The following is a 57,671-nucleotide window of genomic DNA, read 5'->3' on the forward strand; positions in this document are numbered from 1 at the left end:
GTCGCTGAGAAGCGCGGATTGAAATTTATGTTATTTCATATTTGTTGTTAAGACCCGCCGTTAGAGCGGGTTTTTAGCATTTTCATAAAATCGCGTTTTCCCAAGCACCTTCACCCTTGGAATCCACACCGAAATCATCACAATATGCAGGTTCTCTCAATGCAAGAACATGCCCATGTAAAAGAGGTCTCACATCTCCATTTTTCTCCAATGCACGGAGTTCATGGTCGTAGACATTCACAGTATACTGCTGAGCCTTGCGTAATAACTGACTCATTTCACCAGGTTCAATTGCTCCATTCAAGTCCAGAATCAATTCTTTTCCTTCTTCACCATAAGGAACAATTACGGGCGTGGCGTTCGTGGATATGGCTTCGAAATACTTCTCTGCCGTAGCGATCGCATAATGATTCACAACCTCTGGCCTACAATCATGCTTCTTCTTATAGGCATCCACGTAATAACGATTACGGTCCATCAGATCAAACAAGTTCTGTTCAAGCTTAGGAATGGGGTAATGCATTTTGTCTCCAATATCGTTAAAATAATATTCGAAATAACGGGACATTGCCTTTGAAGATAACAAGTCATCGCCGAGCGAACCCGGGTCATCCTCGAATTCCTGTAGCACACGTTCCGTTTTCTCTGCACCAATTTGAATCTCAGGCAGATTCGTTAATACCTCATCCGATGAGCGAATGATGTACACATTACGAACCTTATCTTTCCCATGCCGGTTACATCGTCCAGCCGCTTGAGCAATCGAGTCCAAACCAGCCAAGGAACGAACCACGCAATCAAAGCTGATATTCACACCCGCCTCAATAAGCTGTGTACTCACACAGATGATCCGTTCACCCTTTGCCAATCTCGGAATAACGCCATATTCCCCGGATAAAACCTCTTTGCGATGTGCTGCACACATATTGGTGCTCAGATGAACCACCTGTACGCCACTCTCTCTCAGCCATTCCACCTCATTTAACTGTTCAAACAGTTTACGGACCGCTGTTTTTGTGTTCAAAATGACCAGCACACTGTCCACTTCCCTCATCTGTTCCTGGACAAAAGAAGATACTTCCTCTGCACCCCAGCCCGAAGGTGATTCCCGCGTAAGATCCTGTAAATCAACTCGTTTGAAGCTTCGGCCGACCTCATCTAAATTCTGAATAATCTCCGGTTGCTTGGAGAAATGTAGCTTGTGCTTCACAAAATCCAATGCAGGCTGAGTAGCCGTACAGAGCAACAGGCTTGATCTCCCAATAACATGCAGGAAATTCAGTGCAGCATTAAAGAGGGAGATACAATGAACCGGAACCGACTGCACTTCATCAAATACAATGACTGCATTGGAAAGCTGATGTAATCTGCGGACGTTTCGGGTTCCTTTGGCATAAAAGGTGTTCAAAAACTGAACCATTGTCGTAAAAATAATCGGCCGATCCCAATGATCACGGGCAAGCTTGAGATTCTTTTTGCGCAAATCCAGGGTTTCCCCTTCGTCGCCCTCATGGCGTTCGTCATCCTTGTCATCCACCACGTTGGAATGATGTTCCAAAATCATGTCATCGTTCTTCAAGATATTGCGGATCTCAGCCGCATTTTGTTCAATGATGGTGGTGTACGGAACGATATATATAATCCGTTGTTTATTATGTTCAATGGCATGTCTTAGCGCATAGCGCATACTGGCAAGCGTTTTCCCCCCGCCTGTTGGTATGGAAAGGGTGTACACTCCTGATGGACGATACGCAAATTGTTCGCATTGCCGGGACATTTCACGTCGCAATCGATTAATGGGTGTGTCTACTATACTGCTGTGCTCAAGCTTGCTTAAATGTTGAGATAGTAATTCATAGCTTTGTAGAAAAAAAGACTTGTAATTGATTTCTTCTGCTAAAGTTTCATTTTCTTCAAATCGCCTTGTATTCGTACGATCTGCGTCGATCAGACAGCTAAACATATATTTGATAAGCAGTGCTCCTGCAATCGGCGGAAGTTTATGCTCTTTGATGATCTTTATGTATCGTTGAAGCTCCTCAATCGCTTGTTTAAACATATGGTTGAGTAGGTCTGGGGCATTGTGTTTGAAAAATTCTTCTTTCGCTTGCTCATATTGATCTAGTTTCTTGGAAATGACTCGCTCCATATAAGGTGAAGTTTTATCAGGTGATATGTAGTCTCTTAGACCCTGATGATGGGAGATAATACAATTGGCAATCCACTCCGCTGTGTACTTTGACTCCAGCGTTGTGCCTCTTCCATGGTAAAGGCTGTGCAGCAGCTTGCCACCAGCAGTCGAATGATCAACTGAACCTTTGCGAGGAGGGGCATCCGGGTTTGCGACAGCTTCCTGAATGTAGTTTCGAAAAAGATCTGTATTTTTGCCCATATCATGCAGAAGACCAGCAATCCCTGCCAAATATTTAACGCCGATCTTCTCTCCAGCCTGCTCCGCACCTTGCTTAACCTCTACTAAGTGATCCTGAACGGTTTGTATTCTTCCATCCTTTTGACAGATATGCGCAATATAGGTCACACCACTTCACCTCCACTGAATTTCATGACATTAATCCCAGATCCATAGGCAAAAAGACTCACATTGTAAATTTCGACACCAAAATACATTTCCCTTCTATAAACCCTATATTTTTAGAATATTATGTAATTTGTTAAAAAGGCAGTAATACTTTTGCAGCTAAGTCAAAACTGTATTCAAATCAAATAAAAAAACTCACCTCATGCTACAGATTAGTGTAGATGATGGTAAGTCTTTTGACTTGTGATTGCCACTTTAGTGCATTTGTATAGATTGCGACCACAGTGGGCACCAATCAACCTACCTAGGAAGGAAATTTCAATCCACGCACTCGTATAAAGTGCGACAGCAGAAAGTAACGCATAATTTTTTTACTCCTGAGTTAATCCTAAATCGTGGCATACAACAAAAATACCCCATAGAGAACTTTTTTAAAGTGTCTACTCTTTAGGGTATAGTTTATACTTTGGACAGATTTTCTGTATTCAGTAGATTATTTAAAAATTAATGACCAACACCATGATTAAATAACTGCATTATACTCTCAATTGGGAGTACTGCTAACGTTGCCAAAACAATTGAATACACCATATTTAGAGCATTTCTTTTCTTCATCATAACATCCCCTCTAAGATAGATTTGTAAGTGTTAATCTGTGCATGTGTAGCCTGCTCTCTGATTTTTTCAAAAAAGGCTACATATTTTATCTTATTCTGATTAATTTTAGGAGATATTGCCAAACAATTCAGTAAGATGTCGATTGCATCGGAGTCATTACCATTACGGCTATAGTACATCGCCAACTCAAAACTAAATTTTAGATAATAAGAAACATCAATATCAGTCATTATGGTAGTATCACTAATCAAACGATGTTTTTCAAATAGATACTCAAACTCCTGAATAGGTAAATTATTTAAACGATTGGCTTCAAGGAGAGTTAATATTCCAGACATGATCTCACCTTTTGACTTTTGAATGTAAGCTACGTATTCATCAAGCTTTGTAGCATTACCCTCAAGTAAATCCAAAACCATTAAATTGATCTTGGCTATATCGCTATAAAATTCAATTTCATTAAGTGTCTCTTGATTAGTCAATTTAATCCACTGAAAATCACTATATTGTAATACGCATTCCCTAGCTTTATCAAACTCTAGTAGTTTTTGATACGCTATTCCTTGCATCAAACGACTGTATCCAATGTAATATACTATTGCCCGTTGCGTATGTATTTCAACGATGTCCTGTTCCTTAGTCAACATTTGTAAATTATATATACGAAGTGATTCTTCATAAAGTGTTTCACCTAACTTAACGACCTCTCTCCAGTTGTCAAGACCATAAGCTATTCTGAGAAGTGTCACAGTCGAGTCTAATCCGTATCCATCATAATACCTCGACATACCCTTCCTCCTTATTTTACAATTAATAACATTATATTGATTTTTCTACCATAGGTCAAATCTATTGTTTAACAAAAGATCTTAAAATATGCTGCATTTAATAGCACATTTCAGTTTTCAGTATTTTTTCTATACTTAATATTTTTTATTTCTCTGAAATAGAAAAGTCCTACCCACTTATCCATGCTTAGCATGAGAAAGGTAAGACTTTTTTAGGGATTCGATTTGCATTCCATACGGAGTGCGATCAGACACCCGTACCTGTAACAACGCTACTACAAAGATTTCATTCCACGTACTTACACAGAGTGCGACTGAACACATAACCCATAAAAGCGCTTGGATTATTTCAATCCACGTACTCATATAGATTGCGACAGGCAGTGTATACATGACCGCAATGAGGACAAGAATTTCAATCCACGCACTCATATAGATTGCGACGATGAGACAACTTTACCTCAGCTGGCTATGGGGGAATTTCAATCCACGCACTCCTATAGAGTGCGACGTTAAACGGGACATAATATACTGTGATTATAAATGATTTCAATCCACGCACTCCTATAGAGTGCGACAGCAGAAAGTAAAGTATAGTCGTCTCAAAAAAGATGTTTTTAACGTTATTCTGTCATTTAGTAAATGATAATAAATTCATCTTAATACACATAATCCAGTTAATTCAAGAATGATGTTGCCAAAAGGGGACAATAATAACTTAATCGACAATTTTCGAGGTGCGAATCTCCTAGAGATTTTATGTGAGCTTAACATTCGCACCATTAAATAGAGCTATTTACAGGTTTAATCTTTGTTACTTTAGAAATTTTATTTTCATATATCGACATCTAAAGAACCAAAGACAATATTCAATGTATTTGATCTCATTCTAAAATGCTACTCTGACCATCGTATCATAATATAATATCAGTTTTTTTATTGAAATCGATCAAGCTTCAAGTTCATGTCAACACGTTCTGGAGTCCACAAAAGGACATCCGTGAGAAAAGTCAACGCATCCATTCCGCACAATCTATCCACGATTGACTCTATCAGTTCTTTTACATTTCCTTGAGGGTGCTCAGCCAGAATTATTCCTCCGGTATCTCCATTAATATATAAGTGATCTACGTGAGCAACCTTGTGTACATGTCGCAGCCATAGCGTACCTTCGTCAAGAAAAAAGATATAACTTTCATTCATAACATATCCTTGGTGAATATAAAAATCCTGAACGTCATCAAAAGGGCCAAGTATTATCGAAGCAAGTTTCAAATGCTCAGATGCTCTCATTGCGTATTTTCCTTCTCTTGATTCTATTTTCAAACGCTAGGTAACCCTCAGACATTTTAATGAGAAAATCATTAGTATGAGTGTTCCTACTAACCCTGTTATGCGAAATCAACTTGTTAACATGTAAAATCATTTATTTCCCCTCCCTAATTATAGAAGATCCCGGTGTTTGAGACGGTTCATTTAATCGTTTTACTTCTGCTCAGTAAATTTAAATCCTTGAACATCGTTAGATTACAATGTTGCTAAAGATAACCCCTTTTGTTACGATTGGCGTAACAAGACTTGCCCACAATTCAACATGTCAACATACTGACTGAACTATGTTGAACCCATCATACTATCACCTTGATTACATGTCAACATATTGTGCACTATTTTTCATTGGAGGAATTTTATATGAATGAATTACTTATCCGTTGCCGTCTTGGGGACATCATGAAAGAGCGTGGATTACAAAATAAAGACGTTGTAGCACTAACTGGCGTAAGTCGTAATACCATTACATCACTAGCAGGTAACGCTACAAAACGTATTGATTACGACACTCTTGGTGCGCTTTGTAACGGACTTGATGTTACACCGGGAGACCTTCTGGAATACATGCCCCAAAGCAAAAAGAGTCGGTAATTACACGACTCTTTTTGCTTGTATAGCTAAGAGACTAGTGTTTAATATATATGTAGTAAAGAGTTATTAAACGTTTCAATTACTCACAACTGTTTGAATAATTGATCTTTTCTTTATTCTGTTTATAACGAATTAGGAAAAATTCTGAACCCTTCTCACACCTATAAGTAGTGTGCCTCGCTCGTGTATATTCACTATATCTTCCAGTTCCATTACATTTAATATATGTTCCCCCTCCCTACCTCTAGTTTATGAAAAGTAAATATTACACATCTCTAATTTCGATTTCTTTGTTCTTTTGCCTGGCTATACTATCTCGTAATAATAGAAGTCTATCTATCAGCTTGTGAGAGATCAGGAGCAAATCTTTCTGCCCAAATACTTGCTTGTGCTTCATCTATTGCAAATTTTGAGGTAAGACATTAAAGTTTTACCCCTTTGTACTTCCTACAGTTAGCGGCTCTGAAGTATATTTGCATTCATAAGTAGTAGCTAATTTTAAGCTATGCACTCCATACAGAGTGCGACCCAAGGCGGCCCCGGCCGTCCTTTTGTCTACTTCCGATTTCAATCCACACACTCCGTACGGAGTGCGACGAGGACTTTAACAACTCTCTACCTGACCCAAAAATTTCAATTCACGCACTTCATACGGAGTGCGACTTTTTTGCAAGCAAATCATCAATAATTCTCAATATTTCAATCCACTCACTCCATACGGAGTGAGACCCCTTTCAAAGTCGTTCGCTTGCTAGATAACCAAATTTCAATCCACGCACTCCATACGGAGTGCGACTCAAGAGATTAAAAAAGAGAATGAGCGTCATGAATTTCAATCCACGCACTCCATACGGAGTGCGACTTAATCAAAGTAGAGGCAGAGTCAACCTGTTGTTAATTTCAATCCACGCACTCCATACGGAGTGCGACATCAATAGTCAAAGCGCTGCTACCTAGGTTTGATTATTTCAATCCACGCACTCCATACGGAGTGCGACCGCAATTCCTCGATCGCGTCCGCAACCTCTACGGATTTCAATCCACGCACTCCATACGGAGTGCGACGATGGGAATACGGAGAGGTTAGCGTTGAATATACGATTTCAATCCACGCACTCCATACGGAGTGCGACAATTCATCTTCGAGGATCTGTCAAAAACATTCCAATTTCAATCCACGCACTCCATACGGAGTGCGACGCGGACACGTATGCGGACCTTCTTGCGGTTGCGCAATTTCAATCCACGCACTCCATACGGAGTGCGACCATGGACCGAGCGGTGACGGACCGACTCGCAAGAATTTCAATCCACGCACTCCATACGGAGTGCGACCATCGATCGGGCAACGTGGGGATTGGCGCGGTGGATTTCAATCCACGCACTCCATACGGAGTGCGACCGCTGAAAGAGCAAGGGATAACACTTAATACGTTAATTTCAATCCACGCACTCCATACGGAGTGCGACCATTTGCAGACCCTGTAATGCCGCCTGGCATAGTATTTCAATCCACGCACTCCATACGGAGTGCGACCAGGATCGGCAAGAACAGCAACGTAGAGCAGATATTTCAATCCACGCACTCCATACGGAGTGCGACTAAGCAGCCGAAGCCGCGGACGAAACCTTCAGCAGATTTCAATCCACGCACTCCATACGGAGTGCGACTAAATACTACGAAATTGCGAGTCGTCCGAAATAAATTTCAATCCACGCACTCCATACGGAGTGCGACGCTGCGAATGCTGTTCGGATTTAGACTCCAATGATATTTCAATCCACGCACTCCATACGGAGTGCGACAGCGAAAAAACACGTATCTTAACAATTTTATCTACCACAAATACGTTTTTTCACTATTATTCTATGACTTTCCATATCATAATTCAATCTATTCCTGTCTATGTTATGCCAAAAGGCAATAAAACACCCCTTTTCGACAACATCTGAGGTGCGAATCCCCCAGGGTTTTCATGTGAGCATCACATTCGCACCTGTCTGAGTCACATACGGATACCCCTAATAACCTTCTTCATCCCCCATCCACTCCATGACAAAGATCACATCCATCATCCCTGTTCAAGTGCTACAGTTATAAACGACCAATTGACCATATGTGTAATTCGGTCAATTACAGACACATTTTTTACTCATTCAGACAACAAGGAGGTGCATATACCATGAGAATCATTGATCGAAGGCAACAGGTCATTGACTCGGCGGAGAAATCCTTTGCCCTGTTCGGCTACAAAGCAACAACCATGGAGCAAGTTGCCCGACTCGCCAATGTAGGCAAGGGAACAATTTATACTTTTTTCGAAAATAAGGAAGGACTGTTCGACGAGATTCTTCACTCCATCATTACCGATATGAAACAGATCACGGAGCAAACGGTGAAGGAAGAAAATTCGTTTCTGGACAACGTACACCTGAGTATGGACTCTTTGCTGGAGTATAGAGAGGAGCATGAGCTGTTAATCAAACTGTTCCAGGAAGTGAACGATTTTGGCACGCCACAGGCCAAGGAAGGTCTGCAGAAAGTAGAGACAGCGATTCTCGAATATCTGGAACGCCAAGTTCAGCGGGCAATGGAATTGCAGCAGATTCGAGAGGATGATCCCAAGCTGGTCTCTTTTGTCCTGCTGAAACTCTATGTCACGTTAACCTCGGATTGGAACAAAACGCATCCTACGCTACACAAGGATCAGATTAAGACTTTCGTAGGCCTCTTTCTCAAGAGTGGATTATAGAGGAGGATGTGCGGCTGAATCCTTGTAAAATTAGAGATAGATATATAACGGAGTAGCGTGATAATGGGGAGAGAACATGATGAAATCATTAACTGTATTTGGTCAGGATTTGAAATCCGCCTTTAAGAAACCCAAAGTATTCATTCCGATTCTCGTTGTGCTGTTCATTCCGGTGCTGTATAGCGGTTTGTTCCTCAATGCATTCTGGGACCCGTATGGCAAAATGAATGAATTGCCTGTGGCCGTGGTCAACACGGATCAGGGCGCAACCTACAATGACAAATCGCTGGAAGTCGGTCAGAATCTGGTCGATGAATTGAAAAAAAGTAATGATTTCGACTGGCAATTCGTGACACGGGAACAAGCGGAGCAAGGTATGGAAGACGACAAGTATTATATGACCATCGTGATCCCCGAGGATTTTTCAGCAAAAGCTACCACTCTGATGGAGGATCACCCACAACCAGCGGAGCTGATCTATGAGCCCAATGAGGGATACAACTTCCTCGCGGGTCAGATTGGTGGAACTGCGGTCAAACAGATCAAATCCAAAGTCTCCGCCAAAGTAACTGAATCGTATACCGAAACGTTACTGGATCAGGTGGAGAAGATCTCTAGCGGTTTATCGGATGCCGGAGATGGTGCTGGCAAGATCAACGAGGGCGCAGCCAAGCTGGATAATGGTGCCTCTACTTTGAAAAAGAACCTGTCCAAACTGGCGGATGGAACCGACAAATTGGAAACAGGTATGGCACCATTAAAAGAGGGTACAGCTACCTTGGCACAAGGAATCGGTACGCTTCATGCAGGAGCCAGCTCCCTGTCGGATGGATTGTCCCAATTGGCGGCAGCAGGCACGAAACTGGGTAACGGTGCATTGCAGGCTGAAACGGGCGGCAAACAGTTACAGGCAGGTATTCAGTCCGCTCAAGAAGGCGCGGCTAAGTTGGATGCTGGACTGGAAGCTTCCGAACAAGGAAGTGCGAAGCTGGTAGCCGGATTGCAAACCTCAGTGGAAGGCAGCAGCAAAGTAAGTGAAGGTGCCAAGGCCGTTGCACAAGGACTTGCCCAATTAGCCGAAGCAAGTCCCGAGCTTGCCGCTAACCCGGCTGTTCAGCAATTACTGGCAGCAAGTCAGGCCGTTGCCGCTGGCAGCGAACAGGTCTATCAAGGTGGACAGCAATTAGTGGATGGCAGCAAAAGCCTTCAGGCTGCGCAACAGCAACTGCATCAAGGCAGCAGTCAGCTAGTGCAGGGTGAACAGCAACTTTTACAAGGAGCAACACAATTATCAACCGGACATAAGCAGCTTGCAACGGGCCTTCAACAATTTAACACCAAGTTGACCGAAGCAGCAGCCGGAGGAGCCAAACTTGCAGAAGGTTCGAGTCAGTTAAATACAGGTGCAGGCCAATTGGTTACGGGTATGAACCAGCTTTCAGACGGAATCACCACCATTGCCGAAGGTTCCCGCAAGCTGGATGATGGTGCGGGAACATTAAAAGAAGGCACTACCAAATTAACCGACGGCTCTAGCGAACTTTCCACCAAGTTAAATGAAGCGGCAGCTGAAACGAGCAGTGTGAAAAAGACGGATGAACTTGTTGAAATGTATGCACAGCCCGTTCAGGTGGATGAGCATAAACATAACGAAGTGCCCAATTATGGCACTGGATTCTCGCCATACTTCCTGTCATTGGGGCTTTTTGTCGGCGCATTAATTGCAACGCTAGTTGTACCCACACGCGGCAGTACGGTTACCGATACGAGTAGCTGGAATCGTTTTGTGAGTAGAACACTTGCTTTCACGATTATGAGTGCTGTCCAGTCCCTTCTCGCTTCCTGGCTCGTATTGTCCGTATTAGGTCTGGAGGTTCAAAGCATTCCGTTATTCTTCTTATTCAGCTTTGTGACCAGCTTGAGCTTTATGTACATCATTCAGGCTTTGGTTACTTGGCTGGAGAATCCCGGACGCTTCCTGGCAATTCTCATGTTAATCTTCCAACTGACAACCAGTGCCGGTACATTCCCGTTGGAACTTATTCCGAATTGGTTGAAAGTGTTTAATCCATGGCTGCCAATGACGTATTCGGTAACCGGGTATAAAGCCGTTATATCAAGTGGTCAGTTCGGCGTGGCTTGGGATCAGATCGGCATTCTGTGCATCTTCGCCGTGATTGGTCTTGGAGGAACCTTAACTTATTTCCTGATGCCTCGCACCACGGAGAACGCAGACGTCAGCAGTGAAGTCGCACTTCACCTGTAAAAAGTAAAATAAAAAGCAAAGGCGTGTACCTAAGCCCCACTCTCTTCTGGTCAACAAGAGGTGTGAGTTAAAGTGCGCCTTTGCTTTTTTAATTTAAGATACAATCTAAGTTTGCTAACTTCATATTTCTAGTATGTAGAGTAAATTTCAGAACTTGAGATAGCGAAATTAAACAATAGTACAAGCAAAATAAGTAATACATAAATGGCTGTACCTATGATTCCACAGACAAGACCAGCAATCGCTAACCCTCTCCCTTGCTCCATGCGAACTCTGATCTCTTTGAAGGCTAAAGATGCAAATAAAATCGCGACGATTCCTATTAAAATTCCCACGTAAGGAATGGTGACGGACAGAATCCCCAAGACGAGAGATGTTATGGACTTGCCGTTTGTTTTTGGTACTACATAAGGTGGTGGTGGAACTGTATCACTATAATATCGATCTACTTCATTCTGGCGATAATCCAAAGTATATCCTCCTTCTTTGTTAAGTAACATCATTATACTTGATTAGTTGGAAAAGCATGCTCCATATTTTGTAAATACCCCAATTATATTAAAAATATTTACTTTATCGAACAACAATATGAAGTATGTATATATAGGGGGTATATTAATCCAGTTTCAGGATGAGGAGTTCAAACATAACAAAAAGATCTGAAATAACCTTGCCTTTAATTCCACTCTTCACTTCACCGATTACAATCCACGCACTCCATATGGAGTGCGACCACATAAGCTCGATGACGGTACTGGTCAGTTAAAAAATTTCAATCCACGCACTCCGTACGGAGTGCGACTTACATACGAGTAAACATTGGGAAGCGATCATTTATTTCAATCCACACACTCCATACGCAGTGCGACAACGTGCAAATGCATCGATACAGCAGTGGTACGGTATTTCAATCCACGCACTCCATACGGAGTGCGACTAGCTTACTGATAATCTCACGATTTGGTTTAGCCAATTTCAATCCACACACTCCATACGGAGTGCGACATCAAGCATAGCACTATCACTGCCATCGCCCCTGCATTTCAATCCACGCACTCCATACGGAGTGCGACAAGTACAGCTAACCAGGCGCTGACCGTTAAAAAGATTTCAATCCACGCACTCCTTACGGAGTGCGACCGCTGTACCTCCATAGACCATCTGCATGTACATCTTATTTCAATCCACGCACTCCTTACGGAGTGCGACAATACCGGCTTTTAATTAATCGCCTCCTCAAAAAAATTTCAATCCACGCACTCCTTACGGAGTGCGACCGGGAACTAAGTCCGCCACCACGCGCAGGAATCAAATTTCAATCTACGCACTCCTTACGGAGTGCGACGGCGTATCCAAACATTCATCTAAACGAGTAGTAAAATTTCAATCCACGCACTCCTTACGGAGTGCGACTACATTGGGTTACCCAACTTCTTTGCGAACTGAGATTTCAATCCACGCACTCCTTACGGAGTGCGACAATTGACCTCAATGCAACTGTCGTGACCCTGCTATTTCAATCCACGCACTCCTTACGGAGTGCGACTCGTGTGGTGTCTGGTGTGGACATCGGCTCCCGGAATTTCAATCCACGCACTCCTTACGGAGTGCGACGACGTGGAACTCGCAGCTTGACGGCGCGTTTAAGATTTCAATCCACGCACTCCTTACGGAGTGCGACCATTCGCGTTATACGGTACCTGCGACGGCATTATATTTCAATCCACGCACTCCTTACGGAGTGCGACTTTTAGTCTCTCAGACACATATGACAGTACTGGGATTTCAATCCACGCACTCCTTACGGAGTGCGACTCACCGCACACAGCGCCACGCACCGCACCTAAACATTTCAATCCACGCACTCCTTACGGAGTGCGACTTAACCTCTTTCGCTAACCATGTCATCATGTTCAAATTTCAATCCACGCACTCCTTACGGAGTGCGACAACTTGATTGGCTTCGCGAGGATCAGGAAGACGATATTTCAATCCACGCACTCCTTACGGAGTGCGACCAAGCACCGTTTTGATCTCTGCTTCTACAGACATTTCAATCCACGCACTCCTTACGGAGTGCGACAGCGAAAAAACACGTAACAGCAGCATATGAGTCTATACTTATTACGTGTTTTCGTTTATCGAGCTAATTATTATATTCATTTTAATCTACAACATCCAGAATATTCAAGTATTTATTGCCAAAAGGGAACAAAAATGCCACATTCGATAAAATCTGAGGTGCGAATCCCCCAGGGATTTCATGTGAGCTTGGCATTCGCACCTGGCTATATCTACGTTCAGACTTCTATCCTTCCACTTTCACCCGCTGTAAAAACGTCCGGGTACGTGCAAGCCTCGGATTGCCGAAGATCTGTTCTGGTGGACCTGCCTCGGCAATCTCCCCGTTATCCATGAAAAATACACGATCCGCAACGTCACGGGCGAAGCCCATCTCATGCGTGACAATCATCATCGTCATGTTTTCCTGTGCAAGTTGTTTGATTACGCGTAGTACCTCCCCGGTCAGCTCTGGATCGAGTGCCGACGTCGGCTCATCGAACAGCAGAATGTCGGGCTGCATCATGAGTGCGCGGGCAATAGCTACACGCTGTTTCTGTCCACCGGACAGATTGGCTGGATAGACATCAGCCTTGTCCGACAGCCCTACTTTGCCGAGTAATTCCAGACTGCGGTACCGAATGACGCTTGAGCTTTCTTTTTTCAAAGTTTTCGGTGCAAGTTCCAGATTATCTTGTACGGTCAGATGCGGGAACAAGTTGAAATGCTGGAATACCATACCCATACGATCCGTCATCTTGCGAATATCTGCGGCACCCGCGTAACGGCCATTATCAACCAACGTCTGATCCTGAATGCGAATCGTTCCGCCCGAAATATCCTCCAGATGAATCAGGCTGCGCAGCATCGTACTTTTCCCCGAACCCGAAGGCCCAATCACGGCAATCACTTCGCCTGGTTCCACGTTGAAAGATACCTGCTTCAGCACATCAAGTGTACCGAATGATTTTCTCAATTGATTTACTTCTATTATATGTGTCATATGCAGACAGTCCTTTGATTGATCAGATTTAATTTATTCATATGAAAAACGCTTCTCCAATGCCTTGAACAGCAAAGTAAGCACCAATGTTATAAGCAGATACATAATAGCTGCTAAGAAAAAAGGAAACAACTTGGCATCTCTATTCACTATCCCTTGAGCGTAAGAAAGTAACTCAGGTACAGCAACGGCATACAATAATGCTGTATCCTTGACCAACGTAATGGATTCATTCGCTGTTGCCGGAAGTACTACTCGGACCATCTGAGGAATGATGACTTTGGTCATTGTCTGCCACTTCGTTAATCCTAGTACCTTCGCTGCCTCATGTTGCCCTTTATCAATGGAAAGCAGTCCGCCCCTGAAGATTTCAGCGAAGTACGCCGCATAGTTCAAAATGAACGCAATCGCCGCTGCAACAAAGCGATCAAACACCAAATGCTCACCAATTACGGGAAGCAAAGGAAGACCAAAACAGAAGAAAAACACCTGCAGAAGTAATGGTGTTCCACGCATCACATAGACGTATGTGTGTGCAATCCATGCCAATGGTTTAAACTGACTTCTCATGGCGAGCGTTACGGCAAATCCAAGTGGCACAGACAATACGATGGCTACCAAAAACATAATGATCGTTGTCTGGGCACCCTCCAGCATAGGTTTTAAAATCGTCAATATATAATCCCAACTCATTGTTTTGTCTCCTCTAATCTGTTAACCCCGCATTCCTCTGGGGCATGAATCGCTCCAGCATGGAATACGGGGTCCGTTTTGTTTCTAACTATATATCAGGTGTATAACCTGCCTATTTCAGAACCTTATCTTCACCCAACCATTGAGTGGAGATTTTAGCCGCTGTTCCGTCTGTATTCAACTCATCCAGCGCTTTTTGCAGCTGATTCAGAAGCTCTTCATTGCCTTTTTTGATACCAATGCCATATTGTTCCGGTGCAAGAGATTCATCCAGCAGTTTGAATGTTCCCTCTTCTTTGGACATGTAGTATCTCGCTACCACTTCATCAATGATGACCGCATCCAGACGTTTTGTCTTCAGATCCGTCAGTGCAAGCACGTTATCCTTAAATTCGGAAGCTTTCACTTTATCCTTCAGGGGACTTGCTGCCAGTGCATCTGCCGCGGAGGACAGCGCCTGCAATCCCACATTTTTACCATCAAGTTCATCCAGCTTTGTGATTGGCGAGTCTGCCAAGGTAATAGCTACCTGACTGTTTTCCAGATACGGCTTCGTGAAGAGCACTTTCTCTTTACGCTCATCCGTAATGGTGTACCCGTTCCAGATCATGTCGATCCGGCCACTGTTCAGCTCTGATTCTTTGGAAGACCAGTCGATTGGCTGGAATGTGATTTCTTTACCCATTTTCTCCGCTGCAGCTCTTGCGTAATCAATATCAAAACCAACAATTTCATTCTGCTCGTCCCGGAAACCCATTGGAGCAAACTTATCATCAATTCCTACAACAATCGTGTTATCGTCTTTGCTTGCGGAACTGGAACAACCAGCCACAATCAATACACATATACTAATGAATAATAGTAGAATCGCTTTTTTTCTCATCTCTCGAACCCCTCCATGTCTATAACCAAAACCCAAACGCTTTAGTTCGTTACCACGTTATCAGAGATTTATAATAACATAGCATGGGAGAAGAGTCGAGTCTCTTGCCTATTTCCCTCTATTTCATGCAGCTTAATTGTCAACAATCTGTGAAAAGGCCTCTTTCACTTGTGCCGGTTCCACCAGCTTCTCGCGTACAGTCGAATTCCATAGCTCCGGGTTCTGAAGCTCCTTTAATTCCGTACCTGTCCATTGTTGGGCAGATTCACGACGTAAGGTATGGCTGGTATTCTCAAACTGGTAGACGATCTGCTCCAGATTATCGATCATAACAAAGTTCGCAACCGCATTATATACAAGTATCCGCTCAAGTTCCTCTGCATCCATCCCACGCGTATCCAAGCTATAATTCACTTGGACCGTGAACGTCTCCGGGTACAGTTGATAACCATTCAATCTTTCACGTAAAGGTAAAGCCTGATTCAGATGACTAAGGTTTGAATTATCACCCATGTAGGGACTGCGATATTTGGCTAAAGCGGCAAAATAATGTGTCAGCGGATTCTGCTGCTCTTCCTCGTACCGAGCCTGTTTCGCCTCGATCTTCGGATTAACGAAGCCTTCAACAATCACTAAGCCAATGATGCCCAACACAACAAGTGTTATAATCCATATGTTTCTAATTCTCATAACGCATCACTCACTTCATACTTACTAACGATCCGATACGCCCGATGCACAACCAAAGGAATAATAACACTTAGTAATGGGATGGCAAAGGCAATGACGATCACTGCAAACTGATAGGGTCCATCCACCTGAATGGGTCGATTAAACCAGATGTTGCTTCCGAATCGCAATGCTGCCTGCGTTCCCCATAGTACGAGTATTAATACCGCCCACAACCACCATATTCTGCGATTCCACTGCACTAAGGCAGGGATTCGAATAACCGTGGTTTTCACGGAAGTTGCAGAATCGTTCGTCTTGTTGATCAACAGATACAATACATACATGCCACCAACAATGAGACTCACGATCATAAGCAGATTGTTTATGGCGGAGCCTTGCATCAGCACTCTCATTGGAATGGTAATGATCCAGGCTATGAGGCTATAAATCAGAGCAGACTGCAACAACGCTGTCCAGTAAGGAACACGTTGTACCCTTCGATGGTCACTCATCACTTCATCCATACCAGCGATATGCTGAATGGCGGTCTGGAACGCCTTCTCTTCACTCATACCCTGCGAGATATAATCGTCAATCCGCGCAGCGAGATTGCTGTGAATCTCTTCTTTTAATTCTCGATTGTCTAATGTATCTTGTGCGTGAGCGAACAAACGATTCACATGACGGGTGATGCGAGCTTCCAATCTCATAGGTCTTCATCTCCTTTTTCTCCAGTGACAATCATGCAATCAATCAGTGCCTTGGCTGCCTGCCAAGCTTGAACCTGCTCTCTGTAGGCTTCGAGGCCTTGCACTGTAATTCGGTAATATTTGCGTCGTCCTCCCTGTGTCTCTCCCCCCCAGTAGGACTCCACATATCCACTCTTCTCCAGCCTCTTCAAACTGGAATAAAGCGTAGGTTCCTTCAATTCAAACTGCTCTCCGCTCTTGCGATAGATCTCCTTAATAATGCTGTAGCCATAGTTATCTGCGGGTATAAGTACACTCAGAATGATGGGGTCAATATTGCCCCTAATCAGATCACTGTTAATCACTTGTACATCCATCTGCGAGTTTCACCGACTTTCTTCCGTCCTGTGTATACTATAAGACATATTACTATGTCTGTAAAGGTAATATGTAACGCATGGTAAATATGCATCGCAAGAGTAACACTAGCAAACTTCCTCTCTTGCAAATAAAATTCTTCAATACGATAAAAACATTGACCACATTGGTATTTCTTTCAACTATGCTTATATTATCCGGCTGTAATCCTACTCCAAGTCATGGTACAAACAAAACTGCCTCACCCTCAACTCTTTGCGAGAAGGTTCATTCCAGTTAGCGCAGGAAAAAGGTACTTATTATTATGGAGCCTTTGCCCGCTGGACTTCCCCTCAAAATTCCCAGGTTTCCTTGGGTGATACCTCTTTTGCCTTTGTTATCCGTGGTGTCGAAAAAAAATAAAAACAAACAGGGCCCCTCCAATTTTGGAGAGGCCCTTACGCATTTTTATCTATTGTTGCACTTTCTCGCGATCTTTCCCTTTATCGGATTCCCCCGCGTTTTTGTTCGCGGCATCGCGATCCTGTTTCATTTCTTCCACCGTTTTCACCTTCAGACGTGCTGCACCTTCATATTCCTTCGTTGGAATAAGATCGCCAGCAGCAAGTCTTGCTTCTGCGGCAGCAATCGCATCTCCATACTGCGGCAACCACTGGGCCTGTGCAACCAGCATCTCGTCGACCATCTGCCAGATTTCTTTTGGATTACATACGGCACCCACGAGCGGGTCCATCATAAATGCCTGACGAAGTAATTTGTCGTCTCCGTTCACCGCGGCTTCAACCGCAAGATGTTGCACGGAAATGCTCACATTACATACCGCAGCCGGTCCAAGGGGCAGATCGCCTACATGTGGCATAGAGATGCCGTTGCGATCCACATATCCCGGTGCCTCAATAATCGCATCGTCCGGAAGGTTCGAGATTACTCCATTATTAACGGTATTAAAATGTCCACGATAGACACGTCCCGTCTCCAGCCCTTCAATAATGTACGAACCGTGCTCCTCGCCCCGTTTTTCCGGAATGAATTGCATCGGTTCATCCTTCATCCAGTTAGGAAAATCAGTCTCAAACCAGTTGCGCCCCTCGGTACATACCCGCAGATATCCACCCGTCTCTCCATTGATCCAGTTACCCAGGTCGATCCATTCGTTGATCTCTTCCGGACGTTTGCGGTACCACGGCACATATTCACTCAGATGGCCATTCGATTCTGTACTGTAATATCCAAAGCGGCGCAGCATATCGATCCGCACTTTCTCGGTGCGGCTGTACTCCGGATGTTTCTCGAAGGCTTCGAGCAGATCACCTGTAAGGTCTTTACCTTCATGAGACGCCTGAATGTACCAGGTCTGATGGTTGATGCCGGCACAGACAATATCCACTTCACTCTTTTTCAAGCCAAAAGCTTCCGCAATCTGATGATGACCATGCTGTACGCCATGACACAGTCCGATCGTCCGCACACCGCCGTACTTGTTGCAAGCCCATGTGAGCATCGCCATCGGATTGGAATAGTTCAAGAGCAACACGTCAGGTGCGCTATGTTCACGAATATCTTTACAGATATCCAACATCTCAGCGATTCCGCGTTGTCCATACATAATCCCGCCTGCACACAGCGTATCGCCGACACATTGATCTACCCCATATTTCAGTGGAATGTCCACATCGGTTGCAAATGCTTCCAGTCCCCCAACACGAATCGTACACAGTACATACTTTGCATCTTTCAACGCTTCTTTCCGATCCGTTGTTGGCTGAATCTGAATATTCAATCCATTCTCACGGATATCCCGCTGACACAGCTCAGTCACCATGTCCAGATTGTGCTGGCTAATATCGCAGAACGCAATCTCGATGTTGTTAAACTCTGGTACCGTGAGCAAATCCCTTAACAATCCCCGTGTAAATCCGATACTTCCTGCCCCGATAAACGCCACTTTAAACGACATGTCTATGTCCTCCCCTAATCCGAATCTTTCGCTTCGGTTAATGACTCTCTTCATGAAATCATTGTACCAACGGCAAATGGGGAAGCGTTATCAAAATCATGACCTGTTCAAGATCTTGTTGTCAAAAATCCTAACTTTTTCAAACCTGAATCCTGATCTAATAACATAACATTCATTAATGTTAAAAATTAATTGCAATCCACTCATTCATTCGGCGGGTACTGACTGACATGTCGTTCCATAGAGGAGCGAAATTCAACTGGCGTACGACCGGTATATTTTTTGAATAACATATGAAAATACTGACGACTCCCTACTCCAACATAGTCGGAGATCTCAGAAATCGGAATATTCGTCTGCTGAAGCAGCATCTTGGCCTTCTCCATTCGAAGCATCGTCAGGTAGTCGGTAGGTGTGCGCTGAGTGTGCTGACGAAAAATGCGATGTAAATAGCCTGGATGCAGATTGACTGATGCCGCGATATCCTTCATCTGAATGTTGCGATCCATATTGTGATGCATGAATTCAATGGTTCGTTTGACATACAGCTCCGCCTGATCTGGCGCACTCCGGCTCATTTCTCCGCGCAGACGTGCAACACGGACCAGCAATTGGATGAACAATGTACGCACCAGTATTCCCTGTTCCGGTGACGAGAGATTCCGGGCTTCGCGGTGATGTAACCTTTCCTCTGGCGGAATGATCTTCATCGGCACGTTCGCTCTTCCTTGCTCCAGCAGACCACGCTGATCGAGTTCCAGTACCAGACTTTTCATAATGTGATACACCTCTTCCGGGTCAGGCAGTACCAGATATGGCGTAGCATTAGTGAGTAGAGTGTGGACTTCTTCCTCTTCCAACGCGAGCTGGCGGATGGATAGTTGTCCAGTAGGCGAGTTTGAGAATGCAAACTCCACATTAAGCATCCGGCAAGGCACGCCATCTTCCACCAGCAGACGGTGCGGGACACCGGCATCGAGCATAATGAACTGTCCTTTTTTCAAAACAGCCTGCTCCGAACTCCCATCCGACATCTGCATATCCACCCGGCACATTCCTGAAATAATATACATGATCTCCGTCGAATCATGATTGTGATAGGACATACGATAGTTGTCCCATTGCTTGTAATAGTACGCGTAGAAACGCGGCCCGCAATCCTCTGTTCGCAATGCCTCCTGATACAGGCTTCCTGTCCAGCGCTTTGTGATGCTCATGTCCATACCCCCATTTCTACACGATCAATCCTCACTTTTCTCCATTGTAGCAATTCTGTAGGTTGAATATAAACTGTCTTCGTTAAAACCATCATTGCATTACTTAATTAGATAAATATATAATTAGTATACTATCTAATCCTTTATGTAAACTGTCTATAACTAAGGAGGTTTCCACTTATGAGTACCACCTTTCATCTGGTGAGACACGGTCTCAAAGAACGACGAATCGGGGATGTCTCCCTCACTGCCGAAGGGGCTTTACAAGCCGAAGCCACAGCACTTCATTTTTCCAAAGCCACCTTTCCCGTTACTAAAATTCTTACCAGCCCACTTCGACGAGCCCAAGAAACCGCCAACATGATTGCCCGCCACACCCATTCCCATATAACTGAAGATCCTCGCCTGCGCGAACGTGCCAATTGGGGCGATTGCCCGGATCAGTCATTCGAAGAATTCATTGCGATGTGGGATCGATGTACGTCTGACCCAGATTACATTCCACCCGTGGGAGACTCGGCCAAACAGGCTGGTGAACGGCTGGCCTCCCTCCTAACCGAATTGGCTAATGAAGAGTCGGAGAACAGTAACATTATTGTGGTTGCACATGGTGGACTCATTACTGATTTTATGGTGCAAACCTTTATCGAGCGCGAGCTTAACGTCTGGCATTCCGATTTTATAACTATGCAGAACCAATTGATCCCCAAGTGCTCCATCACCACACTGATCTATGATCAAGGAAATTACACCATTGAAGCGTTCGCTTCTACCGAGCATCTAAACTTCAACGATGTAAAAGAATGATGTAACACGAATGGCTGGGAACACGCGAAGCTCTATCCCCAGATCCTTAAGTGAAAAAAGCTCTGAAACCTCCATGTGCGGGACACATTGAGATTCCAGAGCTTCCAAGCTTTGATGCCAACGCTTAAAACTAACGACGCTGCGTTACGTTACAGCCTGATCATGAACACATGTTATGTTGCATATTGCTAGCAGTTATTATTACTCCGGCCTGCTTACTTTCCGCCCTTACCTGGCGTGTAGAACTTAGGCAGCGTTACTTTTGACCAGTCCATATCCGATGCCATGTAGAAGGACGGATAGGAAGGCTGGTTGTATCCACTGTTCTGCCCAGCAATGCCCACACGATACATCGCATCATGCATCAGCGTGTACAACTTGCGGTCCGTTTTCTCGGTACTCAGATAGATGCGGATCGCGGAACTGTCCGTGGTTCTCACCAGCATCTCTTCCCGCCAATCCCCGAAGATATCAGCTACGAGAGAAGGTGTTCCTTTGGTGTGATTGTTGGTCAATGTGCCTGTTGCCGTCAGCAACGTGCCACGATTCCAGTCTTTGATCGTAGGCGTAACATCGATGGCACCATCTACGATCTGTGTCGTCATATCGCCAGCCCAACGGATATTCATATTCGTTCCCGGCATCTGATCACTGATTTTCTCACCCTTAGCTGTCCACAAGCCTACAGCCCATGTCTCCAGACCACGACGAGTCGGATCAACATCACCCACCATGCCGCGTCCGGTATCTTTCCCCGTGTATCCGCCATAGATCACTTCTCCGGTTTTCGCATCCCGCAGCGAATATCCGTATGGCGCCCAAGGGCCACCCTCGTGAACCATGAAGATCTCAAGTCCCGGACGATCCGGATCGATATCTGCCACATGAAGAGCATCACCATGACCCAGACGGGCAATCGTTCCCGGGGCAGCACTCTCGGCAGGCATCAAGTCTGTGGAGCTGTACAGCACACTGCCGTCATGATCAATTGTAGCGGAGCCATAGATAATCTCCTGTTTGCCGTCACCATCCACATCCGCCACACTGAAATAGTGCGCTCCCTGAGTTGTAATGGAGCCGTACTGCGGATCTGTTCCATCCACACCATGCGGTCCGTCATTGAACGGGTTCTTCATCGGTGTCCAGCCGCTGTCCACTTTCCATTCCTTTTTCAGCTTCTTGCCATCCCAATTGTAGGCAACCATCGTTGAACGTGTGTAGTAACCGCGTGCAAAGATTGCAGACGGCTTCTTGCCGTCCAGATAAGCCACTCCGGCTAGGAAACGGTCCACCCGATTCCCCGGTTCGATCCGTGCCATCGCATAATCGCCCCACATCAGGCCATCATCATGACGTTCAGGTTCATATGGAATGGTCTCCAGCTCTTTGCCTGATTTGCCTTCAAATACCGTAACATACTCAGGACCATCCACGATAAAACCTTCAAACTTGCGCAGCTCATTGCGGTTACTGCGTTCTACCGCGTACACATCAATGAAATAGTCGGCCAAGCTCTCGGCATCCTGCTGAGATAATGGGTAGTTATATTTTTTCTCAATCCCAAAAGCCTCTTCCAATGTCGCAGGCCAGTTCCCCTTCACAACCTCATCATGTTTATGCCAGTTTTTGAACATATCCACCACGTGACCGTAGTAACCGTCAGCACTCAAACGATAATCATCTTCGTTCGAGTACCCTGCCTTGCGATCCTGCTTGGGAAGCGTGATATATTTCTCGGAGGTCACTTTTCCTTTTTTGTTGTATTTAATAATCTTCGTACCGGGAGCGGTCTTGAACATCATCTCGGCTTTGCCATCCCCGTCAAAATCGTAAACGAGCATCTGTGTATAATGAGCACCCGCACGGATGTTAACCCCAAGATCGATTCGGTACAGCAATTGTCCGTCCAGTGTGTAAGCATCGATGTAGGTTTTACCGGTGTACCCTTTTTGCGATACGTCCTTGGCGTTGGAAGGGTCCCATTTCACGAAAAACTCATACTGGCCATCCCCGTCCACATCCCCTACGCTCATGTCATTGGCAGAATACGTATAGGCTTCTCCCGCGGGCGTCACACCATCGGCCGGTTTTTGCAGTGGAATATCCACATAGCCGTTCGCCCAAGGTTTGGCGGATGCACTGCGTTTGCTCTCCTTGCCCTTCTTGTTCACCGCTGCCACTTCATAACGGGAAGACGATTTGCCTGCGGCATCTACATAGTTGGTGCTGTCGGTGACGGTAGCGATCTTTTTGCCATCACGATAGACGTTAAAGTCCGTACCTGTCAGTCCTTTGTCGCTATACCCTGTGGCCTCGTCACCAAGCAATCTCCAACTGAGAAAAACACCTTCAGATGTCGAAGCAGCCACCAGTCCCCGATCCAGATATTCCAGTTGAATCTCTTTCACGTGACTGCCCCCCTTTTGTGATTGCAGGCTGGCCTCCGTCGCACTATTTCCGTTCGAAGCTTCTGCTCCGCTGATCCCCGCTGTTCCCCCAACAAGCAAAGCTACGCTGAGTGCCGAAGAGAGCACCTTGGCTGCAAGTGGCATACGAGCCTTCCTGCGACCGGATTGCCGACCTGACACCGATCCCTTATGTACCGGCGCTGTTGTTTCTGAGTTCATCCACCTTCACGCTCCTTGAGACAGAATAGGTGACGCATATACACATTGATGATGATTGGACGTTCAATCATCCACACAGACCTTCTTCAACGAAAGATCCCAATCCATAATGATTACGCTTACAAAATTTAAAAAGAGAAATCAGCTTGCCCGACTACCAGAGTGCGGTCCCCCTTCCATTCTCTTTCCAATCCGAGCGAGAGAATCCCGCCCATCGGGTTCTATTATAGACATCCTGTCTGCCAGACCCTAGGCAAATATCCGTCCAAAACGATTAATAATCAGTGTTTTTAGGAGTCATTTAGGAAATAAGTACTTGCAACTCTGAGGGTTATCCGTTCCGGTTACTATGATCGCTGTTATCCCCGGATTTTCTTCCATCCCCCTTCCAAGGGTAAAATCCGGTGATAAAGGCGAGATGATGCTTACGAAGTAGCTTTCTTGCAGAAAGCTTTCAGCTTCGCTTCTTCAGAATCGATTTCGTCCCCTCCACTACGTTCCTCAGTTGATCAAGAACTTCAATCTAGAATGACTCTTGAATGCATAGCAAAAAACCGCGATCCTCTAACTCACTGAGGACCGCGGTTAAGACAGTTACAAGTAAAGTTTAAGGCTCAATACCCCATACCAGGTTTTCACCTTGGTAGAGTGTTACCTTATTCCAATCCTGGTAGGATGTTTTCGTTGGATCGAAAGAGTAGTCATTCGTCTCGTCCAAGTTGGACCAGTCTGTTTTGTACATGCGAAGCTGGATGTCTCCAGTCTGTCCACCAGCCTGAATGCTGCCAGCGCCAGATGTGAAGCTCAGCTCCACATACGAGTCTGTGAAGGTCCGCTGGATATTGGCTCCGCCAACTTGAGCGTAATCGATGGCAGAATCCATCGCAGCCGAGCCTTCTTTGGAGAAGTAATACCGGATCTTCAGATCACTCAGATTCACAGCAGTACTACCCAGATTTTTGATGTTGAAATACGGTTTGATCTGGCTATCTTGAGCATTGGTATCTCCAGCACGATATTGCACGACAAGATCACTCGTTGGTACAACGACACTTTGAGGTGTCGCGGAAGCTACAGCAGAATTGGCACTTTGCCCTGATGCATTCACTGCACTTACCACATAATGATACGTTGTGCCGTTCGTCAGGGCAGTGTTGGTGTAGGACGTACCACTCACATTCGCCGCGATCGTTGTAAACGGACCTGATGCACTCAGTGCGCGTTTCACATCATAACTTGTTGCACCTGTAGAAGCGGTCCACGTCAGGCTCACCTGCGCATTGCCTGCAGTTGCTGTGAGAGCAGTCGGTGCAGCTGGCGCCGTTACACCTGCAACAGGTGTAGCTGTTGCTGTTGCAGAGTTAACACTTTCACCTACTGCATTTGTTGCCGTTACCACATAATAATAGGTTGTACCATTGATCAGACCGGTGTTGCTGTAAGATGTTCCACTTACATTAGCTGCAACTGTTGTGAATGGACCTGATGCACTCAGTGCCCGCTTCACACTATAACTTGTAGCCCCTGTGGAAGCAGTCCACGTCAAGGAGACCTGAGCGTTACCGGCAGAAGCTGTCAATGCTGCTGGTGCTGCCGGAGCTGTTGTTCCGCCCGGAGGATTACCTCCACCGTTACTTGCAGGAAGTACAGGGAATGCGTTTTTCACCAGTGCCACGAATTGATCATGGAACCAGTGACCCGATACCGGAGCATTAGGCAACGCACCTGTTAATACACCATCCCGAGTTGTGAAGGTTGGATCACACATCCGGTCGAAACCTTTGCCTTCGTTATTCGGAATTTCGGAGCTGGAGCCATCAGATTCACCCGGAGGTTTCACCCATACATAAGCATCCAGATGCGCTGGTCCTGGTGCAGCCTTAGGTGCTTCACCAATACCTGCGCCACTGGCATTACACCAGTTCCCCCGATGCTCCCGGCGATCTACACGTCCGGAGTTCACATAATCGTTGATGTTGCTGCCCGTAGCAGATGCTGGACGGTCTACCCCGCCCCACCCATTCCGGCTAGTATCAATCAGGAAACCTGTGCTGCTTGGCCAGCCAGCTTGTACGAAATCGGCATACAGCGCAGCAGTGAAATCGGTTTCGTCAAAATAAGGATTCCACTCATAAAACTTGGCAGATTTAATCGGTTGTCCACCGATATTGAGATCAGGGTTAGACAGGTTCGGCTCCCCCAGCGGTGTAGTGTTTGCTGTATTTGTAATGAAGCCATCTGCACTGCTCAGACCTGCGGCTGTTCCTTGCACAACACTTGTATACAGCGCGACTGCTGCAGAACGGTTGTTATCCCATCCAAGCCAGCCGGAGTGGCCGATATCCAGATAGTTGTACACATTTGGAATGGCGTGCAGCTTGTCCAATGCATACTTCACACCCGCCTCATAGATACCTGTTGAGCTGGCTTGACCACAAGCTGGTGTACTCAGGTTGGTCACAAGGTTAGGCAGACTATCCGGTTCAATGACAGCAATAATGCGAATATCCTGATACTTCGGATCTGCGAAGATATCTGCGAGCACATCAATATAATCCGTTTTATATGTCTGCAGTGCTGCCTGTGTTAGTGGAAGTTCACCATTCGATGCGAGTGCATGACAATCCCGTCCAGGCAAGTTATAGATAACAAATGAAGCCGTTATAGGCGTACCCGGTTTCTTTTGAGCGAGAACGGCATCAAGATGTTGCTCTACACTTTTGCGACCAGCGTTGTCCGTCCCGCCATAGATTGCAGCAATTCGGTCAACCCATACTGCGGTTGGATACGATTTGATGGTCTCCATCTTGGCCTTCAACGACGCATCGTTGGTCAGTGCAATGGATGTATCCACGAGAGCTGAATAGTCCTGATTCAGATAAGCGGTTGCCCCTACAAATGGATTATCCACATGTGCTTCAGCCGCCTGAGTCAAGCCTGGAGACAGTCCAGGGAAAATCCCCGCAGCGAGCAGCGTTGCTGCAAGCATTTGTTTTACACCTTTGCGCAGGATCTTCTTACCTCTCGATTTGGTTTTCAATTTAGTCTTCATAGTTCCACCTTTCCTTTAGTTAGATTGGGTTGTACTCATGTCTGATCCTCTGTGTCATTATGATGCTTAGCACGAAGAGAACGTTCGGATGAGTTGGTTGTATCACCTCCTAAAGAAATGGTTGTATCACTGGAATCTTGAGCAAACAAATGGTGTGTGAGGGCGAATCATGTGAATGAGTATAATATGGTGGGTGTGGTTGAACGTGTGTTAGACATGAAGAAGTGTGAACAATGACTTATGGGATGTCTGAATCCCATATTTGGTAAGCGCTTTCTTCAAACAGTTAAAAAAAAGGCCTTCGCCTATCCATCTACAAACATGATGTTCGGTGTCACCTCCTTATGTTCTGATTATACGACATGTAAATATTACTGTAAATTGAATTATATAAATTTAATTATATTTTTTTCCATAATTCAGGCAGGAATCTGGACATCCCTTGCCCCTAACCAGACCAAAGGCTCATCATGGCCATATGCCACAATGAACCTCGTGTTTTTCAAGGTCGAATCGACCGTTCGTCTAGCTAGTCACTACATACGTTGCCTTGTTCTTAAATTCCTACGTCTAGGGCAAAACGACAATGTCTCCCGGTTTCAAGCCACTAACTACTTCCGTCTTGTCCCCCGATTCCATTCCAGCCTGGATCGTCAGCGGCTCGGTCTGTCCATTGCCCTTGTCTAACAGTACGTAAGGTTCGGTCTGATCCCGCATAATCGCCAAGCTGGACACAACCGTCACTTTATCCTTCCGCATTGTCTCGATATCGCCTTCCAGACTCACGCCTCCATACATTCTGGCGTCCGGCTTCAGATCAATGACCACATCAAACTGTGAAGCTTGCTTGAGGTCCGTATCGGTACTCTTGCGGGCGAATTTGGACACCTTACTTACCTTCCCGGTGAATTGCAGGTCTTTCTGCGCTGTCATTCGCACCTTAACTGGCATGCCCACCTTGAGCCTGAACATTTCTTCCTCACCAACAATCGTCATAAATTTCAGTTTGCTGATGTTTGTAACGGACCCGATCAGCTGTCCTTCCGTCACCGCACGTGTCTTGCTATCCTCTTCATTCATCTGAAATATACCGGAAGCGGAAGCATACACAACAGACTTACTTATTACTGCCTGCTTTTTCTGTATCTCCTTCTCCTTGAGGACCAATGCTTTTTGGTTCAATTCATTCGTCAGGCGTTTACCTTCCCGATCTGCAAATGCCTTCTTGCGCTCCTCTTCCGTTACGCCAAGGGACTCACTCATATTCGCCTGATCCAGGGTAACCTGATTCATCTTGTTTTCCAGCTGAGCTTTCTCCAGATCACTCTGCAACTGTTCTACTTCCGTTTGTAACGTGGAAGTATCGAGGCTAAACAGGATATCGCCTTTGCTCACCTGCTCACCACTTTTCACGTGCCACTGCTTGATGTTGGAAGCATACGGAGCGAAGATATCCGTCTGATCGGTGTATACGGATTTCCCTTTCACCTGTATCGTTTGCGTCATCGTTTCCTGTGTCACATCAAAGGTAATCGGGGGTGGAATCTCTATAGGCGCCTCCGGTTTTGGCTTGTACTTTTCATACAGCCAGTACCCTGCACCTGCCAAAAGTACAACGGTGATGATAATTTTAATCCATTTCTTCATGTGCCCAATTTCCCTTTCGCTGATAAAATTACATTGATTTGATCACAGTTAATGCATTGGTCCGAGATGCGCTGATTGCCGGATATATACCTGATACAATGCCAACCAGAATAGCAAAAACGATGCCCAGTGGCAGAGCCGACTGCTGAATAACGACGGTCATCGGACCATTCATCTGATCTGCCATCTGACTCGCCAGCAGACTGTTCACCCCGCCGAGGGCAGCAAAGGCAATCCCCACACCAGCCACGCCGCCCATTAATCCAAGCATCGCTGCTTCCGTAATAAACATCTGGCGGATCTGCCACAGATTTGCGCCCAGCACCTTCATCACACCAATCTGTTTACGACGCTGATGCGTAGACATAATCATCGCTACAATAATGGATAATGAGGCCAGCAGCATGATAAAACCACCGATCCCCAATGCCGCTTTTTGGTACATCGCCAATTGACCTGCCATCGCTTCCTTCTGGAACAGATTACTCTGTGTGTTTAACGTCAGCTTTTTAATCTGTTCTTCCACCTGGGATACATAACGTTTGTCCTCAACCTTGACCAGAGCTGAGTTAAGATGCTTGGCCGCACTGCTGTCGGCCTGCTGTAATCCAAGCTCATCCTGCAATGCACGAGCTGTATCGAGCGGCAGATATACTTTTTTATCGTTTTGAGCGCTCATCTCATCCATGTTGGAAGGCTTCGTCAACTCTCCAGACACGCGTATAGAACCACTCATTTTGGTTTTGCTCGCATTCGCATAATCTTCATATCGGAACTGAACCAGCTGCTGAACCAGGTGATCCTGTTTGGCGGACATTTCCGTAAACTGTTCTAAAAGCTCGTTGTTATATGGATCAGCATTCAACTGCTCAAATAACTTCTGAGTTACTTTGGGGTCCACTAGTCCAAATGCAGCACCATAACTGGTTACCGCCATACGACCATCCTCTGCCCCACGTCCCTCAGCATACTTGTATCCAAACCCGCCCAGGGTCTCCAGCTGGGTACCAATGACCTCAACATACGTGCTGCGACCATCCGGAAGTACCATTTCCAGCGAATCCAGCTTTAACATGGGAGCCACGGCAACAACGTGGGGTAGTCTTTGGATAATCTGAATCTTTTCCAACGTCAATGCTCCCCGTTCAAACTTCGATGTCTGACCATTCCCCTTGCCGTTCCCGGTACGTATGCCTTCATTGGGCGTAATCGTGATTTCATCCATCTTGTAATTGTCGTTCAATGTTTTCTCGCTATAGGTCTGTACGGACTGCCCCACGCTAAGTGCAATGATCATGGCGGCAGAACCGATGGACAGCCCCATCATGCACAGCAGTGTGACCATTTTTCTGCGAATGATCTGTCCCCAGGCCATACGTGCTACATCCCGTATTCTCACATTTCCTCTCCTTTTACCTCAAACTTCCCTTACAGCTTCTTCGACCAATATTCCATGTTGCAGGGTAAGCACAACTTGCATCTGCTCCGCGACCTCTGCTTCATGTGTCACAATGACAAAGGTTGTATTCATATCCCGGTTAAGCTGCTGCAAAATCGCAATAATCTCTTCCTCCGTCTCGGTATCCAGATTCCCGGTAGGCTCATCTGCAAAGATCACCGAGGGTTCGGTAATGAGCGAACGTGCAATACTGACACGTTGTTGTTGGCCGCCCGACAACTGAGACGGGAACAAGTTTGCTTTTTCACCCAGTCCAACCTGTTCCAACAGCTTCAATGCTTTTGCTTTGCGTTTCGAAGGGCTTATGCCCATAAACACCAAGGGTAACTCTACATTTTCCCGGATCGTAAGATTGGACAGCAGTTCATAGGATTGAAAAATAAACCCGATATGACTGCGCCTGAACTCAGCCAGGCGATTTTCACTGAAACGTACAATATCTTGTCCCGCAATTAGAATCTTGCCCTGATCCGGTTTCATCAGCCCCGCCATCAGATTCAGCAGTGTGGATTTCCCCGAACCAGAACTGCCCAGCAGGGCTACCATCTTGCCTTCTCCAATCGTCAGGTTGATATCCTGAAGCACCGGCACGGTTCCCTTGCCATTGCGGAACGAGTGGGATAATTGTTCAACTTGAAGCATTACTACATTTCTTCCTTTCTACTTGCTAAATATGTACAGAGGTTGTTATGTAAAGATTCGCGTAGCACATTCCCTTATCATTATAGGATGGAGATGTATCCGGGCTGGCCGGAGTTGTATCCAACTTGTAACATGTCATAACAAAAAGACCTTGTCCGCAGAGCAGCTATCGCTCCATCAGACCAAGGTCTAATATTCGTATACTTTCCGCAGCTTACCAGGCTCTGAAACTAAAGCGGTACATTTCACTTTTATCCACTGAGCTGCTTACAGCAAATAATTCATCGTCATTCCATTTCAGACTGATGAAGTTATCAATATTGCGATAGATCACCGTATCCGACGAAATCTTGCTGTCATTCAGGTAGGCAACATGCAACTCATTCTTCTGATTCTGACTGTCCATCGGGAAAAAGTAAGCTATTCGGGATTCATCTGCATCCAGATCGAAGCTCCAGATCGAACCTTGTAATAACAGATCATACTGCTCCTCTGCTGCATGATACCGATACAGCCCCTGTACCTTATTCATCGTTCCCTGGATGAGCATGTCACCATTTTTCAGCAACTTGTACTGTTGAATGTCTTCCATTGCAGCATACGCCTTCACTTCATGCTCATCCTCAAGCGATACACGATAGATGGCATACTTGTCTTTCAGCATCACCAGTATATAAAATTGCTGGTGATCCTCACTGACCTGCAACACATCCATAACGATAAACGTATCACTCGAACCTTTCCCTTGTTTTGGTCCTGTGAACATGCTCATCAGCTCTTCATACGTGTAGACGACATGACTCGTCCCCTGGCTCAGATCAACTTGTTTAAATAACAGATCATCCTGACCGATGTAGGAGTCGTTCCCTATAAACACTCGATAATACGAGTTGTCGTACGGAAGCTTGCGACGTTCCCCGCTCTGTATCATATACTCATACGTTGTCTTCTGCGTCTGACCTGCCCGATACTGGGAGTAAATGATTTTCTTGTGATCCGGGCTGATCGTTACACCGTAATCCGTATTAGCCGCAATGTTCTTCACTTCCTTATCATCCAGATGCAGAAGAGACAGCTTGAGCCCTGAATAGGAAAATTCCGGTTGATTAAATATAATCGTATTCCGGTCTAACACTTCAAAATCAAAGATCGCAAAGTCATTTGGAATCTTGGTAGCCGACTCGATCTGAATCGTACTGCTCGGTGGTGGTGCCAGACGGCTGTTGAACTGCTCACTTGGCAAAATCACCGTTCTTGGTTTGAGATTTCCGAGACTGAACAGGCTCCCAATCCCAAAAATTCCGCTGACAAATGCGATCAACAACCCTGACAGCATCAATCTGTCACGGTTTTTACGCCAAAATCCAGGATGTCTCATGCGTTCATTTCCCCCGGAAGACTGATATTCACTTGTGTCCCTTCCCGCATGATGCTCTTCATCTCCACTGTTCCTCCATGACGCTCAACGATGTTCTTCACAATAGACAGCCCCAGCCCGGCACTGCCTTTCTCGGCCCTGTTGATTCCTTTATCCTGGTAAAAGGGTTCAAATACATGTTGGAGCGCTTCTGCACCGATTCCTTCCCCCTGATCACGGATCACAATAGCAATGGAATCACCTAACCTGAAGGATTGTACTTCGATAATGGAGTTCACATCACTGTACTTGACCGAATTATCCAGGATGTTGAGGAAAACCTCCTTCAACTTATCCCGATCTCCCTGTAAATACTGATGTTCCTCCAACTCATAGTGAATGCCTATATTGTACTTGCTCGCCTTAATCGACATGTCCTCACAAGCTTCACGAATAATATCTGATATATCGATACGTTCGAACCGGTATGCCTGAATGACCGCAGAGGAGACCGAGACCTCCAGAATATCCGCAACCATCGTGTTGAGACGCTGGCTTTCCTTGATGATATAATTCATGCCCTTGTCAAAAAAGTCCTGGTCGGTAAATCCGTTATCCCGCAAAATCTGGGCGTATCCCAGAATCGTTGTTAAGGGTGTCTTCAATTCATGCGTCACATTGTCAAAAAAGACTTTGCTTCTCGCCTGTACTTGCTTCACTTCGTCCCGCTCTCGCTCAATCACATCAATCTGCTCCCGAACCCGATCAATCATGACGGTGAAGCTTGAAGCCAATTCACCGATCTCATCCTTGGTTGTAATCTGAATGTCTGCATTCAGACTCCCCTGGGCCACTTCCGCAGAACGTTTTGTCAGTACACGGATGGGTTGTGTAATTTTCCGGGAAATAAAGATGGATGCGATAAATACAAATACGAAAATAACCGCTGCAAAAAACTTGATCGTATTTTGAAAACGAAGGTTGCGTTTGAACAATTCCGTGTAATCCTTCTTCATCTGTACGATTCCAATCAATTGTTGATCCATCTGGAGCGGGAAGGACAGACTGGCTGTGACCCGCCCCTTATCCACAACTGTGGTGTAAGCAATCCGGGAATGTACGGCTTCCTCCACATCAGGATGGTCAGACCGCTTAGCAACGTTAACCTCACTGCCAACAGATTCGTATGGCGAAGCATCGGGGCGATATACTACAATCTCCCCACCAACGGCTGATCCAATCTGCTCCGCGAGCTCGCGACTCCCTGCTTCGAGCGAGTCTCTGCTCATGCGTTTGTTATGTATCAGAAAGTACTGATTCAGCGCGATGTCCAGATTTCTTTTGGATTGCACCATATCCTCATGCACTTCCCGGTACATATTCTCCTGGGCTACCTTATTGGACAGAATCAGCAGGACGGAGAATCCGATAAATACAATGACCGAGAATAACACCACCATTTTGAACTGGATCGTCCACTTCATGTCTGTACCTGAATATTCAGCTTGTACCCCACACCGAATACCGTTTCAATCATCGAAATGCCTTGCACACCACTATCCAGTTTCTTGCGAATCCGTTGCACATGAATGTCCACCGTTCGGGTATCCCCTGCAAAATCAAATCCCCATACCTTGTCCAGTAGTTCAGAACGTGTATGAACCTTACGATGATGGGTCACGAGAAATAACAACAGATCATATTCTTTATTCGTGAGTCCTGCCCGTTCCCCGTCTTTCCACACTTCCCGTTCATCCTTGCGGATCTCAATATGCTTGCCTAGCCTTACCACCTCATAGGACTGATTCTCCAGTGTCTCGCTGATCAGATCAATCCGGCGAAAAATCGCCCGAATGCGCGCAACCACCTCACGGATATCAAAAGGCTTCGTGATATAATCATCCGCCCCAAGCTCCATGCCAAGTACCTTGTCCAGCATGTCCGACTTCGCAGTGATCATGATGACAGGTATCTTGGAGTTCACAGATAGTTGCCTGCACACATCAAAACCGCTCATATCTGGCAGCATCAGATCCAGCAGGATCAGATCCGGCTTCGAATCCCGAAGCAGATCCAGACCCTCTTTTCCCGTAGCTGCTTCCTTGATCTCAAATCCTTCCTTACGTAACGAATAGGACAAAATATCGCGAATGGACTCCTCGTCCTCAATAATTAAAATCTCTTTTTGTCTCATGATACTTTCGTAATCTCCCTGCTCTATGAATTTCCTTCATCTGCCTTTATTTTGTATCCCAAGCCGTATGCTTGAATAGAGGGGAGCACGAAATGTTACAACTCCGATACAACTCTGAACCTTTTGGAAACAACCTCCCGATATACTTGGATCATAAAGAGACTCATACCAGACCGGACCCAAGCCTGATCTGTATCCAAGGGGGATTCACATCATATGAACAGCACACAAATTAATGATGCTTATGTCAACTATAAATCAGAAATCACAAGGTATCTATCCCATATCGTCAAACAACCGCAAGATGCAGAAGATCTGGCACAGGATTGTTTCATTCGACTAATGAACGTTACCGTGGATATCCCTGAAGATCGCATTCTCTATTATCTCAAACGCATTGCCCGTAACCTGGCGATGGACAGCTTCCGCAGGCGGACCCGTACACTCAGACGAGACAGCCGTCTGGAGGTACCTACCCATCACGTCGATACATCCCACCTTGAAATTAGCGAAGGTGTTCATGATCTTGTCTCCCATATTAACAACACCGAACATCGTAAAATATTAGAACTTCGCCTCATCCATGGATACTCCATTAAGGAAACGGCAGAGCTGGTGAATCGCAGTGAAGGTATGATTAAATCCTCTGTCTTCCATGCCGTCAATCGAATTCGGGCCAAAGTCATCTCATAAGAGATGGCTTTTTATTTGCGTAAAATCAATATGCACGCAGAAATGAATGGATTATGACGGGACCGAAATACCTATGGATATGTCAAAAGACCCAATTTTACAAATATCGAGTTAATTTTTACAAATTGTTATGACTATGTGAGATTTTCATGTGGTAGAATATGGACGAACTCATGAATCAACTAATATTTGGGAGGGATTTGGTTGGGTAAATTAACAGGTATGCGAGGAGTATTTTTAAAATCACTCCTGGCCTTGTCCATGGCTTTGCCGCTTCAGATCGGATTATGGAACGGAGATGCATCGGTTCATGCGGAAGGACCGACAGACCCGGCACCGTTCATCCAGGCAAAGGTTGTGAACCAAAATGCAGGTAAAAAAGTATTGTTCGACAACTCTCACGGTCAGACGGCTGGAGCTGCAGACTGGGTCATTGATGGAGGTTTCTCTGACTTCGGGAATGCACTAGCGAATGATGGTTACTATGTCAAAGAACTTCGCAAGACAACTCCATTTACCTATGATGATCTGAAAGAGTATAACGTATTCGTTATTGCAGAGCCTCAAATTCCTTTCAAAACATCCGAACAAGCAGCACTGAAACAATATGTTGAAACGGGCGGCAGCATCTTCTTTGTTGGAGATCACTATAATGCAGACCGTAACAAAAACCGCTGGGATGGCTCTGAAGTCATCAACGGCTATCGTCGGGGAGCATTCGAAGATCCGGCCAAAGGCATGAGCACAGATGAGCGTAATTCTGAAGCGATGCAAAATATAACCAGTTCGGACTGGTTGTCCGATAACTTCGGCGTACGATTCCGCTATAACGCACTTGGCGATATCAACGCCAATATCGTTGTACCGGCAGATCAAGCCTTCGGCATCACAGAAGGGGTATCGGGTGTAGCCATGCACGCTGGTTCAACACTCGCAATCACCGATCCGGAAAAGGCAAAAGGTATTGTGTACTTGCCAAAAACCAACGCAAAATGGAATAACGCGGTAGACCAAGGTGTATACAATGGCGGCGGGATCGAAGAAGGTCCTTACGTGGCTGTATCCAAGCTGGGCGCAGGTAAGGCTGCTTTCATCGGCGACTCCTCTCCAGTGGAAGATGCATCGCCAAAATACTTGCGTGAAGAGACAGGCACACGTAAAACGACTTATGACGGTTTTAAAGAAGTCGATGATGCCGTGTTGCTCGTGAACACCGTGAACTGGCTTGCTACACAAGAGAACTACACAAGCCTGACTGAAGTGAACGGACTTGAACTGGACACAGCTACAGCGCTGTTGCCATTCGAAGAGCCGGCTGCTTCCACAGAACCACAGGCTGAACCTTGGTCCGCACCTGCTGCCGGATATAAGTGGTACGATCGTTCCACGTTCAAGGCTGGTTCTTACGGTGGCCCTGCATCCAGTGCAAACGCTGCTTACAGCTTCGTGAAACAGGATACCCTTCCGAATGCAGAAGACTTCCAGATTCGTGTAGTTGTGGAGAACATGGCTCCAAACACAACCGTATCCGGTTATAGTGCCGGTATCTATCTGACTGGCGGAACACAGGTCGCCATGATCCAGAATGAAAGTGGTACTTGGCCAACTTCGTACGGGTATAGCTCCACATTCAGTGTAACCTCGGACAGCCAAGGTCGCGGGATCAAAGATCTGAACGTCCGCATCAAACCAGGTACAACTGGTGCTGCGAGCTTGCGTCTGCGTCTGAACGGCAGCAACCTGATCACAAATACCGTGACCGTAGGTAATGTGCCGGCAGAACAGTTGCCGGAAGAAGAAGGACCGATTCCAGCGGCTATCACAGTTGCTGAAGCACGTACCAAAGCTGCTGGCACTACCGTAACTATCGAAGGTGTTGTGACGACAGAGCCGGGTGCATTTGGTGGACAAGCCTTCTATCTTCAAGATGAAACTGCTGGAATCTACGTATTCCAGCATACTAGCGGCTTCCATGCAGGTGACAAGGTGAAAGTAACAGCAGCAACAACCATCTATAACAGCGAGTTCGAGCTTACGGATATCGTTGCGATTGAGAAAACAGGTACAGCTTCCGTACCTGCTCCAATCGAAGTTACAGCAATTACAGATGCGAACCAAGGTCAACTGGTTCAATTGAAAAATGTAACGATTGAGAATATCATCAGTGCTACACCAGTTGGATCTTTTGAATTCGACGCGGTAGCAGCAGATGGAACGAGCACACATATCCGTGTAGACACCCGTACAGGTGTGACGGAGACTTCCTTCCCTTATGCTGCTGGTGACAAAATCGATATCACAGGCGTTTCCGCTATTTTCAAAGACGTATATCAATTGAAACCTAGAAGCTTGAATGATTTTGTACCTGCTGAAGAGCAAGGTGGCGGCGAAGTGCCTTCCACTCCAGCTGCAGGAGCACCGGGTAAACCGGTGCTTTCTTCTGATAATGGATATACCACTGGCCTGTTCGAAGGTACGTATAACGTAAGCATGAACCTCTGGTGGGGCGAAAATGGTTCCGAGTACAAACTGTATGAGAACGGCGTTCTGATCGATACGCAGAAGTTGACTGCAGCTTCACCATCCGCTCAGTCCTCCAAAACAGCTATTACAGGTAAAGCCAACGGCACGTATACCTATGTTGCTGAGCTGACCAATGACAAAGGCACAACACGCAGTGACGTGCTGACGGTACAAGTAACCAATGCTGCTCCAGGCAAAGCGAACTTGTCCCAAAACAATTGGGATGGTGACGGCAACTATAACGTATCCATGAACCTCTGGTGGGGTACAAACGCAACCGAATACCGTCTCTATGAGAATGATGTATTGATTGATACACAAGCATTGAACGCAGCAACACCAGCTTCCCAAAGTGCTACAACTGAATTGTCCGGTCGCGCTAACGGAACGTACACGTACCGTGCTGAGCTGATTAACGCGGCAGGCGTAACCAGCTCAGAGACGATTACGGTTCAAGTTACTAAAGCATTGCCTTTGGCTAGCTAAGTCTCAGTAAAGAAGCCTAACGTTTAACCAAGCAACTAAAAAACCGAAACCAACATTGCCTGATTCACAGGGCAACATGGTTTCGGTTTTTTTAGATTTATTTCAAACGTTCCGGCTCATTCCATTTCTTCCAACCTAGAATACTGTTCCATACAGCAGCATAAACAGCCACGGCGATAACACTGATGACAAAAATCCAGTTTATGTGGGGATACGGATAACTTCTTCCCGTGAAAACGATCAGGATTGCACTGAGTCCAATATTCTCTATATTATGCTTTTTAAACTTCTGAAAGAACATTCTGTAGAGTAATAGGAGCACGATAAACCCAATCCATATATAATAAAATATTTCCATAGGTCACCTCCCTTTATATCCTCACTTCCTGTATTGGTAACTGTGAAGATTATTGATTAATACCCTTAATTCCCTTTATATAGAAACCTATTAATATTACATGAATTTGGAAAATAATTCAATTATTTTTATACATATTCTTGGAGTCCTATTATTCCTCGACGGTTAGCTGAGCAACAAGAACGCACCGTTGTTTATTTGCAGACACAAAAAAAGACTATCCCTGCCAATATTCCGGCACCGAATAGCCCTCTCTTCTTCCCCTATCAACTTATCTTAATTTATCATCTAGTATATTCGTAGCGCCACATTAACCCTTACACCAGCTTCTTACGAATATACCCCGAGATCAAGTCGATAATCGTGATCATCACGATAATACCCAGCAGGATTATACCTACTCGTTGCCAGTTCCGAGTACTTAACGCAAAGATCAGCGGTGTACCGATTCCCCCTGCTCCGATTACACCCAGTATGGTCGCGGAACGTACATTGATCTCGAAACGATACAGCGTATAGTTCAAGAATCCAGGCATTACCTGCGGCAGGATGGCAAACCACAACTGCTGCATGCGATTGGCTCCCGAGGCAAGCAACGCCTCAGATGGGCCATAGTCGATATTTTCAACTTCATCCGCGTATAATTTGCCTAACATGCCGATGGAGTGTAATCCAAGGGCGAGTACCCCTGCAAACGATCCGGGACCTACTGCCTTAATGAACATCAAGGCCATGATAATCTCAGGGAACGTACGGATGAAGCTGAGTACCATTTTACCTGCACCAGAGATAGAACGATGCCCACTCATATTACGAGCAGACCAGAATGCAAACGGGATACAGAGCACTGCCGAGATTACGGTACCCAGCACGGAAATCGCGAGCGTGTCCAGTAGACCTCGCAGCAAGTCTTCTCCCTCAGGCAAATATACAAAATCCCAATCTGGTGAGAAAATCCCGGCTACAATGGCCTTCATAATCTGAGCGGCGGTTTCCTTGAAACCAGTGAACGGTACACCGGCAAGAGCCCAGGCATACACAAGGATTAACAGTAATACAATAACCCAGCGTAGCGGGTTCTTCCGTGGTTTTGGCCGGATGCGGCTTGTTTCATTTTTCATCATAGCAATTTCTCCCGCAGCTTAGTACTTACATAATCAATGATCAGAACAATGACGAGGGTAAACAGAATGATTACGCTGGTCTTGTCATACTCCAGGAATCCAAGTGTGGCCTCGTAATAGAGTCCTATTCCTCCGGCTCCCACCAGTCCCAGAATGGCAGCAGCACGTATATTAATTTCGAAGGCATACAGCACATAGGATGTGAACTGGGCAGCCAGTTGCGGCACCACGCCATATACAATGAGCTGAATCCGGTTCATACCAACAGCCGTCATCGCTTCCAGCGGCCCCTGATCAATGGTTTCCAGCGTCTCATACGTCAGCTTCGCGATCAGACCTATGGAGAACACAGCCAGTGCCAAGATTCCGGGGATTGGCCCCAGACCAAACACAGCAACGAACAAAGCAGCAAGCAACAGATCCGGCACGGTCCGAATCAGGTTCAGCAGAAAGCGTGCCGGATAATAGATCCAGCGACTTGGCATCAGGTTACCGGCACAGATGATGGAGACCGGAATCGCAATAATCGCACCAATGGTTGTCCCAATCAGGGCCATTCGAATCGTTTCAAGCATACCTTGCACGATATTATCAAAGTAACTCCACCGGGGTGGGAACATATCCTTTAACAATTTCCACATTTCAGGGAATCCCTGAAATAACTCTGTGAAGCCGGCATCGGTCTGTTTGGCACTGGCCCACAGAAGGAGCAGAATGATCACTAAGGTGAGCAGATGTTTCGTACGCCCAGGCGGTTTTGGGCGATTCACAACCTGAGCGGGGCTGGAACCAGGTTCCCTCCCCACTCCGCCTGAATTCTGAAATGGAACGTTGGACTGCCCCTTCATACCACAACTTCTCCCTGCTCATGCACAGCCTGCTTGTCCAACAATTCGTCAGCCAGAATCGGTCTGCCGTATATTTCTGCAAAGCGCTCATCCGTTGCCTCTTCCACCGGACCGTCGAATACGACCTCGCCTGCTCGCAATCCGACAATACGGGTCGCATACTCTCTCGCCAGATCAATAAAATGAAGGTTGACGATGGTCGTAATCCCAAGGTCTTGATTAATGCGTTTCAGGTCATCCATGACCTGTTTCGTTGTAAGCGGGTCAAGTGAAGCAACCGGTTCGTCGGCCAGAATGATTTTTGCTTCCTGTGCCAGTACACGGGCAATAGCCACACGCTGTTGTTGTCCACCAGACAACTGATCTGCACGGGAATAGGCTTTCTCCGAAATATTCACACGATCCAGCGCAGTGAATGCCAGTTCAATATCCTCATTTGGAAAACGACCCATAATGGTACGCATGGTGGAATGGTATCCAACGCGTCCAGCGAGTACATTACGTAGCACACTGGACCTTTTCACCAAATTGAAACTCTGGAAGATCATGCCGATGTCACGTCTGATCATGCGTAGTCGTTTGCCTTGTGCCTTCGTAATGGAACTTCCATTAATCAGAATCTCGCCCTCACTAATGTCGTGCAGTCGGTTAATGGAGCGTAAGAGCGTTGATTTACCCGCACCGGACAGACCCACTACAGCAATGAATTCACCCTGCTCAAATTTCAGATTAATATTATCCAGGCCCTTGGTGCCGTTAGCGTAAGTTTTGGTAACGTTATGAAGCTCAATCATGACAATATCCTTCTTTCATTCATAATGATCAACCATACATGAGTCCTTGCTATAATGGCACAGGCCAGCGCAGCGTAGATCACGCTGAACTGGCCTGTCCATTGCTACGATTAAGCTGTTCCCATCCAATAAAGCGACTACAAAGTGAACAGATCCCGAACTACTTTTGGATCAGAATTATTCACCTTTCACTTTTTCACCATACTGGCGAACGATCTCAAACTTGCTATCATCGGACTCTACATAACCTTCATGCGTATAGATTTCTTTGATGATCTGGTGACCTTCAGTATCTTTACCGATATCGATGAAGGCTTGTTTGATCTTCGCAGTCCAATCTGCATTCATGTCTGTACGAACGGCAATGGTATCGTTAGGAATAGGCTCAGTGAACGCCAGTACACGTGTATCTTCAAATACAGTCGGATAGTCTTTAGCTACCGTGTTGCGGGCATCTTGGAAAATAGCTGCTGCATCAACGTCACCGTTCAATACAGCGATAACACCTTGGTCATGACCTTTCAACGTTACAGGTGTTACATCTTTTAATGGATCAATGCCTCTGTCCAGCAAAAGACCTGCTGGCCATACATAACCTGCGGAAGACGTTACGTTTTGGTAAGCGACTTTTTTACCTTTAAGATCTTCGATGGATTGGATCGGCGAATCTTTTTTCACAATGAACATGGATTTATAGGAATCCGCCAACTCTTCGGTTGGAGCACCTGTCTCATCATTTACACCGAAACGTTGTGCTTGCAAGATAACCTGCGCAGCGCCTTTTTCTTTAGCCAGTACATAAGCTGTCGGAGGCAAGAAACCTACGTCTACTTTGTTGGAAGCCATTGCTTCAATAATTGTGTTGTAGTCGGTGGATACGCTGACTTTTACCGGAATGCCCAGTTTGTCACCAAGCAACTTCTCCAGCGGTTTCGCTTTAGCTTCAAGCGTATCTGCGTTCTGGGAAGGAACAAATTGAACCGTCAGTTCAGTTGGCACATAACCTTCGACAACTTTCTCTGTCTCTGCCGTAGACGTACCGGATGCATTCGAACTCGAATTATCCCCGTTAGCCGAACCTGTTGTACTACTGCTAGACCCACAAGCACTCAGAAACAGAACCAAAATCAACAATGGTAAAAATAAAGCAGACTTCTTCAAACGAACACCCTCCAAAGAGTTTCTATTTTTCAGTACTTATCTACTATAGTTGCCAAATATTAGCGCGATGTGAAACGAAATTTGGAGTTTTGTAAAGTTTCCTGTCAGGCTGTCAGCGCGACTTGTATCTGTTAGAATAGGCTCATTATGGTTGAAGATATAGGAAGAACATCGGAGATAACGGCGCATACTTCGGTTCTTCAAGCTATTCATTCTTCTCCGTTTTATAGTAATTCCATATATCTGAACTTATATATTAGAGGAGATTGTAAAATGACATCCACAAACCATACGGCAAGCTTCGATATTCTGTATACCAGTGATCTGCACGGGGCGATCCGTCCCATTCATTACAATACCAATGCCTACCGCCCGGCTGGGCTTGCCCTGCTGGCTTCCCTGATTCGTAAGGAACGTGAACGTTCACCTGAATTGATGCTGGTGGATAACGGGGATCTGCTGCAAGGATCACCCTCGGCCTCCTATGCAGCTTCACAGGTTTCCAAAAACGAGGTGCATCCATTCATAACGGTACTGAATGAACTCGGTTATGATGCTGCGGTGATGGGAAATCACGAGTTTAACTATGGTCAGAATCTGTTGCGCGGAGCAGTTGAAGCTTCCAATTTCCCCTGGCTGTCTGCCAATATTGTAAAAGATGAGCAACCAGACGTACCTGCCTTCGGTCCTCCGTATCTAATCAAAACATTGTCTACGGGTGTCAAAATTGCCCTGTTGGGCGCAACTACGCATTACATTCCAAACTGGGAGCACCCGAAAAATATTGAGGGTTTACAGTTCCTTGATGCCTTGGAGACGATTCGTGCATGGGTTAGCTATATCCATGAGCATGAACAACCAGATGTAATGGTTGTCAGTTATCACGGCGGATTTGAGAGTGATCTGGAGACAGGCGAGCCCACCGAACGATTAACTGGAGAAAATCAAGGCTATGCCATCTGTCGGGACATCGAAGGCATCGATGTGCTGCTTACCGGACATCAACATCGTCAGCTTACCGCTAACATTCATGGTGTAACCGTCATTCAGCCGGGATTCAGTGGAAATGGTGCAGGGCATGTATCCGTTCAGTTGGAACAATCATCGGGCGGCAAGTGGCAGATTACAGATAAGCAGGCTCGGTTGTTACTTCTGGATGAACATAGTGAAGTTGAACCTGATGCAACCGTCATGAAACTGACGGAAGAGCTGGAAACTGAGGCACAAGCATGGCTTGATCAACCCATTGGCGAGGTGGCTGGGGATTTATCTATCACTAATGCTACGGCTCTGCGACTCAAGGCACATCCATTCATTGCTTTTGTACATCAAGTGCAGATGGAAGCGACTGGAGCGCAGCTCTCCAATACCGCCATGCTGAGTGAAGAAGCTCGCGGTTTCGGGAGTCACATCACCGTTCGGGACGTGTTATCCAACTTCATCTATCCTAATACTCTGACGGTGCTGGAGCTGAGTGGTCAGGATATCCGGGAGGCACTGGAACAAACGGCTCGTTACTTTGAAGTGAATGCTTCTGGCGAGGTGGCAGTCAATCCGGCTTATATGGAACCCAAACCCCAACATTATAATTACGATATGTGGGCTGGCATGGAATACGAGCTGGATATCTCCCAACCTGTAGGCAGTCGAGTTGTGAAGTTGGAACGTAAAGGCAAGCCAATGGACATGAATGGCACGTACTCTGTTGTGATGAACAGCTACCGCGCTGCTGGCGGTGGAGATTATGCGATGTATCCAGGCAAAAAGGTACTGCACGAAGGTGCCACGGACATGGCCGCACTGGTGGAAGATTATATTCGCAGACACCAGCCGTTAACGGTGGAGCAGGCGGATAACTGGAAAGTTATTGGGAGTTAAATGAGAAAGAGCAGGTCCTGTGATCAGGATCTGCTCTTTTGTTTTCAACCTATTGCTTACTTGTTCTTGTTGAATTATCCTATCCTGTCCTGTCCTGTCCCTTCATCCGACATATTGAAGAATTAACTGATATAAGGCTATGGAAAATCCTAAGATACTCGCTTTCATTTTAGATGGATGATTTCTTTCGCTGCGAATCAAATAAAAGAAAACCAAAATAAACCCTGCGGGGATCCATAGCTCAAAGACACCTTTTGTTGTACTTTGAGAATAAATTGGAGTAATGAATGTACTAATCAAAAAGTAAAAGAAAACCGTAAAACGTCTTGTTTCTAATTGCTTGCTCCACCTTACTAGAATGAAAATAATAATGATTGCGATAATCGTAATGTGTAAAGGGGGAAAAAGAAGAGCAGCATTCCCAAATTTGAATTCCATTCCGCATTGCCCTCCTCTCTTTTAATGCATCACATGACTGACTACAGGCATACGTGTAAAAATTCATTCTCATGCTTCAAAACCGCTGGCAACCTTCCAAAAACTGACCTGTTCCAATATATCCTTATTTTAACATACAATCACAGTTCCATTTCCCACGTTTATTCAATAAAATATGCAAAAAGAGCAGAAGTGAGGAGCATCGTGCCCTCATCCCTGCTCTTTTTACATACCTACAAGTTTTTTTCTAATACATGTCACATATTATCCAAAATGACTACTGCGCTTTCTTACGCAACTGACTGTAATACAGCTCGCTATAGAAACCGCCTTGTTCCAGCAACGCATCATGCGAGCCTTGCTCCAGTAGCTGCCCATCCTTCAGCACCAGAATTCGATCGGCCTGACGGATCGTGTTCAGCCTGTGGGCAATGACAAAGCTGGTTCTTCCCTGCATCAGACGTTGTAGCCCTTCCTGAATTTTGATCTCTGTGACGGTATCAATACTGCTCGTCGCTTCGTCCAGTACGAGTATCGATGGATCTGCCAAGATTGCCCGGGCAATGGCGAGTAATTGCTTCTGCCCCTGACTAATGCCGCTCCCGTCGGCCTGGAGCACTTTGTCGTATCCATCCTTCATTCTCACAATGAAGGAATGGGCATTCGCCAGCCGGGAGGCTGCTTCCACCTCTTCATCCGTCGCGTCCAGACGGCCAAATCGAATATTTTCCCGAATTGTGCCCTGAAACAGGAATGAATCCTGTAGTACAAATGCCATATGTGACCGCAAATTTTCACGCCGAATGGTGGTCATATCACGACCATCTACCGTTAATGTGCCGCCTGTCGGATCATAGAAACGGGATAACAGTTGGATCAGAGTCGTTTTCCCCGCTCCGGTCGGACCTACAAGGGCAATCATCTCCCCCGGTTTGGCTTCAAAGCTGATCTCATGCAAAATGTTACGTCCTTCATCGTATCCAAAGGATACTTTGTCGAAACGAACGGCTCCCTCTACCTTGTCCAGAGATATCGCTGCCCCTTCATCCTTCGCTTCCTCATCTTCGTCCAGCACCTCGAATACGCGCTCAGCCCCCGCAATCGCGGACAATAACGTATTCCACTGGTTCGCCAGATCATTCAGCGGACGAGTGAATTGACGGGCATATTCCACAAAGATAATAATCACCCCGACTGTAACCGAACCCTGAATCGCCAGAATACCACCGATGCCCGCCACAATCGCAAAGCTCAGGTTATTCAATCCATTCATCAGTTTCGGGATAAAACCAGAGATCGTCTGTGCCCAGAAACCGGAAATCCGGATGCGGGTATTCCGTTCCTCAAAACCGCGAATCACTCGCTCCTCTTGGGAGAATGCCTTAATGATCCGCTGCCCGGATAAAGTCTCTTCGATGTAACCGTTAAGTTCACCGAGATTGCGCTGCCGTTCCTTGAAGAGCGGTCCCGTTCTGCGCGTAATCCAACGCATGCCGATGGCCATCAGAGGCACAACGATAAAGGTAAGCAGGGTCAGTAACGGGCTGAGCCAGAGCATAACCCCAAACGTTCCGAGCAGTGTTAATACACTCGAAAAAATCTGGATCGCCGAGCTGTTCAACGTACCGCTGACATTCTCGATATCATTGGTCACCCGGCTCATAATCTCCCCCTGCTGGCGTTTACCGAAGAATGGAATCGGTAATTTGTGCAGATGGGAGAACAGATCATACCGCATGCGGAACACAGTTTCCTGTGCAATTTCGATCATCCATATATTTTGTAACCAGGATGTAAGAGAGAACAAGACATACACTGCGGTTAATCCAATCAGAAACCGAGTCCAGCTTGCCCCGGCTTCCCCCGCGATGAAATCATCCACGGCCACCCCTACCATGTAAGGGCCAAGCAAAGCGAGTGCGGAACTGGCAAACACCATCAACAGTACCATGGACAGCTTAACCTTGCGACGTGCCAGATAGGTCCAGATACGACCTAGCGTACCTGACCAGTTCTTCGCCCGTGCCTTGGGTTTGCGACCACCACCTGATCGTAACGTCTCTGGATCAATCGGCGGTGGCGGCTGACGGAAAGGCTCAATGAATGCTTTGAACATGCTGTGCACCCTCCCCGTATTGTGATTCATGGATTCGACGATACAGCTCTGACGATTCCATCAGGTCTTCATGTTTTCCCTGTCCAATGAGTTGTCCATCATCAAGCAGCAGAATCAGGTCCGCCGAAGTGGTTGAACTGATCTTCTGGGTGATGATAAACGTGGTACACGACAATTCCTCCAGCGCATCCAGCAGTCTGCCTTCTGTAGCCACATCCAGCGCACTTGTGCTATCGTCCAGAATCAGAATTCTTGGTCTACGTACCAGTGCTCGTGCAATGGAAAGTCGCTGCTTCTGTCCACCGGAGAGATTCACTCCCCGTTGACCCAGCAATGTATCATAACCGTTTGGTAAATTCTCAATCGTTTCATGGATCTGCGCGCGCTTTGCGGCTTCCACGATCTCATCCAAGGTAGCATCTTCCTGACCCCAGGCAATATTCTCCCGGATGGAACCGGTAAACAGGACAACCTCCTGAGGTACATAACCAATCGCACCACGCAGCATGGACAGATCCAGCTCTGATGCATCGGCACCATCAATCCGTACCTTTCCTTGATCTTCTGTGTATAAACGCGGAATGAGCTGTACGAGCGAGGATTTGCCCGAGCCAGTTGCCCCCATAATGGCAATACGCTCCCCCGCTTTTGCCGTGAATGTGATGTTATCCAGTACTGTAATTTCACTATTCGGATAACTGAAGCCTACACTGCGGAATTCAACCGCTCCCTGCACAGCGCGCTGTTTCTTCGCTGGGTATACAGATTGCGGAAAATGCGAAGATTTCATAGATCCAGCAGATGGTGCAGACGTTGATAACGACTTCGTCTGTTCAGTCTCCGACGTGTCCTCCGTATTAAACACTTCATTCAGTCGTTGCGCCGAAGCGCTTGCTCTCGAGAAGGTTACCAGAATCCATGACAACGCAGACATGGCACCAATTGTGCGAAGCAGATAGTTAATCACCGCGACCACCTCACCCACGGTTGCATTACCGGAGGCAATGTCGACTCGTCCAAACCATAACACGGCGATGATACAAACGTTCATCATCAGCAGCATGAACGGCATCGTGGTCTCCGTCAGGCGCAGCGCGGAGATTGTACCTTTCATCAGCTTGCCGCTGAATCCGGCAAAGCGTTCAATCTCATGGCCCATCCGTACGAAAACACGGATCAGCCGAATGCCTGTCAGATTCTCCTGGATGACTCCATTGACGGCATCCAGTCTGCGTTGCACATTGCGGAACAGCAGCGCTGCCTTTTTGATCATCCACACTACAACAATGAGCAGTACAGGCACCATGACAACCAGCAGCAGACCCAACCTCGGGTTCACGATCAAAGCCATAATCATGCTACCAATCACCACCAGGGGCACACGCGTCATGAAGCGCAGACTCATAAAGACTGTGTCCTGAACCTGGGTCACATCCCCCGTTAATCGGGTAATCAGGGACGATGTCGCGAACCGGTTAAAGACGGCATAAGAGAACGTTTGCACTTTCTCATACAACTTCTCCCGCAGATCGTATCCGAACCCCAGACTTGCATGGGATGCAAAGAACGAACTCGCAATTCCGGCAGCAAAAGCCACAACCGCACTACCAACCAGCACGCCACCCCATAACCAGACGACAGATAGGTCTCCCTGCTGAATCCCGTTATCGATGATCTTGGAGATCAGATAAGGCTGAGCCAGCTCCACCGCAAGCTCAATTAACATCATGACCAGGGCTGCAATCGCGGCAACTCGGTACTTCTTCAAGTAGTACAACAGCTTGATCATAAGCATTCCTCCGGCTCGGAGCACCCTAAACCGATAACACGTTCCAGCTCAGAGCCTCCATTAGACATGTTGTTTTCTCCACAGCGTCCAATATGTAATCATTTCTATGTACACATATGGTTATTATAGCGTATTTTACAATGCCGCTTCTATTCTTATTACCCTACTTTTCCCAATACAATAAACTTCTCTTCATTTTGGCAGTAAAAAAAGGAAGGTCTCCCTTCCCCAAACTAGTTAAGTGCTTACAGCTGACGTAGTTTTTCACTTAGATGCTCCCGACGTTTCACCACATATTCGCGAATTCTTTCCGGTTCACCTGCAAATACATCCATGGGCCATTTCATGTAAGGATCTTTGTAGACATCTTCACGAATCTCATTGTGTAACCGATTCACCAAGGGCATAATTCGCTTCTCTGTAAAAGCATTCATCAGATGCTGGCGCAGCAGCTTCTTATATTGCTCACGAATACTGCGAAATGCCAGCAATCGTCCGGTAAGTCTGTTATACCCCTGAATACGAACAAGATTGGGGTCAACTCGTGTTCCATAACAGTTCCTCCCCCAAGAACCCTCATAATCCCAAGGCAGGATGCCATATTTACCGCTTTTGAATTTCTCATACCATGTGTAATTCTGATGAAATCCATCGAAGTTCCCTGTGAGCACAGCTCCACTTAACCAGCGTAAATAATTGTCCGTATCCACCCTCGACTGTAAAAAACGTAACAATTCCAGCTTGGACTTTGTGTTCAACTGCTGAATAAAATTACGCAGCCTTGTGCGATCCACATTTTTGCCCCGAATTAAGCTGTAACCAGACAATAGATCGGTACTTGTTGAGGAGTTATCCGAATTTACCGTAAAACCAGCATGATCATTCACTGCATAGAAGATACTGCGCACAGGGATTTTCCTTTGGCGAAAAAAGAAGGATTTCACCCCTTCAATCCGCAGGTATACACCCAAAAGCTGCCCGTTCAGATAGAGTACGCAGTGTTGTGTAGACGGTGCGGGTACACGAATCGACTCAAAAAACCGAAAAGAAAGTGCATTGCGCAGCAACGAAGGATCATCATACTCCGCATTAAAATGATACGTCCGGCTGGATGTACGAACCTCAAATGATTTTTTGGGATAACCGCGTGTATGTCCTCCCCGGTATCGAAGCCGGATCGGAAACGGCTTGCCGTCCATCTGCATCGTGCTGTTCACAAACGTCTCTGACCATATATTGGACGTTAACTGTTGATATTCGGTTGGAGACAAGCTGATATGGTAGACAGGTAGAGCCATTTCCATCCGCCTTTCGAATACCTGTAAGATTCGCCCGTAGGCTCTTACATCATCCTATGCAGATGCACAGAAAGTCGTACGGGCGAATGCACAGTGCTGATACTTATCACATCCAAACTCACTTGTCATAATACGGAAAAACCGAGTTATTAATCTATAAATATACATAAATTCTAATAGATTATAGCCAAAATAGTATAAATATAGTTAACTGGCTAGTCCCTCCAAGAGGCATGTCACATATGCTTAAACTACAGACAGACACGAATGACGAATGGAAGGGATCATAATTACATCCACCATTTTTGTCCATCTGAACTTATATCATGGAAGGGGTCAAACACAATGTCTATGAGTGGTCAAGGAATAAGAGGTTTGTTGGGCAGAGAGATTAAGATTAACCGGGGAGGACCTGATTCAATACAAGGTACACTTACGGACGTACGCTGGGACTACATGGCAATGAACTGCAAAGAAGGGATTGTCTACGTTAATGAATCACATGTAAAAAGCATAACAGATACAGGCCGTTCCGGTGGTAACCGAAATGCAGCCATGGGGAACCCTATTCCTTCCAACACGTTTTTGGGCGTTATGCAAGCACTCCGCTTCCGCCGTGTTCAGATTAATCGGGGAGGACCTGAAAAAGTGGAAGGCATCCTGGCCGATGCCAACCAGAACCAATTGATCATGACTTTGAAAAATCAGGAGATTGTTCGTATTCCGATGCAACATGTGAAATCTGTATCCCTCGTACGTGGTGGGAACAACAACAACAACAATAACAATAGCAGTAATAATACAAGTCAAGGGAACCAAGCAGCCCAAGGTAATCAGGTGGCTCAAGGCAACCAGTCGCGTGGCAATCGTTCTCAAGGGAACCAAGCAGCTCAAGGCAACCAAGCTCAGGGTAATAAGTCCGGCGGCAACAAGTCACGGAGCAATCAAGGCAATCGTTCTCAGGGGCAACGAGTTCAAGGGAACCAATCCCAAGGCAATAAATCAGGTGGCAACAAGTCGCGAGGCAACCAAGGCAGTCAATCCCGTGGTAACAAATCCGGCGGTAAAAAGAAGTAAATAAAATAAACTGACAACTTAAGTTATCTACCAGCTTAAAGGGGGGAATTATCATGTTGATCTTCGTCGCATTAGTCTTGATTGGTGTGCCTTTTTACTGGATCGTTACACCCGGAAGGCCCACTCCATCCCATGAACATCTGCTTCAGGCTTCGTCAGGACTTCTCCCCCTGGGAGGTGAATCACAGTAAATGCCTGACTACCAGTTGTGGTTAACCTTCGGGGTCTTTATCATCACTGTCATTTTCCTGATGTGGCGTCCTGGCGGATTGAATGAATCTATACCCACCTCGCTTGGCGCCCTTCTTCTTATTTTAACTGGAGTGAGCAGTTATGCTCACATTGTTGGAATCTTCGGGATCGTATCTGGTGCAGCCATAACAATTCTCTCTACCATTGTCATGTCGATTATTCTAGATAGCATCGGTTTTTTTCGCTGGATCGCTTTGAATATGATTGAGAAAGCAAGAGGTTCCGGCTTTCGATTGTTCTGGCTAATTCTATTACTTTGTTTTCTCATGACCATCTTCTTCAACAATGATGGCAGTATTCTGATCACAACTCCGATAATTATTCGAATCTGTTCTATACTTCGTCTGAAAATGCATCAACAGTTGCCCTACCTAATCTCCGGTGCTCTAATCGCTACGGCTTCCAGTGCGCCAATCGGACTTAGTAATCTGGCTAATCTGATTGCTTTGCAAATGGTTGGCTTAAATCTGAATACTTATACTCAGATGATGTTTGTGCCCTCCATGCTTGCGATCATGGTGATGACCGTACTGCTATTCTATTATTTTCGCAGAAGTATTCCCAAAGTTATTCACCATTTCCCTGTATCCCTGCAGTCTTCATCAGGTTCAGGATATCATCCGCTACAGACAACTGAATCTGAGAATAAAGTAGACTGGTGGCTGTTCCGTGTCTGTATAGGTATCGTTGTATTTATCCGTGCAGGATATTTTCTAGCTGAGCAAGTCGGTATACGCATGGAGGTAGTTGCAATCACTGGTGTTATTCTCATGCTCGCTGTGCGTTGGTATCGCACCCGGACTGGACTCAAAGATGTGATAACACAAACGCCTTGGCACATTCTTCTCTTCGCCTTCAGCATTTATGTCATTGTGGATAGTCTTCACCGCGCAGGCTTGACCGCGTCAATCATTCAGTGGATGAAACCTATAATAGAAGGAGGAAATGCCAGCATCATTGCTGTGTCGGGGTTAATGCTCACTCTGCTTTCCAATCTATTCAACAATTTGCCCTCCGTCATGATTGGGACCTTTGCTGTTACAGATCTTCCACTAAGTGAATCTCAACTGCATCTTGCGTATCTTGCCAACATTCTGGGAAGTGATATCGGAGCCTTGCTGACGCCTATTGGCACCTTGGCAACGTTAATTTGGATGTATATATTAAAGACCCATCATATTCGAATCTCCTGGAAACAGTATATGAAAGTTACCTTTATTGTGATACCAATAAGTCTAATTGTTAGCCTAATTTCACTATATATTTGGACATCTATACTCTACTGAGAGGAGGAACACTATGGAACTTGTAACACACTGGCTGGGTAAATTCATTGAATTGGAGCTGTCTGGCTGTAAACTACCGATCCAGGGTGAGATCATTGATGTAGGCCAGGATCTGATTGTAGTCTATGGAAACCAGCGATTTGTTTATATTCCACTTCATCATGTTCAATCCATGCATGTCCACTCAGCAGATGATACAAGTATGATTGTGCCAACACCTGACCCCGAGATGGATCACACCAACATCTCTTACCGCAAAATACTGATGAACGCCCGTGGACGATTTAGTGAAATCTCCATCGGAGGCAAAACATTGCATGGGTATATTACCAATATTATGAATGACTACTTTATGTTCTACTCTCCGTTATATCATTCTATCTATGTTTCCATTAATCATCTGAAATATATTATTCCTTCTCCTACTAACAGCACACCCTACTCTCTTAGTAAACAACATTTCCCTATGCAACCCTCATCCATGTCACTCTCCCGTACACTTGATCAGCAACTTCATAAAATGATAGGTGAACTTGTTGTACTCAACCTTGGTTGCAAGCCTTACCGAGCAGGGTTATTAAAGAATGCAGACAACCACTTGCTTGCATTGGTAGAAGCAGATGGGACTTCTTTAATTATGCATACCGATCATATCCAAACCATTCATCTCCCTTGAGTATCAGAAGAACACAAAGGTTCATCTGCCTATGGCTGATGAACCTTTTTTCAACTTTACATCCTACCATCTTCTACGTCCACGATCACCCCGATAGTCATCATTCAAATCGCCCAGACGATCGTATGTCTCCTTATATATCCGAATCACAGCCTGAACTTTGATAAAATCAGCATCCTCCGGTCCAAGTCCCTCCATAAACATTCTCTGAATAATCTGTTGGAAGAATTGCACTCTGGCCTCAATCTGTTCTTGCTCAAGCTGTAATATGTCTTCGAAACTGTGGTTCCCTATGTAATCCATCAACTCATCATCATGTCTGAAATAATCTGCGTTTCTCCGATCTGCTACCCATTCATCCGGCTCATTGGACTGAAGGTTAACACTGGTGCGTAATTGGGATAAGATGATTTTCTCTTTGGCCAACATGACATGAAAATCTTTGTTACGCAGCAGCTCTGATACAATCAGACTGCACATTTCACGGTTTTGGATCAGTATGCCGTCAAATGGATGTAGCGTCCACTCCCCGTTTGCATAATACAGGTTAAAGTTAAAGAACTCACTGCCATATTTGTATTGAATATTAATCTTGGTCTCATCAATAATCTCGAATGAAAAGTCCAGCATGTTCAGCAAGCTCCTTCGTATAACCCCAGATTTTAGCTTTATTCTATCAAATAAATGAAACAAAGAGACGCACTCAGCGTCCCTCGTAGAAAATAAAACCATGTAGCAATCTTGATACGATATGCAGCGAGTCTTACCCTAATCCAGGAAAGATCCTAATGCACTGGAATCCGGTTTGTTTTTCTCCGGAATGGCAGCAGCCTTTGGCCCTTCCAGACCCAGTCGATCGCTCATTTTAGCGTTAAGGGTTGTCATCTTGTTGGTATAGTCATTACAGCTCTCGATGATCCGGCGATTAGACTGCTCGGACAGATCCAGCGCAGACATCAGATCACCCATCGCCTGATTGACCGCTTCAAGGGACATCGCCGGTTTGGACAACAGTTCATTTGTTTTCTCTGTTGTTGTCTTCAACAATCTGGCGTTCTCCTTGAATTGATCTTCAATCGTCTTATTCGTAGCTTCCACAGCAGAAATAACCTTCTCCTGATCATTGAGTGCCATAGCAATCATGGCCGAAACGGTGATCAGATTCGCTGTTTTATCAATGGCATTATTAACGGAATCAATCAGCTTGTCATTGTTATCATTAATGATGTCTGTAGCTGCGATTGCCTGATTGTACAGCATGATCATCTCTGTCATGGATTGGGTACGTGTTACCACTTTGCGCAACCCACGCTCCAGATGTGCTTTACGATTCTCGTTCTCAGGCTTGGCGATCTCGGTTTCGAACAATGCTTTCAATTGATTACCAAAAGAGATTTTGGTCTGCAGATTGTATATCTCCTGAATGGAAGAACGTTTCAATTGGCGCATATTCACGATGCTTTCTTCCAGGTTGTCCTTGCCGTCCCGCAACCCGTTAATGATCGCATCAATGTTCGTGCGAACGGATTGATAACGGTATACATAGTTTTTCAGCGGGCTTTTACGTAACAATTTCCCGACAAAACTCACATTTTTGCTTTGCTGCAAACTCTCACATTCATCACGGAGCTTCAGGATCATGTTGGATACCTCTGCCCGATTCCCGGACATCAGTTCATTGACTGGACGATCAAGCAGCTTGAGAGTCTGTCCTGCTCTCTCTTGTGTTTTCACACCCAACTTGCCGATATCATCCATTAAGGTATCCAGGTGAGCCGGATCACTTTGGGACACTTTCTGAATAAGCTGCGTTGCTTCCTGGTTAATCCGTTGCTCATCTTCCTGCTTCAACTGAGCCCATTCCGTTGCCATGCCAATCCCTCCTATAATTCAGAGCTGTTATACCGTTGATGTATTAGTTCCGCTTTGTTCTGGAGCTCCATTAAGTCTTTATGTTCAATCGTTGATACAATATCCGATATCTTGGAATCCACGTCTCGAAGACCATTCAGTAGCATACGCCGATTATTGCGTTTCGCTTCTCCACTTAAACGTAGAAATGGATTAATAAAACCGTTCAGGTCTTTCAAAATCAGTCTGCGCACCGTATGATTGATATCCCCATTGTTTAGCTCCTGAAGGGAAGGAATCACACGCTGCAAACGGGCAAACAAAGCCAGTGATTTCTCCACGATCTCATTATCCAGCTCGTTCTTCTGACCTTCGGAGATGATCATGTCCTCCAGAACTTCCAGGTATTCAATCACCGGATCAAATACAGGATCTGGTTCAGTCCGGGAAGGCTTCGCTTGTTCTGAGCCCGCATGTTGTGCGGGAGTGGAACTCGAATGGGGCTGTGCTGTAGAAGTCTCATTAACCCCTGTTGGCACTGCGCTCGGCGCTTGTCCACCATTCAAGCGGGATGGTTCATTTCTTCCGATATCTGTAATGGGTACAGGGGCTGATGACGAACCCTCGACCTGTGTACGTGGCGTGGAACGTGAAGGAATCAGTCCCCCGACCACAGTTGCCAGTGCCGGAATTGCCCACGTGATGACATCCGGTAGAAAGGGACTCGAGATCGCCGCGAGACCATAACCGACCAATGCGCCTATACCTATCTTCGTTTTCCGTAACATTACTTGTCCTCCTGCCTTAACAACACATACAGTGCATATTCAAAAAGTCTGGTTTTCAGTACCGAGAAGATGGACTTTTTGAATAACCTCTTATCCGTATTGTAAGAAAACCATCCAGAAGGTGTCAATGTTGAGGGAAATTCTCAGCTAGACGTGGTGTACTCCGCTTACCTTCTGAACGTCGATTATAAATGGCTGTTCGATATGACTTCCCAGTATGCCAAAGTTCGGATGAAGTGGTCCAATATCATGGCCAAGTGCAGACTTGACCGCCAGATACGGGAAGTTCACGCCCGACAGACAAGATATGTGCAACCCACCCGACATACGCGGATTGATCTCCAGCAGCTTCGGTGTATCCTTTCGATATTTCATCTGTATATTAAAATTATAAGGAATCCGATATACTTCTGCCACATTGCGGGCAATCGCCAGCAATTCCTCGTTTTCTTCAAGCAAACGCAAACGTCCTCTTTCTTTTCTACGCGGGATGGCCGTTATAAGTTTCCCATTGCGATCCGAAAGACAATCAATGCTGTATTCATATCCTTCCAGTACCTCCATCACCATGACATTGGGAAAGGACGGAGCAGAAGAGAACGCACGCAGGGCATCTTCATATGAAATCGAATTAAGTGCATACCCGAACAACTCCTGCAACGGATCACGTTCATTGTTGATCACCCGGAATCCCATGCCGCCCTCACCATTACATGGTTTGAAGCATACATCATGTCCACGTGCACGCAGCGCCTCATAGGCTTGCTGGAATTGTGCAGCATTACTGACCGTGAAATAATCCGGAATCTCCATAATGCCTTTCTCACGCACCGATTCATAGAACCGGTCTTTCTCCATCAATTGTTCCAGCAATTCCGTGTCCGAGCATACGATAACCCGTGTACCGATCTCTTCGAACAGGGAGATATGTCTGCTGATGTCCAGCATGTTCCAGCGTGGAATAAACACATCAATCTGATGACGACGGCAAAAGTCGAGGCAAAAATCAACATATTCCCGGCCCGTTACACGTGGTTCAACTTCTGCAACATCACAGCCCTGTAATGCCATGTGTCCCGGATCAGGATGAGTACCGTAGATCTCAAATTCCATACCGTCCTCATTGTCCCGAATCGCATTCATATAATGATACGTTACAGAGAACCAACGGTTGAAGTAAACCTTCATTTTTTTCATTTATACGGTCTCCCTTATCTCGGCATGGTCTATCTGGGTCTGTTGATCGTTATGAATACGGTGAACGTAATCGAGAATCTCATCTGCTGCAAAAGCACCGAATTGTTCCGTAAATTGATACGGTACTTGCTCAGGTACACGCTGTCTCTCCACATGCAACTCTCCGTGGGACGGAGCAATGGCATGCTGCGCAAAGTCCAGCAAACAGCGATCCAGCAAGGAATCGCCTGAAGCAATCACAGGCACATCACCGATACGTTGCCTAATATGCTCCACTGCAGCTCGTTTGTTTACGGCCGAAGGCACCAGATAGAGCTTCCGACCCTGGATTGAACTCTCCCATCCCAGTGTCTCTAACACCCGAATCTTGTCCGCAATACGCTCCATTGGAAGCTTGTCACGTTCGATCAACAATGCAAAGAACAGCTCATCACACAATCGCTGATTAATTACCCACTCCGGGCTCAATACGTCGTCAAATAAATCCAGGATCTCTTCAGGAGCAGCTGCCTGCTGACGAAGCAAAGAACGAATATGCAGATTCCATTCATCGTCTACCTGACCGTCAACAATGATGTTGCCACCATTACTCGTCACTGCATATTTCGGGATACATTGGCTCTGAAAAATATGAATGCGCCGGTACTGCTCCACGGTACGTGTCGTCACCGGCATAAATACAATGTCTTGTGGCAAAGACTGCAACCGCTCCAGTGTATATGCTGACATAAAAGCGGACAACTTGCCGTTAATCCACTCTGCGGGAACAAGTCCCGGTGTATCTTCGGGAATACGGAGCGCACGACGGGAGTA

45 protein-coding genes and 2 CRISPR repeat arrays (1 of these 47 only partly in view) are annotated in these 57,671 nt (G+C 45.9%); of the genes, 11 read left to right on the forward strand and 34 right to left on the reverse strand.

Features of this window, described 5'->3' with window-relative positions:
- Positions 1 to 82: 82 nt before the first annotated feature.
- The 3 genes from cas3 to ACDJ59_RS20660 form a co-directional block, all read right to left on the reverse strand.
- Positions 83 to 2,539: a CRISPR-associated helicase Cas3' gene (gene cas3 / locus ACDJ59_RS20650; RefSeq protein ID WP_413405372.1), complete on the reverse strand. Its 2,457-nt coding sequence runs from the start codon at positions 2,537 to 2,539 to the stop codon at positions 83 to 85.
- A 614-nt stretch (positions 2,540 to 3,153) separates the two neighbouring features.
- Positions 3,154 to 3,945 (reverse strand): hypothetical protein, encoded by a 792-nt coding sequence (locus ACDJ59_RS20655; RefSeq protein WP_017690356.1) that lies wholly within the window; start codon positions 3,943 to 3,945, stop codon positions 3,154 to 3,156.
- A 936-nt stretch (positions 3,946 to 4,881) separates the two neighbouring features.
- A complete protein-coding gene (locus ACDJ59_RS20660) occupies positions 4,882 to 5,238 on the reverse strand; it encodes a hypothetical protein (protein WP_413405374.1) in 357 nt (118 codons plus the stop codon).
- A gap of 399 nt (positions 5,239 to 5,637) precedes the next feature.
- Between ACDJ59_RS20660 and ACDJ59_RS20665 the strand changes: the two genes are divergently transcribed.
- The 3 genes from ACDJ59_RS20665 (at position 5,638) to ACDJ59_RS20675 (ending at position 10,887) form a co-directional block, all read left to right on the forward strand.
- Positions 5,638 to 5,868 carry a helix-turn-helix domain-containing protein gene (locus ACDJ59_RS20665; protein ID WP_413405376.1) on the forward strand — a complete coding sequence of 77 codons (231 nt, stop codon included), beginning with the start codon at positions 5,638 to 5,640 and terminating at the stop codon, positions 5,866 to 5,868.
- Positions 5,869 to 6,363: 495 nt separating this feature from the next.
- Positions 6,364 to 7,674: a CRISPR direct-repeat array (repeat unit 33 nt; unit sequence ATTTCAATCCACGCACTCCATACGGAGTGCGAC).
- A 377-nt stretch (positions 7,675 to 8,051) separates the two neighbouring features.
- Positions 8,052 to 8,621 carry a TetR/AcrR family transcriptional regulator gene (locus ACDJ59_RS20670; RefSeq protein WP_413405378.1) on the forward strand — a complete coding sequence of 190 codons (570 nt, stop codon included), beginning with the start codon at positions 8,052 to 8,054 and terminating at the stop codon, positions 8,619 to 8,621.
- A gap of 79 nt (positions 8,622 to 8,700) precedes the next feature.
- Positions 8,701 to 10,887 (forward strand): YhgE/Pip family protein, encoded by a 2,187-nt coding sequence (locus ACDJ59_RS20675; protein ID WP_413409874.1) that lies wholly within the window; start codon positions 8,701 to 8,703, stop codon positions 10,885 to 10,887.
- Between the two features lie 128 nt (positions 10,888 to 11,015).
- Here ACDJ59_RS20675 and ACDJ59_RS20680 read toward each other — a convergent pair whose 3' ends face one another.
- From ACDJ59_RS20680 to ACDJ59_RS20720, 9 genes are all read right to left on the reverse strand, one after another.
- Entirely contained in the window at positions 11,016 to 11,357 is a 342-nt protein-coding gene (locus ACDJ59_RS20680) for a DUF4190 domain-containing protein (RefSeq protein ID WP_413405380.1), read from the reverse strand.
- A gap of 230 nt (positions 11,358 to 11,587) precedes the next feature.
- Positions 11,588 to 12,970: a CRISPR direct-repeat array (repeat unit 33 nt; unit sequence ATTTCAATCCACGCACTCCTTACGGAGTGCGAC).
- A gap of 225 nt (positions 12,971 to 13,195) precedes the next feature.
- Positions 13,196 to 13,951: an amino acid ABC transporter ATP-binding protein gene (locus ACDJ59_RS20685; RefSeq protein WP_413405382.1), complete on the reverse strand. Its 756-nt coding sequence runs from the start codon at positions 13,949 to 13,951 to the stop codon at positions 13,196 to 13,198.
- A gap of 33 nt (positions 13,952 to 13,984) precedes the next feature.
- Positions 13,985 to 14,644 carry an amino acid ABC transporter permease gene (locus tag ACDJ59_RS20690; protein WP_253505984.1) on the reverse strand — a complete coding sequence of 220 codons (660 nt, stop codon included), beginning with the start codon at positions 14,642 to 14,644 and terminating at the stop codon, positions 13,985 to 13,987.
- A gap of 112 nt (positions 14,645 to 14,756) precedes the next feature.
- The gene (locus ACDJ59_RS20695; protein WP_413405384.1) at positions 14,757 to 15,527 is read right to left on the reverse strand and encodes an amino acid ABC transporter substrate-binding protein; all 771 of its coding nucleotides are present in this window, start codon (positions 15,525 to 15,527) and stop codon (positions 14,757 to 14,759) included.
- A 132-nt stretch (positions 15,528 to 15,659) separates the two neighbouring features.
- Entirely contained in the window at positions 15,660 to 16,217 is a 558-nt protein-coding gene (locus tag ACDJ59_RS20700; RefSeq protein WP_413405386.1) for a DUF4825 domain-containing protein, read from the reverse strand.
- Complete coding sequence (locus ACDJ59_RS20705; RefSeq protein WP_340019406.1) at positions 16,214 to 16,909, reverse strand: permease prefix domain 1-containing protein; 696 nt, start codon at positions 16,907 to 16,909, stop codon at positions 16,214 to 16,216. Before ACDJ59_RS20705 ends, ACDJ59_RS20700 begins: the two co-directional genes overlap by 4 nt.
- The gene (locus ACDJ59_RS20710) at positions 16,906 to 17,265 is read right to left on the reverse strand and encodes a PadR family transcriptional regulator (protein WP_149846329.1); all 360 of its coding nucleotides are present in this window, start codon (positions 17,263 to 17,265) and stop codon (positions 16,906 to 16,908) included. The genes ACDJ59_RS20705 and ACDJ59_RS20710 overlap by 4 nt, the downstream gene beginning before the upstream one ends.
- Before the next feature lie 452 nt (positions 17,266 to 17,717).
- Complete coding sequence (locus ACDJ59_RS20715; RefSeq protein WP_413405389.1) at positions 17,718 to 19,223, reverse strand: alpha-glucosidase/alpha-galactosidase; 1,506 nt, start codon at positions 19,221 to 19,223, stop codon at positions 17,718 to 17,720.
- Between the two features lie 203 nt (positions 19,224 to 19,426).
- The gene (locus ACDJ59_RS20720; RefSeq protein WP_413405391.1) at positions 19,427 to 20,440 is read right to left on the reverse strand and encodes an AraC family transcriptional regulator; all 1,014 of its coding nucleotides are present in this window, start codon (positions 20,438 to 20,440) and stop codon (positions 19,427 to 19,429) included.
- A 180-nt stretch (positions 20,441 to 20,620) separates the two neighbouring features.
- On the opposite strand from ACDJ59_RS20720, the gene ACDJ59_RS20725 reads away from it, so the two are divergent.
- Positions 20,621 to 21,247: a histidine phosphatase family protein gene (locus ACDJ59_RS20725; RefSeq protein ID WP_413405393.1), complete on the forward strand. Its 627-nt coding sequence runs from the start codon at positions 20,621 to 20,623 to the stop codon at positions 21,245 to 21,247.
- A gap of 215 nt (positions 21,248 to 21,462) precedes the next feature.
- Here ACDJ59_RS20725 and ACDJ59_RS20730 read toward each other — a convergent pair whose 3' ends face one another.
- The 8 genes from ACDJ59_RS20730 to ACDJ59_RS20765 all read right to left on the reverse strand — a co-directional run bounded on the left by ACDJ59_RS20730 (position 21,463) and on the right by ACDJ59_RS20765 (position 34,225).
- Positions 21,463 to 23,799 carry a rhamnogalacturonan lyase gene (locus ACDJ59_RS20730; protein ID WP_413409875.1) on the reverse strand — a complete coding sequence of 779 codons (2,337 nt, stop codon included), beginning with the start codon at positions 23,797 to 23,799 and terminating at the stop codon, positions 21,463 to 21,465.
- A gap of 682 nt (positions 23,800 to 24,481) precedes the next feature.
- Positions 24,482 to 26,926: a glycoside hydrolase family 6 protein gene (locus ACDJ59_RS20735; RefSeq protein ID WP_413405395.1), complete on the reverse strand. Its 2,445-nt coding sequence runs from the start codon at positions 26,924 to 26,926 to the stop codon at positions 24,482 to 24,484.
- A gap of 570 nt (positions 26,927 to 27,496) precedes the next feature.
- On the reverse strand, positions 27,497 to 28,573 hold the full coding sequence (locus tag ACDJ59_RS20740; RefSeq protein ID WP_413405397.1) for an efflux RND transporter periplasmic adaptor subunit: 1,077 nt from the start codon (positions 28,571 to 28,573) through the stop codon (positions 27,497 to 27,499).
- A gap of 28 nt (positions 28,574 to 28,601) precedes the next feature.
- Positions 28,602 to 29,972: an ABC transporter permease gene (locus tag ACDJ59_RS20745; RefSeq protein ID WP_413405399.1), complete on the reverse strand. Its 1,371-nt coding sequence runs from the start codon at positions 29,970 to 29,972 to the stop codon at positions 28,602 to 28,604.
- Between the two features lie 18 nt (positions 29,973 to 29,990).
- Complete coding sequence (locus ACDJ59_RS20750; protein WP_413405401.1) at positions 29,991 to 30,674, reverse strand: ABC transporter ATP-binding protein; 684 nt, start codon at positions 30,672 to 30,674, stop codon at positions 29,991 to 29,993.
- A gap of 214 nt (positions 30,675 to 30,888) precedes the next feature.
- Entirely contained in the window at positions 30,889 to 32,052 is a 1,164-nt protein-coding gene (locus ACDJ59_RS20755; protein WP_413405403.1) for a hypothetical protein, read from the reverse strand.
- Positions 32,049 to 33,515, reverse strand: coding sequence for a sensor histidine kinase (locus ACDJ59_RS20760; protein WP_413405405.1), 1,467 nt, complete (start codon positions 33,513 to 33,515; stop codon positions 32,049 to 32,051). The genes ACDJ59_RS20755 and ACDJ59_RS20760 overlap by 4 nt, the downstream gene beginning before the upstream one ends.
- Entirely contained in the window at positions 33,512 to 34,225 is a 714-nt protein-coding gene (locus tag ACDJ59_RS20765; protein ID WP_036606313.1) for a response regulator transcription factor, read from the reverse strand. The genes ACDJ59_RS20760 and ACDJ59_RS20765 overlap by 4 nt, the downstream gene beginning before the upstream one ends.
- 216 nt (positions 34,226 to 34,441) lie before the next feature.
- Here ACDJ59_RS20765 and ACDJ59_RS20770 point away from each other — a divergent pair, with 216 nt between their 5' ends.
- Together ACDJ59_RS20770 and ACDJ59_RS20775 are read left to right on the forward strand one after the other, a co-directional pair.
- Positions 34,442 to 34,918: an RNA polymerase sigma factor gene (locus ACDJ59_RS20770; protein WP_076253376.1), complete on the forward strand. Its 477-nt coding sequence runs from the start codon at positions 34,442 to 34,444 to the stop codon at positions 34,916 to 34,918.
- Positions 34,919 to 35,140: 222 nt separating this feature from the next.
- Positions 35,141 to 37,927, forward strand: coding sequence for a DUF5689 domain-containing protein (locus ACDJ59_RS20775; protein ID WP_413409876.1), 2,787 nt, complete (start codon positions 35,141 to 35,143; stop codon positions 37,925 to 37,927).
- Positions 37,928 to 38,024: 97 nt separating this feature from the next.
- Here the strand turns inward: ACDJ59_RS20775 and ACDJ59_RS20780 are convergent, their stop codons facing one another.
- The 5 genes from ACDJ59_RS20780 to ACDJ59_RS20800 all read right to left on the reverse strand — a co-directional run bounded on the left by ACDJ59_RS20780 (position 38,025) and on the right by ACDJ59_RS20800 (position 42,227).
- Positions 38,025 to 38,285: a hypothetical protein gene (locus ACDJ59_RS20780; protein WP_413405407.1), complete on the reverse strand. Its 261-nt coding sequence runs from the start codon at positions 38,283 to 38,285 to the stop codon at positions 38,025 to 38,027.
- A 317-nt stretch (positions 38,286 to 38,602) separates the two neighbouring features.
- Entirely contained in the window at positions 38,603 to 39,409 is an 807-nt protein-coding gene (gene phnE / locus ACDJ59_RS20785; RefSeq protein WP_413405409.1) for a phosphonate ABC transporter, permease protein PhnE, read from the reverse strand.
- On the reverse strand, positions 39,406 to 40,257 hold the full coding sequence (gene phnE, locus ACDJ59_RS20790; protein ID WP_413405411.1) for a phosphonate ABC transporter, permease protein PhnE: 852 nt from the start codon (positions 40,255 to 40,257) through the stop codon (positions 39,406 to 39,408). The genes phnE (ACDJ59_RS20785) and phnE (ACDJ59_RS20790) overlap by 4 nt, the downstream gene beginning before the upstream one ends.
- Positions 40,254 to 41,051, reverse strand: coding sequence for a phosphonate ABC transporter ATP-binding protein (gene phnC, locus ACDJ59_RS20795; RefSeq protein ID WP_413405413.1), 798 nt, complete (start codon positions 41,049 to 41,051; stop codon positions 40,254 to 40,256). The genes phnE (ACDJ59_RS20790) and phnC overlap by 4 nt, the downstream gene beginning before the upstream one ends.
- A gap of 177 nt (positions 41,052 to 41,228) precedes the next feature.
- Entirely contained in the window at positions 41,229 to 42,227 is a 999-nt protein-coding gene (locus ACDJ59_RS20800) for a phosphate/phosphite/phosphonate ABC transporter substrate-binding protein (protein ID WP_413405415.1), read from the reverse strand.
- 258 nt (positions 42,228 to 42,485) lie between these two features.
- Here ACDJ59_RS20800 and ACDJ59_RS20805 point away from each other — a divergent pair, with 258 nt between their 5' ends.
- The gene (locus ACDJ59_RS20805; protein ID WP_413405417.1) at positions 42,486 to 44,090 is read left to right on the forward strand and encodes a bifunctional metallophosphatase/5'-nucleotidase; all 1,605 of its coding nucleotides are present in this window, start codon (positions 42,486 to 42,488) and stop codon (positions 44,088 to 44,090) included.
- A gap of 102 nt (positions 44,091 to 44,192) precedes the next feature.
- Here ACDJ59_RS20805 and ACDJ59_RS20810 read toward each other — a convergent pair whose 3' ends face one another.
- From ACDJ59_RS20810 to ACDJ59_RS20825, 4 genes are all read right to left on the reverse strand, one after another.
- Entirely contained in the window at positions 44,193 to 44,528 is a 336-nt protein-coding gene (locus ACDJ59_RS20810; RefSeq protein ID WP_413405419.1) for a hypothetical protein, read from the reverse strand.
- 277 nt (positions 44,529 to 44,805) lie between these two features.
- On the reverse strand, positions 44,806 to 46,644 hold the full coding sequence (locus tag ACDJ59_RS20815; RefSeq protein ID WP_074093724.1) for an ABC transporter ATP-binding protein: 1,839 nt from the start codon (positions 46,642 to 46,644) through the stop codon (positions 44,806 to 44,808).
- The gene (locus ACDJ59_RS20820) at positions 46,625 to 48,433 is read right to left on the reverse strand and encodes an ABC transporter ATP-binding protein (RefSeq protein ID WP_076213485.1); all 1,809 of its coding nucleotides are present in this window, start codon (positions 48,431 to 48,433) and stop codon (positions 46,625 to 46,627) included. Before ACDJ59_RS20820 ends, ACDJ59_RS20815 begins: the two co-directional genes overlap by 20 nt.
- Before the next feature lie 245 nt (positions 48,434 to 48,678).
- Positions 48,679 to 49,731 (reverse strand): CotH kinase family protein, encoded by a 1,053-nt coding sequence (locus tag ACDJ59_RS20825; protein ID WP_413405422.1) that lies wholly within the window; start codon positions 49,729 to 49,731, stop codon positions 48,679 to 48,681.
- 345 nt (positions 49,732 to 50,076) lie between these two features.
- On the opposite strand from ACDJ59_RS20825, the gene ACDJ59_RS20830 reads away from it, so the two are divergent.
- From ACDJ59_RS20830 to ACDJ59_RS20845, 4 genes are read left to right on the forward strand one after another with little or no spacing between them, the layout of a single operon-like run.
- Complete coding sequence (locus ACDJ59_RS20830; protein WP_413405424.1) at positions 50,077 to 50,808, forward strand: hypothetical protein; 732 nt, start codon at positions 50,077 to 50,079, stop codon at positions 50,806 to 50,808.
- A 53-nt stretch (positions 50,809 to 50,861) separates the two neighbouring features.
- Entirely contained in the window at positions 50,862 to 50,999 is a 138-nt protein-coding gene (locus tag ACDJ59_RS20835; protein ID WP_155985018.1) for a hypothetical protein, read from the forward strand.
- Positions 51,000 to 52,346 (forward strand): arsenic transporter, encoded by a 1,347-nt coding sequence (locus ACDJ59_RS20840; protein WP_413405426.1) that lies wholly within the window; start codon positions 51,000 to 51,002, stop codon positions 52,344 to 52,346.
- Positions 52,347 to 52,359: 13 nt separating this feature from the next.
- Positions 52,360 to 53,022 carry a DUF2642 domain-containing protein gene (locus ACDJ59_RS20845; protein WP_413405428.1) on the forward strand — a complete coding sequence of 221 codons (663 nt, stop codon included), beginning with the start codon at positions 52,360 to 52,362 and terminating at the stop codon, positions 53,020 to 53,022.
- Between the two features lie 63 nt (positions 53,023 to 53,085).
- Here ACDJ59_RS20845 and ACDJ59_RS20850 read toward each other — a convergent pair whose 3' ends face one another.
- From ACDJ59_RS20850 to ACDJ59_RS20870, 5 genes are all read right to left on the reverse strand, one after another.
- Positions 53,086 to 53,652 carry a hypothetical protein gene (locus ACDJ59_RS20850; protein WP_413405430.1) on the reverse strand — a complete coding sequence of 189 codons (567 nt, stop codon included), beginning with the start codon at positions 53,650 to 53,652 and terminating at the stop codon, positions 53,086 to 53,088.
- 138 nt (positions 53,653 to 53,790) lie between these two features.
- A complete protein-coding gene (locus ACDJ59_RS20855; protein ID WP_036606281.1) occupies positions 53,791 to 54,894 on the reverse strand; it encodes a toxic anion resistance protein in 1,104 nt (367 codons plus the stop codon).
- 11 nt (positions 54,895 to 54,905) lie between these two features.
- Positions 54,906 to 55,661 (reverse strand): hypothetical protein, encoded by a 756-nt coding sequence (locus ACDJ59_RS20860; protein WP_413405433.1) that lies wholly within the window; start codon positions 55,659 to 55,661, stop codon positions 54,906 to 54,908.
- A gap of 147 nt (positions 55,662 to 55,808) precedes the next feature.
- Entirely contained in the window at positions 55,809 to 56,858 is a 1,050-nt protein-coding gene (locus ACDJ59_RS20865) for an ATP-grasp domain-containing protein (RefSeq protein WP_413405435.1), read from the reverse strand.
- Positions 56,859 to 57,671, reverse strand: the 3' portion of a protein-coding gene (locus ACDJ59_RS20870; protein WP_413409877.1) for a hydrolase. It continues 36 nt past the right edge of the window; only the last 813 of its 849 coding nucleotides appear in the window; its start codon lies beyond the right edge, outside the window — the gene reads right to left on this strand; the stop codon is at positions 56,859 to 56,861.

Origin of the sequence: Paenibacillus amylolyticus, assembly GCF_047302515.1 — a bacterium.
GTDB lineage: Bacteria > Bacillota > Bacilli > Paenibacillales > Paenibacillaceae > Paenibacillus > Paenibacillus amylolyticus_G.

Excerpts from the sequence above, each read along its gene's own strand:
- ACDJ59_RS20775 (WP_413409876.1), top strand. The coding sequence starts at position 35,141 with ATGCGAGGAGTATTTTTAAAATCACTCCTGGCCTTGTCCATGGCTTTG.
- ACDJ59_RS20660 (WP_413405374.1), bottom strand. The coding sequence starts at position 5,238 with ATGAGAGCATCTGAGCATTTGAAACTTGCTTCGATAATACTTGGCCCT.
- ACDJ59_RS20840 (WP_413405426.1), top strand. The coding sequence starts at position 51,000 with ATGCCTGACTACCAGTTGTGGTTAACCTTCGGGGTCTTTATCATCACT.
- ACDJ59_RS20670 (WP_413405378.1), top strand. The coding sequence starts at position 8,052 with ATGAGAATCATTGATCGAAGGCAACAGGTCATTGACTCGGCGGAGAAA.
- ACDJ59_RS20850 (WP_413405430.1), bottom strand. The coding sequence starts at position 53,652 with ATGCTGGACTTTTCATTCGAGATTATTGATGAGACCAAGATTAATATT.
- ACDJ59_RS20780 (WP_413405407.1), bottom strand. The coding sequence starts at position 38,285 with ATGGAAATATTTTATTATATATGGATTGGGTTTATCGTGCTCCTATTA.
- ACDJ59_RS20755 (WP_413405403.1), bottom strand. The coding sequence starts at position 32,052 with ATGAGACATCCTGGATTTTGGCGTAAAAACCGTGACAGATTGATGCTG.
- ACDJ59_RS20735 (WP_413405395.1), bottom strand. The coding sequence starts at position 26,926 with ATGAAGACTAAATTGAAAACCAAATCGAGAGGTAAGAAGATCCTGCGC.
- ACDJ59_RS20750 (WP_413405401.1), bottom strand. The coding sequence starts at position 30,674 with ATGCTTCAAGTTGAACAATTATCCCACTCGTTCCGCAATGGCAAGGGA.
- ACDJ59_RS20710 (WP_149846329.1), bottom strand. The coding sequence starts at position 17,265 with ATGGATGTACAAGTGATTAACAGTGATCTGATTAGGGGCAATATTGAC.
- ACDJ59_RS20820 (WP_076213485.1), bottom strand. The coding sequence starts at position 48,433 with ATGATCAAGCTGTTGTACTACTTGAAGAAGTACCGAGTTGCCGCGATT.
- ACDJ59_RS20865 (WP_413405435.1), bottom strand. The coding sequence starts at position 56,858 with ATGAAAAAAATGAAGGTTTACTTCAACCGTTGGTTCTCTGTAACGTAT.
- ACDJ59_RS20770 (WP_076253376.1), top strand. The coding sequence starts at position 34,442 with ATGAACAGCACACAAATTAATGATGCTTATGTCAACTATAAATCAGAA.
- ACDJ59_RS20695 (WP_413405384.1), bottom strand. The coding sequence starts at position 15,527 with ATGAGAAAAAAAGCGATTCTACTATTATTCATTAGTATATGTGTATTG.
- ACDJ59_RS20740 (WP_413405397.1), bottom strand. The coding sequence starts at position 28,573 with ATGAAGAAATGGATTAAAATTATCATCACCGTTGTACTTTTGGCAGGT.
- ACDJ59_RS20845 (WP_413405428.1), top strand. The coding sequence starts at position 52,360 with ATGGAACTTGTAACACACTGGCTGGGTAAATTCATTGAATTGGAGCTG.
- ACDJ59_RS20805 (WP_413405417.1), top strand. The coding sequence starts at position 42,486 with ATGACATCCACAAACCATACGGCAAGCTTCGATATTCTGTATACCAGT.
- ACDJ59_RS20810 (WP_413405419.1), bottom strand. The coding sequence starts at position 44,528 with ATGGAATTCAAATTTGGGAATGCTGCTCTTCTTTTTCCCCCTTTACAC.
- ACDJ59_RS20675 (WP_413409874.1), top strand. The coding sequence starts at position 8,701 with ATGAAATCATTAACTGTATTTGGTCAGGATTTGAAATCCGCCTTTAAG.
- ACDJ59_RS20720 (WP_413405391.1), bottom strand. The coding sequence starts at position 20,440 with ATGAGCATCACAAAGCGCTGGACAGGAAGCCTGTATCAGGAGGCATTG.
- ACDJ59_RS20835 (WP_155985018.1), top strand. The coding sequence starts at position 50,862 with ATGTTGATCTTCGTCGCATTAGTCTTGATTGGTGTGCCTTTTTACTGG.
- ACDJ59_RS20715 (WP_413405389.1), bottom strand. The coding sequence starts at position 19,223 with ATGTCGTTTAAAGTGGCGTTTATCGGGGCAGGAAGTATCGGATTTACA.
- ACDJ59_RS20825 (WP_413405422.1), bottom strand. The coding sequence starts at position 49,731 with ATGGCTCTACCTGTCTACCATATCAGCTTGTCTCCAACCGAATATCAA.
- ACDJ59_RS20705 (WP_340019406.1), bottom strand. The coding sequence starts at position 16,909 with ATGAGATTGGAAGCTCGCATCACCCGTCATGTGAATCGTTTGTTCGCT.
- ACDJ59_RS20665 (WP_413405376.1), top strand. The coding sequence starts at position 5,638 with ATGAATGAATTACTTATCCGTTGCCGTCTTGGGGACATCATGAAAGAG.
- ACDJ59_RS20815 (WP_074093724.1), bottom strand. The coding sequence starts at position 46,644 with ATGTTCAAAGCATTCATTGAGCCTTTCCGTCAGCCGCCACCGCCGATT.
- ACDJ59_RS20830 (WP_413405424.1), top strand. The coding sequence starts at position 50,077 with ATGTCTATGAGTGGTCAAGGAATAAGAGGTTTGTTGGGCAGAGAGATT.
- phnE (WP_413405409.1), bottom strand. The coding sequence starts at position 39,409 with ATGATGAAAAATGAAACAAGCCGCATCCGGCCAAAACCACGGAAGAAC.
- phnE (WP_413405411.1), bottom strand. The coding sequence starts at position 40,257 with ATGAAGGGGCAGTCCAACGTTCCATTTCAGAATTCAGGCGGAGTGGGG.
- ACDJ59_RS20765 (WP_036606313.1), bottom strand. The coding sequence starts at position 34,225 with ATGAGACAAAAAGAGATTTTAATTATTGAGGACGAGGAGTCCATTCGC.
- ACDJ59_RS20730 (WP_413409875.1), bottom strand. The coding sequence starts at position 23,799 with ATGCCACTTGCAGCCAAGGTGCTCTCTTCGGCACTCAGCGTAGCTTTG.
- ACDJ59_RS20655 (WP_017690356.1), bottom strand. The coding sequence starts at position 3,945 with ATGTCGAGGTATTATGATGGATACGGATTAGACTCGACTGTGACACTT.
- ACDJ59_RS20685 (WP_413405382.1), bottom strand. The coding sequence starts at position 13,951 with ATGACACATATAATAGAAGTAAATCAATTGAGAAAATCATTCGGTACA.
- phnC (WP_413405413.1), bottom strand. The coding sequence starts at position 41,051 with ATGATTGAGCTTCATAACGTTACCAAAACTTACGCTAACGGCACCAAG.
- ACDJ59_RS20690 (WP_253505984.1), bottom strand. The coding sequence starts at position 14,644 with ATGAGTTGGGATTATATATTGACGATTTTAAAACCTATGCTGGAGGGT.
- ACDJ59_RS20855 (WP_036606281.1), bottom strand. The coding sequence starts at position 54,894 with ATGGCAACGGAATGGGCTCAGTTGAAGCAGGAAGATGAGCAACGGATT.
- ACDJ59_RS20760 (WP_413405405.1), bottom strand. The coding sequence starts at position 33,515 with ATGAAGTGGACGATCCAGTTCAAAATGGTGGTGTTATTCTCGGTCATT.
- ACDJ59_RS20860 (WP_413405433.1), bottom strand. The coding sequence starts at position 55,661 with ATGTTACGGAAAACGAAGATAGGTATAGGCGCATTGGTCGGTTATGGT.
- ACDJ59_RS20700 (WP_413405386.1), bottom strand. The coding sequence starts at position 16,217 with ATGAGAATTAGAAACATATGGATTATAACACTTGTTGTGTTGGGCATC.
- ACDJ59_RS20725 (WP_413405393.1), top strand. The coding sequence starts at position 20,621 with ATGAGTACCACCTTTCATCTGGTGAGACACGGTCTCAAAGAACGACGA.